The sequence below is a fragment of the Streptomyces sp. NBC_01260 genome (assembly GCF_036226405.1).
GTDB lineage: Bacteria > Actinomycetota > Actinomycetes > Streptomycetales > Streptomycetaceae > Streptomyces > Streptomyces laculatispora.
Genome location: NZ_CP108464.1, coordinates 572,735 through 630,212 on the forward strand (window position 1 = coordinate 572,735; position 57,478 = coordinate 630,212).

General features: G+C 71.1%; 50 protein-coding genes, 1 tRNA gene, 2 pseudogenes and 1 riboswitch (2 of these 54 cut by a window edge). Of the genes and pseudogenes, 21 read left to right on the top strand and 32 right to left on the bottom strand.

Annotated elements, in window-relative coordinates; genetic code table 11:
• Positions 1–202: pseudogene (locus OG322_RS02565) on the top strand (tyrosine-type recombinase/integrase) (its annotated part extends 53 nt beyond the left edge of the window); the annotation flags it as partial.
• Between the two features lie 110 nt (positions 203–312).
• On the opposite strand, the gene OG322_RS02570 reads toward OG322_RS02565, so the two are convergent.
• Positions 313–386: transfer RNA gene (locus OG322_RS02570), tRNA-Pro, on the bottom strand.
• 128 nt (positions 387–514) lie between these two features.
• Here OG322_RS02570 and OG322_RS02575 point away from each other — a divergent pair.
• The 3 genes from OG322_RS02575 (at position 515) to OG322_RS02585 (ending at position 3,759) form a co-directional block, all read left to right on the top strand.
• Entirely contained in the window at positions 515–1,216 is a 702-nt protein-coding gene (locus OG322_RS02575; RefSeq protein ID WP_123464591.1) for a transketolase, read from the top strand.
• Between the two features lie 55 nt (positions 1,217–1,271).
• Positions 1,272–2,174, top strand: coding sequence for a transketolase family protein (locus OG322_RS02580; protein ID WP_329305986.1), 903 nt, complete (start codon positions 1,272–1,274; stop codon positions 2,172–2,174).
• Between the two features lie 148 nt (positions 2,175–2,322).
• The gene (locus OG322_RS02585) at positions 2,323–3,759 is read left to right on the top strand and encodes a carbohydrate-binding protein (RefSeq protein WP_329305987.1); all 1,437 of its coding nucleotides are present in this window, start codon (positions 2,323–2,325) and stop codon (positions 3,757–3,759) included.
• 18 nt (positions 3,760–3,777) lie between these two features.
• On the opposite strand, the pseudogene OG322_RS02590 reads toward OG322_RS02585, so the two are convergent.
• Positions 3,778–4,390, bottom strand: a pseudogene (locus OG322_RS02590) (hypothetical protein).
• Between the two features lie 139 nt (positions 4,391–4,529).
• Between OG322_RS02590 and OG322_RS02595 the strand changes: the two are divergent.
• Positions 4,530–5,252, top strand: coding sequence for a TetR/AcrR family transcriptional regulator (locus OG322_RS02595; protein ID WP_124285734.1), 723 nt, complete (start codon positions 4,530–4,532; stop codon positions 5,250–5,252).
• Between the two features lie 150 nt (positions 5,253–5,402).
• Here OG322_RS02595 and OG322_RS02600 read toward each other — a convergent pair whose 3' ends face one another.
• From OG322_RS02600 to OG322_RS02620, 5 genes are all read right to left on the bottom strand, one after another.
• Positions 5,403–7,616 (bottom strand): right-handed parallel beta-helix repeat-containing protein, encoded by a 2,214-nt coding sequence (locus OG322_RS02600; RefSeq protein WP_124285733.1) that lies wholly within the window; start codon positions 7,614–7,616, stop codon positions 5,403–5,405.
• Positions 7,613–9,079, bottom strand: a complete 1,467-nt coding sequence (locus OG322_RS02605) for a M1 family metallopeptidase (protein ID WP_123464582.1) — start codon at positions 9,077–9,079, stop codon at positions 7,613–7,615. The genes OG322_RS02600 and OG322_RS02605 overlap by 4 nt, the downstream gene beginning before the upstream one ends.
• Entirely contained in the window at positions 9,076–10,749 is a 1,674-nt protein-coding gene (locus tag OG322_RS02610) for an extracellular solute-binding protein (RefSeq protein ID WP_123464580.1), read from the bottom strand. Before OG322_RS02610 ends, OG322_RS02605 begins: the two co-directional genes overlap by 4 nt.
• Positions 10,750–10,801: 52 nt before the next feature.
• Positions 10,802–11,662 carry a carbohydrate ABC transporter permease gene (locus OG322_RS02615; protein ID WP_123464578.1) on the bottom strand — a complete coding sequence of 287 codons (861 nt, stop codon included), beginning with the start codon at positions 11,660–11,662 and terminating at the stop codon, positions 10,802–10,804.
• Positions 11,663–11,744: 82 nt separating this feature from the next.
• Positions 11,745–12,758 (bottom strand): ABC transporter permease, encoded by a 1,014-nt coding sequence (locus OG322_RS02620; RefSeq protein ID WP_123464576.1) that lies wholly within the window; start codon positions 12,756–12,758, stop codon positions 11,745–11,747.
• A gap of 341 nt (positions 12,759–13,099) precedes the next feature.
• On the opposite strand from OG322_RS02620, the gene OG322_RS02625 reads away from it, so the two are divergent.
• The 5 genes from OG322_RS02625 (at position 13,100) to OG322_RS02645 (ending at position 21,213) form a co-directional block, all read left to right on the top strand.
• Positions 13,100–14,086, top strand: coding sequence for a hydroxyacid dehydrogenase (locus OG322_RS02625; protein ID WP_329305988.1), 987 nt, complete (start codon positions 13,100–13,102; stop codon positions 14,084–14,086).
• Between the two features lie 62 nt (positions 14,087–14,148).
• On the top strand, positions 14,149–15,243 hold the full coding sequence (locus tag OG322_RS02630) for a LacI family DNA-binding transcriptional regulator (RefSeq protein WP_123464572.1): 1,095 nt from the start codon (positions 14,149–14,151) through the stop codon (positions 15,241–15,243).
• A 158-nt stretch (positions 15,244–15,401) separates the two neighbouring features.
• Complete coding sequence (locus OG322_RS02635) at positions 15,402–16,766, top strand: M60 family metallopeptidase (protein WP_124285730.1); 1,365 nt, start codon at positions 15,402–15,404, stop codon at positions 16,764–16,766.
• 40 nt (positions 16,767–16,806) lie between these two features.
• Positions 16,807–19,248, top strand: a complete 2,442-nt coding sequence (locus OG322_RS02640) for a polysaccharide lyase 8 family protein (RefSeq protein ID WP_123464568.1) — start codon at positions 16,807–16,809, stop codon at positions 19,246–19,248.
• Positions 19,249–19,287: 39 nt separating this feature from the next.
• Positions 19,288–21,213: a DUF2264 domain-containing protein gene (locus OG322_RS02645; RefSeq protein WP_329305989.1), complete on the top strand. Its 1,926-nt coding sequence runs from the start codon at positions 19,288–19,290 to the stop codon at positions 21,211–21,213.
• A gap of 41 nt (positions 21,214–21,254) precedes the next feature.
• Here OG322_RS02645 and OG322_RS02650 read toward each other — a convergent pair whose 3' ends face one another.
• From OG322_RS02650 to OG322_RS02690, 9 genes are all read right to left on the bottom strand, one after another.
• On the bottom strand, positions 21,255–21,842 hold the full coding sequence (locus tag OG322_RS02650; protein ID WP_123464566.1) for a GAF domain-containing protein: 588 nt from the start codon (positions 21,840–21,842) through the stop codon (positions 21,255–21,257).
• Positions 21,839–22,615, bottom strand: coding sequence for a GTP-binding protein (locus OG322_RS02655; protein ID WP_241200308.1), 777 nt, complete (start codon positions 22,613–22,615; stop codon positions 21,839–21,841). Before OG322_RS02655 ends, OG322_RS02650 begins: the two co-directional genes overlap by 4 nt.
• The gene (locus tag OG322_RS02660) at positions 22,593–22,964 is read right to left on the bottom strand and encodes a DUF742 domain-containing protein (protein ID WP_185095503.1); all 372 of its coding nucleotides are present in this window, start codon (positions 22,962–22,964) and stop codon (positions 22,593–22,595) included. Before OG322_RS02660 ends, OG322_RS02655 begins: the two co-directional genes overlap by 23 nt.
• Before the next feature lie 2 nt (positions 22,965–22,966).
• The gene (locus OG322_RS02665) at positions 22,967–23,401 is read right to left on the bottom strand and encodes a roadblock/LC7 domain-containing protein (protein ID WP_123464563.1); all 435 of its coding nucleotides are present in this window, start codon (positions 23,399–23,401) and stop codon (positions 22,967–22,969) included.
• A 7-nt stretch (positions 23,402–23,408) separates the two neighbouring features.
• Positions 23,409–25,322, bottom strand: a complete 1,914-nt coding sequence (locus tag OG322_RS02670; RefSeq protein ID WP_185095502.1) for a sensor histidine kinase — start codon at positions 25,320–25,322, stop codon at positions 23,409–23,411.
• Positions 25,323–25,716: 394 nt separating this feature from the next.
• Positions 25,717–26,706 (bottom strand): alpha/beta hydrolase, encoded by a 990-nt coding sequence (locus tag OG322_RS02675; RefSeq protein WP_206432427.1) that lies wholly within the window; start codon positions 26,704–26,706, stop codon positions 25,717–25,719.
• A gap of 28 nt (positions 26,707–26,734) precedes the next feature.
• Positions 26,735–27,448, bottom strand: coding sequence for a C39 family peptidase (locus OG322_RS02680; protein ID WP_123464558.1), 714 nt, complete (start codon positions 27,446–27,448; stop codon positions 26,735–26,737).
• Between the two features lie 193 nt (positions 27,449–27,641).
• Positions 27,642–28,634, bottom strand: coding sequence for an ArsR/SmtB family transcription factor (locus tag OG322_RS02685; RefSeq protein ID WP_329305990.1), 993 nt, complete (start codon positions 28,632–28,634; stop codon positions 27,642–27,644).
• 208 nt (positions 28,635–28,842) lie between these two features.
• Entirely contained in the window at positions 28,843–29,688 is an 846-nt protein-coding gene (locus OG322_RS02690) for a class I SAM-dependent methyltransferase (RefSeq protein WP_329305991.1), read from the bottom strand.
• A gap of 43 nt (positions 29,689–29,731) precedes the next feature.
• Between OG322_RS02690 and OG322_RS02695 the strand changes: the two genes are divergently transcribed.
• Positions 29,732–29,992, top strand: coding sequence for a cupin domain-containing protein (locus OG322_RS02695; protein ID WP_405698979.1), 261 nt, complete (start codon positions 29,732–29,734; stop codon positions 29,990–29,992).
• A 72-nt stretch (positions 29,993–30,064) separates the two neighbouring features.
• Here the strand turns inward: OG322_RS02695 and OG322_RS02700 are convergent, their stop codons facing one another.
• Entirely contained in the window at positions 30,065–31,327 is a 1,263-nt protein-coding gene (locus OG322_RS02700) for an MBL fold metallo-hydrolase (protein WP_123464551.1), read from the bottom strand.
• A gap of 99 nt (positions 31,328–31,426) precedes the next feature.
• Positions 31,427–31,867, bottom strand: coding sequence for a PPOX class F420-dependent oxidoreductase (locus tag OG322_RS02705; protein ID WP_123464549.1), 441 nt, complete (start codon positions 31,865–31,867; stop codon positions 31,427–31,429).
• A gap of 258 nt (positions 31,868–32,125) precedes the next feature.
• Between OG322_RS02705 and OG322_RS02710 the strand changes: the two genes are divergently transcribed.
• Both OG322_RS02710 and OG322_RS02715 read left to right on the top strand, forming a co-directional pair.
• On the top strand, positions 32,126–33,334 hold the full coding sequence (locus OG322_RS02710) for a glutamate dehydrogenase (RefSeq protein WP_123464547.1): 1,209 nt from the start codon (positions 32,126–32,128) through the stop codon (positions 33,332–33,334).
• Positions 33,335–33,498: 164 nt separating this feature from the next.
• Positions 33,499–34,089 (top strand): TetR/AcrR family transcriptional regulator, encoded by a 591-nt coding sequence (locus OG322_RS02715; protein ID WP_124285725.1) that lies wholly within the window; start codon positions 33,499–33,501, stop codon positions 34,087–34,089.
• Between the two features lie 32 nt (positions 34,090–34,121).
• On the opposite strand, the gene OG322_RS02720 is transcribed toward OG322_RS02715, so the two are convergent.
• On the bottom strand, positions 34,122–35,123 hold the full coding sequence (locus OG322_RS02720) for a DUF6745 domain-containing protein (RefSeq protein WP_123464543.1): 1,002 nt from the start codon (positions 35,121–35,123) through the stop codon (positions 34,122–34,124).
• Between the two features lie 85 nt (positions 35,124–35,208).
• Entirely contained in the window at positions 35,209–35,535 is a 327-nt protein-coding gene (locus OG322_RS02725; RefSeq protein ID WP_124285723.1) for a hypothetical protein, read from the bottom strand.
• Between the two features lie 176 nt (positions 35,536–35,711).
• Between OG322_RS02725 and OG322_RS02730 the strand changes: the two genes are divergently transcribed.
• Genes OG322_RS02730 through OG322_RS02760 form a run of 7 tightly spaced genes read left to right on the top strand, consistent with a single transcriptional unit; the run spans position 35,712 to position 42,486 of the window.
• Positions 35,712–36,665: an STM4015 family protein gene (locus tag OG322_RS02730; RefSeq protein WP_123464539.1), complete on the top strand. Its 954-nt coding sequence runs from the start codon at positions 35,712–35,714 to the stop codon at positions 36,663–36,665.
• Between the two features lie 7 nt (positions 36,666–36,672).
• On the top strand, positions 36,673–37,641 hold the full coding sequence (locus OG322_RS02735; protein WP_123464537.1) for an STM4015 family protein: 969 nt from the start codon (positions 36,673–36,675) through the stop codon (positions 37,639–37,641).
• The gene (locus tag OG322_RS02740; RefSeq protein ID WP_123464535.1) at positions 37,622–38,767 is read left to right on the top strand and encodes an STM4014 family protein; all 1,146 of its coding nucleotides are present in this window, start codon (positions 37,622–37,624) and stop codon (positions 38,765–38,767) included. The genes OG322_RS02735 and OG322_RS02740 overlap by 20 nt, the downstream gene beginning before the upstream one ends.
• 37 nt (positions 38,768–38,804) lie before the next feature.
• Complete coding sequence (locus OG322_RS02745) at positions 38,805–39,620, top strand: STM4013/SEN3800 family hydrolase (protein ID WP_123466363.1); 816 nt, start codon at positions 38,805–38,807, stop codon at positions 39,618–39,620.
• Positions 39,617–40,990 carry an STM4012 family radical SAM protein gene (locus OG322_RS02750; RefSeq protein WP_124285722.1) on the top strand — a complete coding sequence of 458 codons (1,374 nt, stop codon included), beginning with the start codon at positions 39,617–39,619 and terminating at the stop codon, positions 40,988–40,990. Before OG322_RS02745 ends, OG322_RS02750 begins: the two co-directional genes overlap by 4 nt.
• Before the next feature lie 8 nt (positions 40,991–40,998).
• The gene (locus tag OG322_RS02755; protein WP_124285721.1) at positions 40,999–41,880 is read left to right on the top strand and encodes an STM4011 family radical SAM protein; all 882 of its coding nucleotides are present in this window, start codon (positions 40,999–41,001) and stop codon (positions 41,878–41,880) included.
• A 42-nt stretch (positions 41,881–41,922) separates the two neighbouring features.
• The gene (locus OG322_RS02760) at positions 41,923–42,486 is read left to right on the top strand and encodes a GNAT family N-acetyltransferase (protein ID WP_123466361.1); all 564 of its coding nucleotides are present in this window, start codon (positions 41,923–41,925) and stop codon (positions 42,484–42,486) included.
• A 13-nt stretch (positions 42,487–42,499) separates the two neighbouring features.
• Here OG322_RS02760 and OG322_RS02765 read toward each other — a convergent pair whose 3' ends face one another.
• Together OG322_RS02765 and OG322_RS02770 are read right to left on the bottom strand one after the other, a co-directional pair.
• Positions 42,500–43,345 (bottom strand): SGNH/GDSL hydrolase family protein, encoded by an 846-nt coding sequence (locus tag OG322_RS02765; RefSeq protein WP_123464529.1) that lies wholly within the window; start codon positions 43,343–43,345, stop codon positions 42,500–42,502.
• 183 nt (positions 43,346–43,528) lie between these two features.
• Positions 43,529–44,482 carry a M23 family metallopeptidase gene (locus tag OG322_RS02770; RefSeq protein WP_329305992.1) on the bottom strand — a complete coding sequence of 318 codons (954 nt, stop codon included), beginning with the start codon at positions 44,480–44,482 and terminating at the stop codon, positions 43,529–43,531.
• Between the two features lie 3 nt (positions 44,483–44,485).
• A riboswitch (cyclic di-AMP (ydaO/yuaA leader) is annotated at positions 44,486–44,646 on the bottom strand.
• 511 nt (positions 44,647–45,157) lie between these two features.
• Here OG322_RS02770 and OG322_RS02775 point away from each other — a divergent pair.
• A complete protein-coding gene (locus OG322_RS02775; RefSeq protein ID WP_123464525.1) occupies positions 45,158–45,970 on the top strand; it encodes a tyrosine-protein phosphatase in 813 nt (270 codons plus the stop codon).
• 28 nt (positions 45,971–45,998) lie between these two features.
• On the opposite strand, the gene OG322_RS02780 is transcribed toward OG322_RS02775, so the two are convergent.
• The 10 genes from OG322_RS02780 to hpnE all read right to left on the bottom strand — a co-directional run.
• Positions 45,999–46,175: a DUF6126 family protein gene (locus OG322_RS02780; RefSeq protein WP_164494480.1), complete on the bottom strand. Its 177-nt coding sequence runs from the start codon at positions 46,173–46,175 to the stop codon at positions 45,999–46,001.
• Between the two features lie 47 nt (positions 46,176–46,222).
• Entirely contained in the window at positions 46,223–46,831 is a 609-nt protein-coding gene (locus tag OG322_RS02785) for a helix-turn-helix domain-containing protein (protein ID WP_123464523.1), read from the bottom strand.
• 67 nt (positions 46,832–46,898) lie between these two features.
• Entirely contained in the window at positions 46,899–48,293 is a 1,395-nt protein-coding gene (locus OG322_RS02790; protein ID WP_329305993.1) for an aspartate aminotransferase family protein, read from the bottom strand.
• A complete protein-coding gene (dxs, locus tag OG322_RS02795) occupies positions 48,290–50,251 on the bottom strand; it encodes a 1-deoxy-D-xylulose-5-phosphate synthase (protein ID WP_124285719.1) in 1,962 nt (653 codons plus the stop codon). The genes OG322_RS02790 and dxs overlap by 4 nt, the downstream gene beginning before the upstream one ends.
• Positions 50,252–50,276: 25 nt before the next feature.
• Complete coding sequence (gene ispG, locus OG322_RS02800; RefSeq protein ID WP_123466360.1) at positions 50,277–51,443, bottom strand: flavodoxin-dependent (E)-4-hydroxy-3-methylbut-2-enyl-diphosphate synthase; 1,167 nt, start codon at positions 51,441–51,443, stop codon at positions 50,277–50,279.
• Positions 51,444–51,447: 4 nt separating this feature from the next.
• Positions 51,448–52,467: an adenosyl-hopene transferase HpnH gene (hpnH, locus tag OG322_RS02805; protein WP_123464517.1), complete on the bottom strand. Its 1,020-nt coding sequence runs from the start codon at positions 52,465–52,467 to the stop codon at positions 51,448–51,450.
• A 5-nt stretch (positions 52,468–52,472) separates the two neighbouring features.
• On the bottom strand, positions 52,473–53,132 hold the full coding sequence (locus tag OG322_RS02810) for a phosphorylase family protein (RefSeq protein WP_124285718.1): 660 nt from the start codon (positions 53,130–53,132) through the stop codon (positions 52,473–52,475).
• Entirely contained in the window at positions 53,132–55,135 is a 2,004-nt protein-coding gene (gene shc / locus OG322_RS02815) for a squalene--hopene cyclase (protein ID WP_123464513.1), read from the bottom strand. The genes OG322_RS02810 and shc overlap by 1 nt, the downstream gene beginning before the upstream one ends.
• 107 nt (positions 55,136–55,242) lie before the next feature.
• The gene (locus OG322_RS02820; RefSeq protein ID WP_164494479.1) at positions 55,243–56,346 is read right to left on the bottom strand and encodes a polyprenyl synthetase family protein; all 1,104 of its coding nucleotides are present in this window, start codon (positions 56,344–56,346) and stop codon (positions 55,243–55,245) included.
• On the bottom strand, positions 56,343–57,478 hold the 3' portion of the coding sequence (gene hpnE / locus OG322_RS02825) for a hydroxysqualene dehydroxylase HpnE (RefSeq protein WP_123464509.1). 253 nt of this gene lie beyond the right edge of the window; the window shows 1,136 of its 1,389 coding nt (coding positions 254–1,389); its start codon lies beyond the right edge, outside the window; it ends in the stop codon at positions 56,343–56,345. The genes OG322_RS02820 and hpnE overlap by 4 nt, the downstream gene beginning before the upstream one ends.

Sequence of the window (57,478 nt, forward strand, 5' to 3'; positions counted from 1 at the left end):
CGGATTGACCTGGTTCGCCGACGCCGGGATCCACGTACACGTCCTCCGCAGGATCGCCGGCCACGGTTCACTGACCACCACCCAGCGCTACCAGCACCCGGATGTACACAAGATCACGGCGGCCGGGGCGGCGCTTTCGGCCCACTTCAGCGTGATGCGCGCACCGCGCTCACTGCCGAGCCCAATCGTCATGTCCCGCTGACCCGGTCAAGGACGCCAGCCCTCAGCTGGTCCCCTACTGATCCCCAGAAATGATCAAGGGCCGGTTTCGGATTTCTCCGAAACCGGCCCTTGATCGACGACTCTCACGAGTCGGGACGACAGGATTTGAACCTGCGACCCCTTGACCCCCAGTCAAGTGCGCTACCAAGCTGCGCCACGTCCCGATACCCGTCTGACCTGGGGTTTCCCCGTGGCCGAACGCGCATGAGAACAATACCGCACTTCAACGGGTGGTTACGAACACCTTTGGGCGCTTGACCTCAACCAAGCTTGATGTTGAACGCTGTGGTCCATGACGAATTCGACCGCCGCCCCCACGCCCACGTACCGCGATCTGCACCGACTGATGAGCCTGATGACCGGCGACGAGAAGCACGGCCCCGCCGCCACCTCGACGCTCGACGCCCTGTGGGTGCTGTACGACAGGGTGCTGCGGGTGACACCGGAAACAGTGGACGCTCCCGGCCGCGACCGCTTCCTGCTGTCGAAGGGGCACGGGCCGATGGCGTACTACGCCGTCCTCGCCGCCCACGGGTTCTTCGACGAGGAGCTGCTGGCGGGCTTCGGCTCGTACGACTCGCCGCTGGGCCACCACCCCGACCGGCTGCTGGTGCCCGGCGCCGAGATCGGCAGCGGCTCGCTGGGGCACGGGCTGCCGCTGGCCGTGGGGACCGCGCTGGGACTGCGGGCCCAGGGGCTGACCGGCCCTCGCGTGTGGGTGCTGACCGGGGACGCCGAACTGGACGAGGGCAGCAACCACGAGGCGATCGCCTACGCGGGCCCGGCGGGCCTCGACCAGCTGCACACCGTGGTGATCGACAACGCTTCGGCGTCCTACGGCCGCCCCGGCGGCATCGCCGCCCGGTTCGCGACCGCGGGCTGGTCGGTGGCCTCCGTGGACGGACGGGACCACGAGGCGCTGTACGACGCCTTCACCGCGCCGCACCCCGGGCAGCCGCGGGCCGTGGTCGCCCGGGTCCCCGCCAAGCGCTGAGCCCTCGCGTCAGTAACCCACCGCAACGACGGACAGAAGAAGAGGAAGACCTCAGATGGACACGATGCGCGACCGATTCATCGCGACCACCTCGCGCCTGCTCGACGAGGACCCCCGGCTGGCACTCGTGCTGGCGGAGATCAGCCGGGACGGCTTCGACCGGGCCGAGCGCACCCATCCGCACCGCGTCGTCAACGTCGGCATCCGGGAGCAGCTGCTCATCGGGGCCGGGGCCGGAATGGCGCTCACGGGACTGCGGCCGATCGTGCACACCTTCGCCAGTTTCCTGCTGGAGCGCCCCTTCGAACAGGTGAAGCTGGACTTCGGCCATCAGGGTGTGGGCGGGGTACTGGTCAGCGCCGGAGCCTCGTACGACTGGCCGGCCGGCGGATTCACCCACATGGCGCCCGGGGACGTCGCGCTCCTGGACACCCTCGACGGCTGGACGGTGCACGTGCCGGGACACCCCGACGAGGCCGAGGCGCTGCTGCGGGAAGCCGCCGCCGGGGACGACCGGGTCTATGTGCGGTTGTCGCTGCAGTCCAACGACCGGGCGCGCCCGGTCGGCGGGACGGGCGGGTTCACCACCGTGCGCGAGGGGACGGGCGGCGTGGTGATCGCCGTCGGGCCGATGCTCGACAACGCCCTCGCCGCGACGGAGGGGCTCGACGCGACCGTGCTGTACGCGACGACGGTGCGGCCGTTCGACGGGGACGGCCTGCGCCGGGCGGTGGGCGACCGGCCGGCCGCCGATGTCGTGATCGTCGAGCCTTACCTGGCGGGCACGTCCACGGCCGCGGCCAACGATGCGCTCATCGCACTCCCCCACCGGATCCTGGGGCTCGGCGTCGCCCGCGAGGAACTGCGCCGGTACGGACAGATGGACGAGCATCTCACCGCTCACGGCCTGGACCCGCGGGGCCTGCGGCAGCGGATCGGCGGGTTTCTCGGCCACTGACGAGGTTCTCGGCCAAGGAGACGACGGCGGGGCAGGCGGGTGGCACCGGCCCATTGACCGCGCGGAAGCCGTGAACCTAATCTGAGCGGCGTATTTCAGAAAGCGCTTTCTAACCTCCACGTCGGCATCTACCGCACAGGGAGCGCCCATGAGTCGCCACCCCTCGATCCGCCATGCCTCAGGGAGTCCGCGCCCGGCGCGCGGACTCCTGCCGCTCGCCGCCCTCGCGTGCGGCCCGGCCCTGATCCTCACCCTCCTGGTCACCTCGCCGCCCCGGGCGCACGCGGCCAGCCGTCCGCCCACCGGGCCGGCGTCGGTATCGCCCTCGTCGGCAGCCAGGACTCCCGCAGCCGGTGAGCAGAGCGCGGTCCGGGACGAAGGGATCATCGACGGATGCCCGGATGCCCACGGCCTCGCGGCCACCGAATCCGAGGAGGGACACTCCCGCAGACACCTGCTGGGCGAGGTCGGTCCGGGCGCGATCCCCGCCAACTGCACTGAACTAAGAGGAAGTTCAACTCAGGGGACGCGGCACGACGTCCACATATCCACCGGCCGGGACAATGGTCCGGCGCCCTTGACCGTCGCATTCTCCGGCGCCGGGCGCGGTGACGGTGCCGCTGCGCGGAACACCCGACACGTGGCGTACGCATGGGACTTCGACGGTGACGGCAGCACCGATTCGACGGAGGTGAACCCCTCACACACGTACCGCGGCAACGGCTCGCACTCCGCTCGGCTGGCGGTGACCTGGTCCGACGGCATCACGACCCGGGCCGCGCGGAAGATCACGGTCGGCAACAGCAGGCCTGTCGTGTCGATCGAACAGCCCCTGGATCACAGCGTGTTCGGGATCGGGGACACACTTTCGCTCACCGTGGGAGTGGCGGACACGGAGGACGGTCGAAGCGGGGCAGTGGACTGCTCGCGGGTGGTCGTGGAGTCACCGCTCGGCCGTGTCCCGGCACTGCGCCGGACCGGCGGCCGCTCCGGCTGCGCCGGCACGCTGGTGACCGGTCGCGAAGTGGCGGGCGACGTCGCGTACGGCCTCACCGCCCGCTACGAGGACGACGGAGCCCCGGGCGCGCCCGCCCTCACCGGGTCCGCGTCGGTGACGCTCCGGGCCGCCTTCTGCGAGGCGGAGTGGTTCACGGCGACCGGGGGCACGCACGGGGGCGCGGCGGCGGAAAGCCGTTCGGGCGACTCCGGCGGACGGCAGGCCGCGGAGATCGAGGACGGCGACTGGATCGGCCTCGGCACGGTGTCCCTGACGAACATCGGCTCGATGACGGTCCGCGCGGCCTCCGGCGGCACCCTCGAACTGCGCTCCGGCTCTCCGGCCGGGCCGCTCCTCGGAGAGGTCGCCATTCCCTTCACCGGCGGCTGGGACCGCCCCGTGTCACCGACATTCGCGCTGTCCGATCCGGGACACGGCGTGCGGCTCTTCGCCGTGTTCAGCAATCCGGCGTGGAGTGCGGACACGGCCGATCTGTTCGCGTTGGACTGGCTCCGCTTCAATGGCCCGGGCGCCGGCGACAGCCCGCGGGAACCGGATGTCCCCGGGGCGCCGGACGGGCGCCGGTGACCGCTGCGGCGGGCGCGCTCAGTGCGCGGCAATCAGTTCCCGGTACCACGCGAGCGTGGCGTCGACGGTGGCGGAGAGCGGGTTCGGTACGAGGCCGAACGCCTTCTCGATGGCGGCGGAGTCGACGATCTGCGCTTCCGTGTGCTGGTAGAACATCTCGGCGTACTCCGCCATGAACACCTCGTCGAACGGCCCGAACGGCCGCGGTTTCGCGACGACGGCCAGGGTCAGCGGACGGCCGAGGCGCTCCTCGACCATGGCCAGGATCCGGCGGGTGGTGAGTGCCGGGGCCGTGGGCAGGTGCCAGACCCGCCCGTCACCGTCCGGGTTCTCACCCAGCGTCGCGAGGCCCGCCGCGACATCGCCGATGTACGTGTAGCTGTGCGGCAGGTCGATGTCACCGAAGGCCGGCACCTCTCCCCCGGTCAGCGCGGCCGGGAACACCGCGCCGCCGAGCGTGGAGTTGAGGACGCCGGGCCCCACGAAGTCGGCCGACGCCTTCGAGCGCCGGTCCGCTGCCCGCCCGGTCGACGAGCCGGACCGGGTGGCCGCGACGGGCGAGTGCGACGGCGAGTGTCGTGCCGGCGGGACCGGCGCCCAGAACTACCTGAAGATCGCGTGCTGTGGTCATGGGTGCTCCCAGTGATTCGGAGAGATGCGCTACGAGTCATCGCTTCTGTTAGAGACAGTAACTCTCGCAATCAGTCATAGCAAAGTTCGCTGTTAGACTCCGTAACTGAAGCGAGCTTGCCTAACGGAAAGGGCCGGGAATGGCCGAGGCGCAACTGGGGCCACGGGCCCGGTACCGGGAGCAGACCCGGGCGGAGATCAAGGAATCAGCCCTGCGGCAGCTGGCCGACGGGGGTGTGGCAGCGCTCGCCCTCACCCGGATCGCCAAGGACATGGGCCTGTCCGGGCCGGCTCTCTACCGATACTTCGCCAGCCGCGACGACCTGCTGAACGCACTGATCAGGGACGCGTACGACGATGCCGCGACGGCCATCGGGGTGGCGGCGGCCCGGTCGGATGACGTTTCGGCGAGCCCGCGCGAGCGACTGCGCTCGCTCGCGGCCGCCTACCGGACCTGGGCGGTCGGGGAACCGCACCGCTATCTCCTGATCCAGGGCTCTCCGGTGCCCGGATATGTCGCGCCCGCCGACACGCTGGACCGGGCCCGCGCGGTCCTCGGGCCGTTCCTCGCGGTGTTCGCGGGCGGGGCTCCCGGAGCGGGTGTGACCCCGGTGGTGACACAGATGGCGGACTGGCTGGCCTCGGACGCGGCCGTGGGCGGCTGGGTGACCGAGTACGCGGCGGACGCCTCCGACACCGCGGCCTGCGCACGGGCGCTGGCGGGCGCGCTGCTCGCATGGGCGCAGCTGCACGGATCGGTGGGACTGGAGGCGGCTGGGCAGTTCACCGGGATGGGACACAGCGTGGACACCCTGCTGGATGCGCAGATCGGGATGCTGGCGGACGCCTTCGGGCTGGAGTGAGCCCCTCCCCCGGCCTCTGCCACAAGCCCGCGCCGGTTCCTGCGGGCAACGCTGACCGCCGGACAGGCCGATCGCCGGACAGGCCCAGGGGCCGGTCCGGCGATCGGTGTGTCATGTGCGGTGTGTGCGTTGCGTGGTGCGTGTGGTGTGTCAGGGGTGGACGAGAACCTGGGCGAGCGCCACCCGGCCCGTACCGGAGGACACGATCTTCACCGTGCGGGTCCGGCTGTCCAGGTTCACCAGCGTGGGACGCAGCGCCTTCCCGCTGATGTGCACCGTCCCGTCGTCCGTCACGATGTCGAAGTCGGCCGTGGTGGAGGAGGCGTCGTTCCAGATCTCGATCTGCCGGACGTGCCGGACGGCGCCGAGGTCCACCTGCCACCAGGCACCGGCCTCGGAGAGCGTGCGGGTGTCCGTGTTGGTGTCGGCGTCCAGGGCGCGTGCCGCCGTCGCCGTCCCCTCGGTCGAGGACTGGGTGGCTGTGCCGGTGCGGGCCAGGTCGGTGCGCAGCTGCTCGACCGGGCCGCCTCGGGCGCCCGCCCGTGCGGCGACGGCGAGCGCCTCGGCGGGCAGCCGGTCCAGGCCGGTGAGGTTGTCCGTCATGACGGAGCCGCTGCCGCCGAGGGCCGGGGCCGCGGTGTCGGTCCAGTTGCCGCGTGCGGTGTTCTGGATTCCGTAGTCCGCCCAGTTCGAGACCCACTTGTAGCCGATGCGGGTGATGACGTTCCGCTCGACGGTGATGTGCGAGGACTGCTCGTCGAGGTAGATGCCGTTGCCGTCGCGTTCGGTGTTGCCGTACGCGGAGCGGTTGATGTAGTTGCCGCTGAGGACCGTGCCGGGCTGGGCGCCCTGGGTGTAGATCGCACCGCCGTCGTGCTGCTGCTGCGCGACCTCCATGACGTCGGTGATGCGGTTGCCCGTCACCTTGTTGTCGCGCAGCACGGACTTCTGGGCCTCGGGCTGGTTCCAGCCCCAGCCGACCGAGATCGCGGAGTACGGGAGGTGGTCCAGGCTGTTGTGGTCGACGCTCAGCCCGGCCTCGTAACCGGCCCAGATGCCCACCGAGTCGGTGTACTCGACGCCGGAGCGGGTGATGGTGTTGTACGCGACGGTGTTCCGCTCCCCCGCCAGCGATGCGTCCGGCACCGGTTCGGTGTCGCCGACGTACACGGCGCCCGAGGACAGGTCCGTGAAGGCCGACCGGGTCAGGGAGCTGTCCTTGGTGCCGGCCTCCAGGATCGCGCCGGCGCCGCCGAGATGGCTGAACCGGCTGCTCTCGATGGACACCCGGCGTCCGCCGCGGACGGTGACCGCGGCGGACGGCTTCGTGTAGTAGCGGCCCGCGTGGTCGACGGGGCCGGTGGCTCCGGTCAGGGTGAGACCGGCCTGCATCCCCGCATAGCCCTCATCGGTGCCGGGCTGCCGGTACGCCGCGTAGGCGAAGCCGATCCCGCTGACGGTGACGTCGTGGGCACCGTCGATGACGAGCAGCTGTTCGGTGTGCGGAGTGACGGTCTGCGCGCGGCGCATGTTCTCGCCCTTGCGCGGCAGGTAGGTGACGGCGCGTCCCTTCGAATCCCATACGAACTCACCTGGCTGGTCCAGGAGTTCCGGGGCGTTCTCGAAGAAGGCGACGCCGCTGTAGCGGGTGGAGTCGACCGTCGTGGAGTCCCAGGCGGGTCCGGTGCGGTCGGTGCCGCCGGCCGAGTTGGTCCAGCAGGGCTGGACGAACGTCATGGTGTCGCCGCTGACGCCCGCGATCCGGCAGTGGTAGTTGCGCCAGCGGACCCGGATGACGGCTTCGGCGTCGGTGGGGCGCTGCCAGTGGTCGATTCCGGTCGCGGTGGCGCCGGTCATGCCGGTGGCGGTGGCGTCGCAGGTGCTCGCCGCGCAGGCCCCGCCGCGGGCGCGGGTGGCGCGCCTGCCGTCGACGAAGAGCTGGCGCGGGGTGACACCGGCGGGGACCCCGGCGCTCCAGGTGCCGTCGGCGTTGCGGTGCCAGCCGGTGATGTCCTGTCCGCCGGAGAGGACGGGGTGGGCGCCCGGGGCGGCGGTCCAGGTGATGGTGCGGCCGTTCCTCCCCGAGTCGGCGGCGCCCAGCCTCAGGGGCTCGTCGCGCTTGTACGTACCGTCCTTGAGGAGCACGCGGACGTCGCGCCCGGTCTCGGTGCGCGCCAGGTCCCGGGCGGCTTCCGGGGTGCAGGGCCGGGCGGCGGTGCAGGAGGAGCCCCGGCCGTCGGGGGACACGTACAACGAGCGTGCTCCGGGGGCCGCTTGGGCGCCGGGGGCGGCGAGGAGTGCCGCCAGGAATGCGGCGGTGGCGGCAGCGGCGGTTCCTCGTACGACGTTCACGGTGCGGTTCACGCGGTGGCCTTCCAGTCGGGGTGGCCGGGCATGGGCGGGTTGACGGCCCCGAAGAGCCAGTCGCGCAGGAACGGGTCCAGGGACCGGTCACCGGTGACGTCGACGGTGTGCCGGATGAAGGCCTCGCTGGTGTACGTGGAGTCCTTGAACCGCTTGACCCATTCGCGCATGACCGTGTCGAACTTCCGTCGGCCGGCCCGCAGGCTCAGGGCGTACAGCACGAGTGCGCCGCCGTCGTAGATGTTCGTGCCGCCGAGCGCCTTCGGCAGTCCGGGCGGGCCGTCGGCGGCGCGGACGGCGTCGAGCTTCTCGTACGTCGCCCTCATCTTGTCCTCGAGGACGGACCAGCCGCGCTCCTCGCCGTACAGACCGGCGTAGTACACGGCGGGACCCTCGTTCAGCCAGGCCTGCTGCCAGTCGTTCGGGGTGACGGAGTCGCCGAACCACTGGTGGACGAGCTCGTGCACCATGGTGGTCTCGTATCCGGGCCGGCCGTTGGCGTCGGGCTTGAACCAGTTGGTGGAGAACAGCGACAGGGTCTGGTTCTCCAGGGCGTCGGTGTAGCCGTCGTAGATGTGGACGCCGTAGACGGAGAACGGGTAGCGGCCGAACTTCGCCTCCAGCCAGGCCAGATGGTCCGGGGTGCGGGCCACGACCGGGCCGTACTTCTCCTCCTGGCCCTGGGGGACGATGTGACGCAGCGGCAGGCCCTGGTGGCTCGTGCCGTACAGGTAGGTGCCCTTGACGACGGCGATGCCGATGAGTTCGGTCGCCATCCGCTCGCGCAGCGCGAAGTGCCAGACCGTGGAGCCGTCGGCGCGCCGGGACTTGTGGGTCAGCTCGCCGTTGGCGGTGGCGACGAAGCCCTTGGGTGCGCTGATGTGGAACGTCCACGTCGCCTTGTCCGACGGGGTGTCGTTGCACGGCAGGAAGGTGTCGGCGCGCGAGGACTGGGCCGCCGAGGCGAAACCGCCGTCGGTGCCGAACCTCCAGCCGGTGAGGCCGAGTCGGGGCGCCTTGCCGTTGCCGCGGTAGCGGACCTCGACGGTGAAGGCCTGTCCGTCGTGGAGCGGGCGGGCCGGGGTGATCGTGAACTCCTGGCCGCTCTGGCCGGGGGTGAGCTCCCAGGTCGCGGGGCGGCCGGAGACGGTGACCGCGTCGATGGTGTGGCCGTCGGTGTCCAGGTTGAACGCGGAGAGGTCCTGGGTGGCCCTGGCGTTGATCTTCACGGTCGCGGTGAAGTCGTACGTCACCGGGGTGAAGTCGAAGGCCAGGTCGTAGTGGACGACCTGGTAGCCGCCGTTGCCGAGCGTCGGGAAGAGCGGGTCGCCGACGCCGTTCGAGCCGGGCTTCGGGTCGAAGCGGTGCGGCTGTGCGGTGGCGGCCGGGCCGAGGGCCGGTACGGCGGCGGCTGCGGCGACCGCCACCCCGCCGAGTCTGAGGGCCGTGCGTCGTGTCGTCACTTCTTCCCCTTCTGAGCGGCTTCCTCGAATTCGCCGCGGGCCTGCTCGCCGCCCTTGGCCAGGTAGTCCTTGACCAGCCGGTCGTAGGCGGACATGGGCTTGCGGCCGGAGATGACGTCCTTGAGCGCGTCCTGCTTGAACGTGTAGAGGCTGCCGTAGCCCTTGGAGTCCCAGGTGGGCGAGGAGTACTGGAGCGTCGGGTCCTGCTCCATGATCGGGATCATCTTGGTGAAGGCCTCGTGCACATGGCGGACGCCGTCCTGCGAGTCGGCGCTGAAGACGGCCGGGACGGCGGAGGAGATGAACTTCCAGGGCACGGTGACGTCCTGGGTGCCCTGCTTCGTGAGCGCCGGATTGCCCTTCGCGTCGCGGGTGAAGTCCTTGCCCTCGACGCCGTAGTTGATGAGCGTGTACTCCTCGCTGCCGAACGGTGACGCGGCGAAGTCGGCCAGCGCCAGGATCTGCCGCACCCGCTCCCCGGACGCGTTCTTCACATAGGTGTTCTCCAGCTTGACGTTGTCCATCCAGGCGACGGGCGAGGAGCCGAACGGCACGAAGGGCCTCGGGTCGTACTTCTTGTCGATCGCCTTCATCGCGGCGATGTAGCCGACCCCGGGCGCCAGATAGGTGGGCATTCCGTCGTAGACGTAGGCGCCCTTGCCGTTCTTGAACATGTCCGTGTACTGCGCCTTCTGCGCCCCGGACATCTGGAGGGTGCCCGGGTAGTAGCAGCCCGCCTTGTACAGCGACCGGGCGGTCTCCACCGCCTGACGGAACTCCGGGGTCTCCAGGTCGGTGGTGAACCTGCCGGTCTTGGGATCCATCCGCCAGGCGTACGGCGCGCCGGCCGACATGGCGAGGACGTTGGTGACGCCCGCGATGATCGCGTACTGGTCCTTCTTGGGGCGGGTCAGCTCCTTGCACGCCTCGACGAACCGGTCGAGGCCGGTGATCTGGTCGAGGCTCGTGATGCCGATCTCCTCGAACAGGTCGTGCCGGTAGAAGCCCGCACCGCCGGTGCCGGTACGCGCGATCGGGATGCCGTAGAGCTTTCCGCCGAAGATGGCGGACTGCCAGGCACCCTTCGGGATCGCGGCCAGGTTGGGGTAGTCCCTGACCTTGTCCCCGGCGAGGTACGGGGTCAGGTCGGCGCACTTGGCCCGCAGGAAGGCCGCCTTGTTGTCGACCCCGCCGACCTCTGGGTACATGAAGAGGTCCGGCAGGCTGTCGCTGGCGACCATGGTGGAGAACTTGGTGCTGTAGTCGTCCGCCGGGACGGCGGTGATGTTCACCCGGCCGCCGAGCAGCTTCTCGATGGCCTGCCAGGCGGCGTTCCTGCCGCGCGAGGGCGGCGGCGGCGAGAAGGTCTCCATTGTCGCGCTGACCGGCTCTGCACCCTTGAGCGGCGCGCCCTTGGTGGCCCTCAGCGGCTTCGCCGGGTAGCTGAAGAAGCCCTGCGGAACGCCGGCCGCCGTGCCGGCGAGATCGGGCTTGAGACCGATGTTGCGGATCGCGGTGTCGGGGAGCAGCGAGGCGCTCTTGGCCTCGGCCTTGGCGGTCGTGCCGCCGTCGCCGCAGGCGGCGAGCAGCGGGGCGGCGGCCAGTCCCAGACCGATGCCCGCACCCATGCGGAACAGCGCTCTGCGGTTGACGGGGGTTGAGCTCGGCACCTGAGTCTCCTTGGGAGAGGGGAAAGGAAGGAGTGGGGGGCGGTGGTTGCGCTCAGCCCTTGACGGCGCCGGTGAGCACGCCCTTGGTGAAGTAGCGCTGGAGGAACGGATAGACGCAGAGGATCGGTACGACGGCGATCACCAGGACCGCCATCTGAACGGCCTGCTGCGGGGCGAGCACCTCGCCGGCCGAGGCGGAGTTCAGGCTCTGGCCCTGGAGGACGTAGGTCCGCAGCACCATGGGCAGCGGCCATTTGTCGGAGTCGTTGAGGTACAGGAGCGAGTTGAAGAAGGCGTTCCAGTACGTCACCGCGTAGAAGAGGCTGATCACGGCGAGTACGGCCTTGGACAGCGGCAGGACGATCCGCACCAGGATGCGGAAGTCGCCGGCGCCGTCGACCTTCGCCGCGTCGTACAGCTCGTCCGGCAGGTTCATGAAGAAGGACCGCAGGACGACCAGGTTGAAGGCGCTGACCAGGGTGGGCATGACGAGCGCCGCGTAGGTGTCGTACAGGCCGAGCCCCTTGACCAGCAGGAAGTTCGGGATGATGCCCGCGTTGAACAGCATGGTGAACAGGGCGATCATCAAGATGGCGCGGGAGCCGGTGACGTCGCGGCGGGAGAGTCCGTACGCCATGCCGACGGTGACGAGCAGGCTGGCGAGGGTGCCGAGGACGGTGATGCCGACGGAGACGATCAGCGCCCGGGTGACGACCCCGCCGGTGAAGATCGTGCGGTAGGCGTCCAGATTGGGGTGGTCGGGCCACAGGACGAGGCCGGAGGCCTTGATGATGTCGGTCTGCGAGGCGAAGCTCGTACCGATGACGCCGACCAGCGGATAGGCCACCGCGAGGACAACCACGACAACGGCCAGCGCCTTGGCGGTCTGCCCCATGCGGGTCGGGCGTTCCATCCACGGCGGTCTGCCGTCGGTCCTGTTCCTGCGGGCGGGCCGGGGCGCGGGCACGGTGGTCGCGGACGTGGCGCGAGTCTTCTCAGCGGTCAGCACCGCGGTACACCCCTTCGTGGCCGAGTCGGTGGGCGAGCTTGTTCGCGCCCAGCACGAGGACGGTGCCGATGACGGCCTTGACGAGTCCGACGGCGGCGGCGACGCCCCAGTCGTTGTCCTTGATGCCGTGGTAGTAGACGTAGGTGTCGAGGACCTCACCGGCGTCGGGGCCGACCGCGTCGCGCTGGAGCAGGATCTGCTCGAAGCCGACGGAGAGGATCTGCCCGAGGTTGAGGATCAGCAGCAGGATGAGTACCGGGGCGATGCCCGGCAGGGTGACGTGCCAGAGTCGGCGCCTGGGTCCCGCGCCGTCGATGGCGGCGGCCTCGTAACTCTGCCGGTCGATGTTCAGCAGCGCGGCCAGGATGATGATCGTGCCCCAGCCCGCGTCCTTCCAGGCGACCTGAAGGGTCAGCAGCCAGGGAAAGGCGTCGGGGTCGCTCATCATGTCGTAGCGCGGCAGCCCCAGACCCCCCAGGACATCGGGCAGCAGTCCGGCGCCGCCCAGGATCTGCTGGAAGATCGAGACGATGATGACCCAGCCGATGAAGTGCGGCAGATAGACGACACTCTGCACGAAGCGCCTGATGCGGTCGCTCGCGATGCTGTTGAGCAGCAGGGCCAGTGCGACCGGGATCGGGAAGAAGAACACCAGCTGGACGAGGGCGATCTCCAGAGTGTTGAACGTCGCGCTCCAGAAGGCCGGTTCACCGAACGCCGCGGAGAAGTTGGCGAAGCCGACCCAGACGCTGTGCATGTATCCGAGATACGGCTGGTAGTCCTGGAACGCCACCACGTACCCGAGCAGCGGCACGTAGTGGAAGACGACGAAGTAGAGCAGGCCGGGCAGGGTGAGCAGCAGCATCACCCGGTCGCGCTTGATCCGCTGCCCGAGCGTCAGCCGGCGCGGTGCGGCAACGGCCCGGGCGTCGGGCGGGGCGGGTTCGTCGGCCCGCTGCCGCCGCTTTTCCCGCGGCAGCGGGGGTGCTGTGTCAGCCATGGTGCGTCCTGTTCGGCCGGGTGGCGCGTTGTGAGCCTTCTGCGGCCGCAAGTTAGTAAGCGGTTAACCCAAGCGTCAAGAGATCCGAGCGAACGTCTTTGTTTCGCAGTGCTCTCTCGAAGGAAATCCGGGCCAGAAAATCGCTGGATACACGGACACAACAGGATAGTTACCTGCGAGGACAGCTTGACGGTCGGCCATCACGCTCCCTAGCGTGCCGGTCATTCCATAGAACGCGATTACTGTCCGGAGGCAGGGTGCGAACCACCGAAGAGGCACCGGCTCGATCCGGTTCCGATGCCGCGACCCCGCCCGGAAGGCGGCCGCGCACGGTTCTGGTCATGAGCCCCGGACTGCTGGACGAGGTCTTCCCGCCTCCCGTCCGGGCCCGGCTGGAGGAGACGGCGGACCTCCTCGACCCGTCCGTGATCAGCGAGTTCGACTCCCCCGCCGCCACCGCGGCACTGTCCGAAGCCGAGGTGCTGCTGACCGGGTGGGGCTGCCCGCCCGTGGACGCCGCGCTGCTGGAGAGGGCGCCCGCGCTGCGGGCGGTGATCCACGCGGCCGGCACCGTGAAGACGTTTCTGTCCCTGGACGCCTTCGACCGCGGGATCGTCGTCTCCTCGGCCGCCGCCGCCAACGCCGTGCCGGTGGCGGAGTTCACCCTGGCCGCGATCATCATGGGCGCCAAGCGGGTGTTCCCGCTGGCGGGGCTCTACCGCGCCCGTCGCACCCACCGCACCGGCGCCGACCTCGACCGGCAGCACTGGCTCGGCACGCACGGGCTGACCGTCGGCGTCGTCGGCGCCTCCCGGATCGGCCGCCGGGTCATCGAGCTGCTGCGGGTCCTGGACGCGGAGGTGCTGCTGTACGACCCGTACGTGGGCGCCGCCGAGGCGGAGCGCCTGGGCGTCACCCCCGCCGATCTGGACACGCTCGTGGCGACCAGCGACGTGGTGACCGTGCACGCCCCGGACACCCCCGAGACCCGGGGGATCATCGACGCCCGCCGGATCGGCCTGATGCGTCCCGGCACGCTGCTCGTCAACACGGCCCGCGGCCCGCTGGTGGACACCGAGGCGCTGACCGGGCACCTGGTCAGCGGGCGGCTCGACGCGGTCCTGGATGTGACCTCGCCCGAGCCGCTGCCGGCCGGCCACCCGCTGTGGGACCTGCCCAACGTCTTCCTGACCCCGCATCTCGCGGGCGCCCAGGGCAACGAGGTGGGCCGGCTGGGCGCGCTCGCCGTCGACGAGCTGGCCCGGTACGCGCGGGGCGAGCCCTTCGGCCACCCGGTGCACCGGGCCGACCTGGGGAGGATCGCATGAACCCCGTCCCGCCACAGGCTCTAGGCTCGGCGTCACACAACAGCCACCAGGGGGTGAGCCGGATGCGCCGGCAGAACACGGCCGCGGACGGACAGCGGCGGGCGACGGTCACCGATGTCGCGCGGCTCGCAGGCGTCTCGACGGCCACCGTCTCCCGCGTCCTGAACCGCAACTACCCCGTCGCGGAGGCGACCCGGGAACGTGTCGAGTCGGCGATGCGCGAGCTCGGCTACGTGGTCAACGCGCACGCCCGCGCACTGGCCGGGGTCTCCAACCGGACCGTCGGCATCATCGTCAACGAGGTCATCGACCCCTTCTACGCCTATATCGCGCGGGGCGTGGAGCGCGAGGCCGCACTCGGCGGACGGCTCTGCCTGGTGTGCTGCACCCAGGGCGACCCGCAGCGCGAGCTGGCCTTCATCGACCTGATGCACGAGCGCAGGGCGGACGCGGTGGTGGTGGTCGGCGGCTCCATCGCCGATCGCGGCTACACCTCCGAACTGGCCCGCCGGGCACGTGAGCTGGACGCGGGCGGCTCCAAGCTGGTGCTGTGCGGCAGGCCGCCGCTGGGCGAGGCGGCCCCGACCGCCGCGGTCGAGTACGACAACGAGGGCGGCGCCTTCGCCATCACCGACCACCTGCTGATGCAGGGCCACGAGCGCATCCTCTACCTCGGCGGCCCGCCCAGGCTCTCCACTACCCGCGACCGGCTGGCCGGGCACCGGCGGGCCCTGGAACTGCGCGGACTGCCCGCCGATCCCGAGCTGGTCCAGCCCGGCGCCTTCAGCCGTAACTTCGGCTACCGGCGGATGAGTGAACTGATCAGGGACGGACTGGAGTTCACGGCCGTCTTCGCGGCGAACGACGTCGTCGCCGCCGGTGCCGCACAGGCGCTGGAGGAGGCCGGGCTGCGGGTGCCGAAGGACATCTCGCTGGTGGGGTACGACGACATCCCGGTCGCCCAGGAGCTGCGTCCCCGGCTGACCACGGTCCACGTACCGCTGGAGGAGATGGGGCGCCAGGCGGTGCGGCTGGCCGTCTCCGGCGGCGACGAGGACGACTGGCGGGAGCCGACCACGGGTGCGCTGCGGCTCGGTACTCACATCGTGGTACGCGATTCCGTCGGGCCCCGGGCGGGCCGGCCCTCGCGCAAGTGACCGGTTACTTCCCGCCTGTCCGCAGTTGGCCATAGAAAATCACAGTAACTTCCCGACTCCCCTTGCGGCTCGACAGCAACCGCTTACATGCTGACGGCACGCCTCACCCCGTTCCGCACGCTTCCGCCCCTCATTCATTTCTGCAGGGAGAGTTCCGCATGCGTAAGCACAGCCCCTCCGTCACGCCTTCCACCCCGGTCGGCCGCCGCTCCGTACTCGCCGCCGCGGCCGGTGCCGGAGCGGTGGCCGCGCTCGGCGCCACCGTCTCTTCGGCACAGGCCGCCCCCGGCCGGCCGCTCGCCCGGCCGGTCGCCCTGACCGTCACCGCCCGCCCCGCCGCCGAGGCCGAGCGGCTGCGGCTCGCACAGGCCCTGCGCGGCTCGGAGTTCCAGCCGACCGGCCTGTACGTGCCCGCCGGCACCCCGCTCTCACTGACCGTCCGGCCCCACGACGGCCTGCTGCCCACGCTCTGGATCGGCGCCTGGGACTACTACGGCGAGATCACCGAACCGCGCGGCTACCCGCTGACGGCCGGCGCCAACACCGTGACCGACCCGCACGGCGGCCCCGTCTATCTGACGCTCACCGGGCACGGCGAGCGGGTGGAAGTACTCATCCGCGCCGGAGCGGTCCCCATGCCGGTCTTCACCCTGGGCCGCACCACCGAGGCCGACTACCAGCGACAGCTCGACACACTGACCACGTCGCCCTGGGTCGAACTCCACGGGCCGGACACGATCATGACGCTGACCCGTGACGGCGCGCTGCGGTACCGGAGCGAGGACCACGCCGCACTGCTCCGGCTGGTCGGGACGATCATCGACTCGCACGCCCGGATCAGCGGGCTCGACGGCTCCCGGCCGGTGCACCGGAGGAAGGCGGGGCCGTACCACTTCACCGAGGTCAGCAAGGTGCCGACCGGTGTCGGCGCGTACGCCACGCACGGCTACAACGGCTTCCCGCGCGCCTATCTCGACCGGGCCACGACCGTCGAGGGACTGCGGACCCGCGGCTGGGGGCTGTACCACGAACTCGGCCACCTGCATCAGCAGATGGCCTACAAGCCGGGCGGCATGACCGAGGTCACGGTGAACATCTACTCACTGGCCGCGCAGCGCACCCTGAAGCAGCCGTCCAATCTGCTCACGGTCGACCCGGCGACCGGCCTCACCGCCTTCCAGACCTCACGGGCCAAGTTCGGCACGGCCGGGCTGACGTACGAGAAGTCCTTCGGCGCGTACGAGAAGCTCGTGCCGCTGCGTCAGCTGGAGCTCGCCTTCGGGGACGACTTCTGGCCCCGGCTGCACAAACTGGTGCGCGAGGAGAACCCGCAGTCCGACTCCACGGAGAACGACAAGCGCTACCGGGCGCTGGCCACCTACTCCAGCCGCGTCGCAGGCCACGACCTCACGGACTTCTTCGTCAACACCTGGGCCTTCCCGATCGACGCCGTCGGCCGGGCCGAACTCGCCGCCCTGCACCTGCCCCAGCCCCCCGTCGACCCGAGCACGCTCTCCGGCTGAGCGCCGTGAACACAGCGGACGCACAGGACAGGGAGTCATCGTGCAACTGAGCAGAAGGACCCTTCTCGCCGCGAGTGGCGCCACGGCCGTCGGCGCGGCGCTCGCCCCGACGGCGGGCGCCGCACAGGCCGCGGCCCCGGAACAGGCGGCAGGCACCGCACCGGATACCCGACCGATCGCGGACCAGGACTTCGACGGGCCCCTCCTGCGGGCGGAAACCCTGATCACCGGAGGCGGGTTCGACCCGTCCGACCCCGACTACGCCGCCGCCCTCGCGGCCCTGGACAGCGCGGCGAAGGAGCTGTGGGACACCCTGGACCGCAGCGCCGGACGCACCGCGCTGTGGGCCGACCTCTCCCCCGTCACCGATCCGGGCAACTTCGGGCAGAGCTACACCCGGCTGCGCACCCTCGCGACCGCGTGGGCCACGCCCGGCGCCTCTCTGGCAGGTGACGCGGCGACCGCCGACGCCCTGCTCGGCGCGCTCCGCTTCACCTACGACACCGCCTACCACCCGCAGGCGGGCGAGAGCGGCAACTGGTGGTTCTGGGAGATCGGCGCTCCCCGTGCGCTGATGGACTGCTGCGTCCTGCTGCGCGGGCTGCTGTCCGGCGGCGATCTCACGGACTATCTGGGCGTCGTCGACCGGTTCTGCCCCGACGCGGACCGCCGGACCAACTCGCCCACGCTCTCCGAGACGGGTGCCAACCGCACCGACAAGGCCGTGATCGTGGCGCTGCGCGGACTGCTCGGCAGGGACGGGGACAAGCTGGCGTCGGCCCGTGACGCGCTCTCCGACGTGCGCGACTCTGGCCGCAACAGCCTTTTCCGCTATACGAGTTCGGGTGACGGCTTCTACGAGGACGGCTCGTTCGTCCAGCACGACGTGGTCGCGTACACCGGCTCGTACGGCACCGTGCTGCTCGGCGGTGCGGCCTGGCTGATCTCGCTCCTGGCGGATTCCCCGTGGGCGGTCGCCGACCCGAAGGTGTCGGTGATGTACGAGGCCGTGGAGCGGAGCTTCGCACCGGTGGTCTTCGACGGGCTGATGATGGACGCGGTGCGCGGGCGGGCCGTCTCACGGGAACGCGCGGGTGACCACCGGGACGGCGCCGCGGCTGTCGCGGCGATCCTGCTGCTCGCGTCCGGAGCACCCGCCTCCTACGCGGACCGCTGGCGGCAGCTGGCCAAGGGCTGGCTGACCCGCAACCGCACCACCCCGTTCGCGGCTCTCGCCACACTGCCCCAACTGGCCCTGGCCAAGGCCGTGCTCAACGACCGGGACATCCGCACCGGGGCCCGTACGACGGGCAGCTTCGTCCTCGCCGACATGGACCGCGTGGTACACCGCCGCCCGGGCTGGGCCTTCGCGCTGTCACTGTCCTCGAAGCGGATCTCCGCGTACGAGGCGGGCAACGGCGAGAACCTGCACGGCTGGTACACCGGTGACGGCATGACGTATCTGTACGTCGGCGACGGCCTCGGGCAGTTCAACGACGGCTTCTGGCCGACCGTCGATCCGTACCGGCTCCCCGGCACCACGGTCGACACCCGCCGGCGCGAAGATCTCGGCACCGGCGCCGGTACGTCCACCTACCGGCCGTCGAACACCGTCGCGGGCGGGGCCGTGCTGGACAGCCGGTACACGGTGGCCGCGATGGAGGTGATCGGCGCCCCGGGCAGCACGCTTCGGGCCAGGAAGTCGTGGTTCCTGCTGGACAACGCGGTGGTCTCGCTCGGCGCGGGCATCACCGCGAGCGACGGCCGGGCGGTCGAGACGATCGTCGAAAACCGCGGCCTCGGCGCGCGGGGCCGCAACCGGCTACTGGTCGACGGTGTTCCGCAGCCCGTGGAGCAGGGCCGGGCCGATGAGTTCGGCCGGGCCCGGTGGGCGCATCTCGACGGTGTCGGCGGCTATGTCTTCCCCGAGGGGGCCCCGCTGCACGCTCTGCGCGAGGAGCGCACCGGGACCTGGCGGGCCATCGACACGGGGGCGGACACCAGTGGCAGCACCGATCCCGTCACCCGCCGCTATCTCACGCTCCGGCTGGACCACGGGATCTCGCCCACCGACGACGGCTACGCCTATGTGCTGCTGCCCGGCGCGTCGGCGGCCGCCACAGCGGTCTGGTCGCACTCCCGGCCGGTCCGGATCGTCGCCAACGACGCCGCCGCGCAGGCCGTGGAGGACCGCCGGGCCGGGCTGACCGCCGTGCACTTCTGGGGCGCCGGGTCCGCCGCCGGGATCACCTCGTCCGGCCCGGCGTCGGTGCTCGTGCGGCGAAGGGGCGCGCAGGTGTCCGTCGCGGTCGCCGACCCGGGCCGGACGCAGACCTCAGTGACGGTCGAACTCCCCTTCCGTGTGCGGTCGGTGGCGCAGTCCGATGCCACCGTGCGCGTCACTCCCGGCCGCAGGACCGTCGTCACGGTCGAGGCCGGCGGCTCCCGCGGCCACACCCACCGCACCGAACTCGTCCAGTAATCCGCCCCCTGAGCGTCAATCCCAAGGAGCAGCGCCACCATGTCCGTCGCCCCGCATCTGCAACTGCCGCCGACCGACCGGGTCCTGTCGTCACGTACAGGCTGGACCCGGGCGCACTGGGAGGCGACCGCCGACCGGATGCTGGACGCGCTGACGCCGTACGCCACACCCGGCTTCGCGCAGTACCGGCTGCCCGGCCGCGGCAGTTGGTCGGGGGTCGTCTCGGACGGTCTTGAGGGCTTCGCCCGGTCGTTCCTGCTCGCCGCCTGCCGGATCGCGGGCGCGGGCGGGGCGGTCGACCCCTCGCTGACCGAGCGCTACGCGGCCGGTCTCGCGGCCGGCACCGATCCCGGGAGCGGTGAGGCGTGGCCGCGCCTGACGGACTGCTCGCAGCAGATGGTGGAGGCGGCCTCGGTCGCGGTCGCCCTGCACGAGACCCGGCCGTGGATCTGGGACCGGCTGGACGCCGGGGTCCAGGAGCGGGTCGTCGACTGGTTCTCCGGGTTCGTCGGCGGTCGTACCTGGGACAACAACTGGCGGCTCTTCCAGGTGGTGTCCGAGCAGTTCCTCGCCTCCGTGGGGGCCCCGTACAGCCGGTCCGACATCGAGGGCGGACTGGACAGGATCGAGGACTGGTACGTCGGCGACGGCTGGTACACCGACGGGGACGGCCGCAATTTCGACTACTACGTCGGCTGGGCCATGCATCTGTACCCCCTGCTGTGGGCGCGGATCGCCGGGCCGGACGGCGACGGCGGACGGGCCGCGGTGTACCGGGAGCGGCTCAGCCGGTTCCTGGAGGACTACCAGCACTTCTTCGGGTCCGACGGCGCCCCGGTCCACCAGGGCCGTTCGCTCACGTATCGTTTCGCCGCGCTCGCCCCCGTATGGATGGGCGCGCTCGCCGACTGCACGCCGCTGGCGCCCGGCCTGACCCGCCGGCTCGCCTCGGGCACACTGCGGCACTTCGCGGAGCGCGGGGCGCCGGACGAGCGGGGGCTGCTGACGCTCGGCTGGTACGACACCTTCCTGCCGACCACCCAGCCGTACTCGGGACCGGCCTCCCCGTACTGGGCGAGCAAGGGCTTCCTCGGGCTGCTGCTTCCGGCGGACCACGCGGTGTGGACGGAGCGTGAACTACCGTTGCCTGTCGAGGAGTCCGACACGTACACCGCTCTGCCCGCGCCGGGCTGGCTGCTGCACGGCACCCGGCACGACGGGATCGTCCGGCTGGTCAACCACGGCAGCGACCACAATCCACCCGCGCCCGCCCCGGCCGACGCCGATCCGGACCTGGGTGCGGGCGAGGACGACCCGCACTACGCGAAGCTCGGGTACTCGACGGCGACCGCGCCGGAGTCCGCGCCGCACGCCCTGGCCCGTACCGTCGACGGTCACCTGGCCCTGGTCGCCCCGGACGGCACCCCGTCGCGGCGCCGCCGGATCCATCCGCTGCGCTGCGAGGACCGTGTCGCCGCGTCCTGGTCGGCGGCGCGGCTGCCGGGTGACGAGCGCGCGTACCGGATCGGGACGACGAGCGTGCTGCACGGCCCGTGGGAGATCCGGGTGCACCGGGTCGAGTCGCCGGAGGGCGCGGTGGTCCGGGAGGGCGGCCACGCGGTCGCCGACCGGACGAGCCCGTTCGCCTCGTCGGGGCCGGACTGGGCGCTCGCCCGTACGGCCGAGGGGCTGACCAGCGCGGTGGTCGCGCTGTACGGGTGGGACGGCGGCGCCGACGGGGCGGCGGTGGCCCGCGATGTGGAGTCCAACGCGTACGGACCGCACTCGGCGGTCCCGTATCTGCGCAGCGCACCGCATCCGGGCGGCCGGAGCGTTCATGTGTCGCTCGCCGTGCTGTCCCGCGGCAGTGTCCATCCGGAGGCGCTCCGTACGGCGGTGCGCGTGCGGGTGGACGGCGACGCGGTCGTCCTGACCTTCCTGGACGGGAGCCGGGTCGAGGTCTGACCGGCGCCGGCGGGCTCCGGGCCTCGGCCGGCGGCCCGGGCTCAGATTCCGATGCTGTTGTCCTCCCGGCGGTGGATGTGCCCGATCAGCTCCTGCGCCAGGGACTTGATCGTGTCGAGCCCGGCCCGCCCCCACGCGCGGGGCACGGTGTCCACGGCGCAGACGGCGCCCAGGGCGATCCCCGTGCGGTCGATGAGCGGCGCCCCGAGGTAGGAGCGGATGCCTATGTCGTCGACGACCGGGTTCCCGGCGAACCGCGGATAGTCGCAGACGTCCTCCAGGACCAGCGCCCTGCGCCGCACCACGACGTGCGGGCAGTAGCCGTGGTCGAGGGCCATATAGCGGCTGCTGCGGCCACTGCCCGCCGCCGTGGCTCCCAGGTCGGCGCCCTTGCGGATGCCTGCCGGGGTGTGCAGCCCGGCGTAGAACTGCCGGTTGCCGTCGATGAAGTTGACCATCGAGAAGGGCACGTCGGTCACTTCGGCCACCCGGTCGGCGAAGGCGTCGAAGTTGTCGAACGAGGCGTCGGACCGCTCCCCCAGGCCGAGGCTGCGCAGCCGCTGGGTCCGGACGGGGGCGTCGCTGTCGACGGGGGTCAGCAGCATCCGCCCGATGGCGTGCGGGATCACGTACGGACTCCGAAACTGCCGTGTCCGGAGAGCGGGGCAGGCTCGGCGGTGGCATTGATGAGGTGCTGGACGAGGGTGACCAGCGCGCCGGTTCCCGAGCTGGCGATCCGGGCGTCGCACAGGACGACCGGTACGGCGGGTGCCAGATCGAGCGCGGCCCGTACCTCCTGGGGGCCGTAGCGGAAGGCGCCGTCGAACTCGTTGACGGCGACGATGAATCCGATGCCGCGCCGCTCGAAGAAGTCGACGGCCGCGAAGCACTCCTCCAGCCTGCGGGTGTCTGCGATGACCACCGCTCCGAGCGCGCCCTGGGAGAGCTCGTCCCACATGAACCAGAAGCGTTCCTGGCCGGGTGTGCCGAACAGATAGAGCACATGCTGCTCGTCCAGCGTGATGCGCCCGAAGTCCATGGCCACCGTGGTCGAGGTCTTGGACTCGATGCCTTCGAGGCTGTCGGTCGCCGCGCTGACCTGGGTCAGCAGCTCCTCCGTACTCAGCGGTGCGATCTCGCTGACCGCGCCGACGAAGGTGGTCTTGCCGACACCGAACCCGCCCGCCACCAGCACCTTGAGCGCGACGGGAAAACCCTCGGGACTGCCGGGTGCTTCCGCGTACCCGAGGGAGCCGGGGGCTTCCGCGTACCCCCCGTTCCCCGGGGCCTCGGCGTGACCAGCGATCCCGGGGCCCTCCGCATAGCCGACGTTTCCGGGGCTCCCGGTCCCCGCGTACGGGGCGGAGCTGTCGAAACCGTCAGAGCTGTCGTCGTAAGCCATCGAGCACTGCCTCCAGCAGGGATCGGTCAGTGGGCATGTCATGGAAGGCGGGCGGGTGCGCGGTGACCGCTCCGCAGTCGACCAGGTCGGAGAGGAGCACCTTGGTGACGACCGCGGGCAGCCGCAGGTGTGCGGCGATCTCGGCCACCGAGGTGGGGCCGTCGCACAGTTCCAGCGCCACCGAGTGCTCGGGGCCGAGGTGGACCTGCGGAACGGTTCCGGTGGCCATCACCAGGGAGAGGAGGTCGAGCACGGTGGTGGGACGGGTGCGGCCGCCGCTCACCGTGTACGGGCGGATGAGGCGCCCGGCCGCATCGTCGAGCAACGGCGCGTCCTGGGTGGCCGACACGCTCACAGCCCCGTGGCGCCCGTGACCCCGGCCGCCTGTCTGGTCGGGGTCATCAGGTAGGGCCGGACGCTCTTGACCAGCATGGTCATCTCGTAGCCCAGCACGGCGGCATCGGCGTTCCGCCCGGCGAGCACGGCCAGACAGGTGCCGGAACCGGCGGTGGCGACGAAGAGCAACGTGGAGTCGAGTTCCACCACCACCTGGCGGACCTCCCCGTTGTCCCCGAACCGCGCCCCGGCACTGCGGCCGAGGGAGTACAGGCCGGCGGCCAGCGCCGCCATGTGGTCGGCGCTGTCGGCGTCCATGCCATGGAGGGATTTCACCAGCCCGTCGGCGGAGAGCAGGACCGCACTGCGGGTGTACGGCACGCGCTGTACCAGTCCGCTCAGCAGCCAGTCGAGGTCCGAGACCTGACCGGACGGCATATCGGTCGCCATGGTGCATCTACTCCTTGGAGGTGTTCGCTTCGAGTGGGTCTTGATCGCTGTGGTACGAGCCGCCCCGGAGGAGTTCCCCGGGCGCCGTGGCGCCGCGGACCGGAAGCGGGTCCAGTGGTACCGCGGCAGCCGTCGCCGCTCCGGGAGCGGTCCCGGACCCGGCCCGCGATCCGGACCCCGGTTCGGGCTCCGATTCGGCACGGGCCTCGGCGAGGTCGATGCCGCGCCGGAAGGCGGCCACCAGGCCCGGGTCGTGCAGGGTGGGTGCGTCCTCGGTGCGCGGGACGGGAGCTTCCCTCAGCTGAGGGACCAGATGTTCCTGGTTGGCACGCCTGGGAAGCTGCGGCCGGCCCACCGTGCCGTGTACGGCTCCGGGCTCCGGAGAGAGCGCAGGTGGCACGTCGTCCGCCGGCCGGACGCCGGGGCGGGCCTCGGCGGGCGTGGGCCGGTCGAGGCGCTCGGCGCGCAGCGGGAGCGGCGGTCCCTCGCTCTGACGCCGTGTCTGCTGCGGCGGCTGGTGCATCCGCGGCTGCTGGTTCGGCACGTACGGCCGGCGCTCCGGCTCCGGAGCGGGCGTCGGGCCCGGACCGAGGTCCCGGTGGGCGGCGGCCTCGTCCAGCGGCGGCGGGCGGTGCACGGGGCCGGGGGGCGGGGCCGGGGCGTGGCCGGCCCCGGCGGAGGCGTCGTCCTCGGCCCCGAGCAGGGACTGCGGAAGCACGAGCACGGCCTGTGTGCCACCGTAGATATTGCTCTGCAGCCGTACGGCGATGCCGTGTCTGCGGGCCAGCGAGGCCACCACGAACAGCCCGATCCGGCCGTCCTGGAGGAGCCGGGCGACATTGACCTGGTCGGGGTCGGCGAGCAGGGCGTTCATCCGCTTCTGCTCGTTGCCCGGCATACCGAGGCCCCGGTCCTCCACCTCCAGGGCGAGGCCCGCGGTGACGTGCTGGGCGCGCAGCAGTACCTGGGTCTGCGGGGCGGAGAACACCGTGGCGTTCTCCACCAGTTCGGCCAGGAGGTGGATCACGTCGGCCACGGCGTGCCCGCGCAGGGTGCCGTCGATCGGGGGCACGAGCTTGACCCGCGGATACTGTTCGACCTCGGCGATCGCCGAGCGCAGCACCTCGGTCATGGTGACCGGGTTGCTCCACTGCCGCCGGGAGACGGCGCCGCCGAGGACCGCGAGGTTCTCGGCGTGGCGGCGGATCCGGGTGGCCAGGTGGTCGACGTGGAAGAGGCCCTTGAGCAGATCGGGGTCCTCGACCTCGTGCTCCAGCTCGTCGAGCAGCTGGATCTCGCGGTGCACGAGCGACTGCAGCCGGCGGGCGAGGTTGACGAAGACCTCGACCTTCTGGTCCTCGCCGGTGTGCTCCGAGAGCCGGGAGGCCTGCACGACGGCGGCCACGGCCCCTTCCTGCTGCCGGCCGAGCTCCTGTGCGAGCAGCTCGAAGGCGTCGCTGCCGGGGGCGCTGGGCTGCGGGGGCCGACGCGTGGGCACGGGTTCACCGTTGCGGAGCTGTTCCACCACCTGTTGCAGTTCGATCTGGCCCAGCGCGCTGGCCCTGCGCAGGGCGAAGCAGCGGCCGAGGACGGTGGTGGCGACGCGGTTGGCGGCGAGGAAGGCCGCCGCCACGGAGGCGGCCGCCAGCGCCCCGGCGGCGCCGAGCGCGGTCCAGAGCTCCGTGGACGGCGCGGTGCCGGTGGAGCGGACGGTGAGGATGACGGCTGCGGCGCCGGTCAGCAGGACGGCGACGGCCGGCAGCACCGCGGTGCGCAGGAGTTGGGGGCGTATACGCGCCTCGGGGGACGGCTGGGCAGCGCGCGGTCTGGCCGCGGCCGAGTGGGAACGGGCACCCGGTCGGCCGTGCCGCCCGCCCTCTCGGCGTTCCGGTCGCGCTTCGGGTGCGCGAAGTTGAGACATCAGCGTCCTCGGTACGTGGGGCCCCAGGAATCGGTATTCATGTGGTGGCACCTACGGTGGTCGGTCATTCTCGGATCATCAGCCGGGCGGGCCCTGCGAATATGAGCCCACCGTTGATCACCGGACACACACGGTAGTCGCCCAGGGCGAGTCCGCGACGGGCAGTTGTGGAACTTGCCCGCCATCCGTCCCGCTCTGGTATGACCTCTCGCACAAGCGACCGATTAAGTGCGTCCGTCATGAGGGTCGGGGTCGCCGTCCACGGCGGTACGCGACAAGCCCCCTCGATGGGTATCGAGGGGGCTTGTCGCGGCATCAGTAGGGCGAGCGATGTCCCGCTCCCCCGTACGGCCTGTCCGTCGGTCGGGAACCAGGACTCTGCGGGTCAATACACCTAGGCCTTGCGGAGCCGGGCGACGATGCCGTCGAGGTCTCGGCGGACCATGTAGTCGCGGATCATGTGTCCGCCCGGCTCCTCGTACCACTCGTGCGGGATACCGGCGTCGCCGAGGCGGGCCCGGAACTCCCGCTGGCCGGCGAGCACCTGGGTCTCGTTGACCGTGTCGAACCAGTTGACCGGGTCGGGGCTGGTACCGGCCACCAGGAAGACCCGCTTGTTCCGGTAGCTCTCGACCCGCTCGACCGGATTGTCGGCGCTGACCCTGGCCTCGTCCCACAGCGGAATGCCGTAGACCGTGCCGCCGCCCAGGTCCAGGGCGGCCGAGGACGCGTTGGCCCAGTGGGCGACCAGTCCGGCGTCGCGGCGCAGACTGGCCGGGCCCGAGTGGGCGCTCACCGAGGCGAAGTGGCCGTAGTACTTGGCCGCGTACTTCAGGGCGCCGAAGCCGCCCATCGAGAACCCGGCGACGGCACGGCCGTCGTACTCGGCGTAGGTACGGAAGTTCGCATCGATCCAGGGAAGCAGCTGGTTGATGTGGAAGGTTTCCCAGTTCCGGGGGCCGGTGTTGGAGCTGACCGGGTTGGAGTACCAGCCCGCGTGTCCACCGTCGGGCATCACGACGATGACCGGCTTCCCGGCCGTCCAGTCCCGGATGCCCGCGCGGTCGAAGGTGATGAAGTCCTGGTCCGTACCGCCTCCGTGGAACAGGTAGAGGACCGGGTAGGTGCGTCCGCCGGTGTGGTAGTCGTCGGGGAGCAGGACGTTGACGCCCGGATTCCAGCCGATCGCGTCGGTCGCGAACCGGTAGTACCACATACGCGGGTCGCCCTCGTTGTGCTCCACGACGCGCAGTCCGAAGCCGTCGCCCGCCGCACTGGCCGGGGACGCGGCCGCGAGGGTGCCCCCGGCGCCCAGAGCCATCGCGGCGGAGATTCCACCGGCGGCCTTGATGACGTTTCTGCGGGTGGGACGGTAGCTGCTCAACACTGCCTCCTGGTGAGAAAGGAAAACGTCACGCCGAGTAGCCCTTCGGCGGGATCAGCGTGGCGAGCTGATCGAAGGAGATCCAGTAGATCTGGTTGCCGCTGAAGGAGGCGGGGTCGGCTATGAGGACGGTGCGGTCCACCTCGTCGTAGCCGAAGACGGTGAAGTAGTGATAGATCGTCTGGTCCGACGGGTAGCCGGGAGGCTGGTTGCCGGGCGGGGCGACGATGTTGGCCACCAGCGGGTAGTTGCGGTCGATGTCGAAGACGATGTCGTTCCACAGCAGGTCCCGCTGGCCCTGGGTGGGCGGGTCGTTCGGCATCTCCTTGGTCTCGTACCAGCCCCCGCCGAGGTTCGAGTTGAGTACGCCGGTGACCTGGCCGATGTGATCGGTGCCGGCCTCGGTCGTACCGAGCTGCCCGGCCAGAACGCCCTGGCTGGGCGGGGCGATCCGGGCCGAGAGCGCGATCCGGGTGGCGGCCGGACCGCACCAGTAACCGGTCTCCTGAACCTGATAGTCGATCCCCAGCCAGTGCCCGCTACGGGTACTGCCGGAGTCGACCTTCAGCCGGGTGCCGGGCTGATTGTGCCCGCTGACGACAGCCGTACCGGCCTTCGCTCCGTGGGCGAGTACGGACACGGACGGGGTGTGCGGTGCGGGCGACGCCTGGGCCGTGCCGGGGTGGAGGAGAACTCCGGCGGCGGCGACGGCGATCGCCAAGGACACAAGTCTCCTGCGCATAAAGGCTCCTGAGGGTGGGGGACGGGCCTTGCGGGAAGAAACGCCTTCGGGGGGGGAAGTACTCGGCTGCTGAGCACCACGGCTCTGCGCGGCATGGCCGGGTGCGACAGCAGGAGTCAGCGTGGTTCCTGGCCCACGAAGGGCGCAAGGAATGAAAGCTCAGGCTTACCGGCGGAGTTGAGGGACCCGGCCCTCAGCGCCGTGCCCGCTCCTCGGCGGCCAGCAGGGCCCGCCCCTCCGCCGTCGCGACGTGGAAGGACCGTCCGGCCTTGCGCACGGTGGCGACCAGGCCCGCCGCGCGGAGCACGTTCAGGTGCTGGCTGACGGCGGGGTGGGTCACGTCCAGGAGCCGGGCCGCCTCGACCGTGGAGCAGCCGGTACGGGTCGCGCGCAGGAGGCCCGCACGGGTGCGGCCGAGCAGCGGGCCCAGCGGTCCGGCTCCCTCCGCGGCGCGGGCCGGTGCGGGGCCCGCCCAGTCAGTGGTGTGGTGGATGGGGTAGACGAGAACGGGCGGCAGGTCCCCGTCGGCCAGGGTGATCGGCGTGGGCCAGCAGAAGAACGACGGTTGCAGCACAAGTCCCCTGCCGCGCAGCCATAGTTGCTGATCTACGGGGTACGTCACCTCAAGTACGGGCGGGCGCCAGCGGAACTGTGGTCCGAGCCCGGCCAGCAGCCCCTCGGTGCCACCGTCGAGGAGACTGCGCAGACGGAGGGCGCGGTCGGCGTCTATGTGGGCGTGGACGCGCTGCCAGTACGGCGCGAGGGCCTCCAGCTGGTAGGTGCGCAGCGCCTCGCCGAGCTGGCGGAGCGTGTCGGCGTCCCCTCCGGCCAAGGAACGTACCCAGCTGGGAAGTTGGAGCGTGGCCGCCAGTTGGGTCAGGTCGGTTCGCAGTCGTGGGCGTGGAGTGCTCATCAGGGTGTCGACGGCCGCCTGCAGCGTGGCCCGGTCGCCGGTGGTGGGGGTGAGGAAGTCCGGCGAGTACCCGCGCGGCGGCAGCAGGGATGACAGCAGCCGGGGGCTCGCGGAGAGCCGCGGCCGCACCCAGCGGCGCCACGCGCCGAACACCCTTTCACTGTCACGCCGTTGCAGGGTCTGCACGCTGTTGCTGATCTCCCAGAGGAAGTCCGGCCCGGGGGCCACCCGGACCCGCGCCAGGTCCTCGGAGGTGAAGTACACCCGCAGCATGGTCGCTCCCTCGAAGGTGAAGGTGCACTGATGCCGGCCACGGCCATGCCGGCGGACCGGCGAGCCGGCAGGGGTGCGCCGGGAAGCCGCCGCACCGCACCCGCTCCCCGCGGGCAGCGTACCGCCGTTGGACCGTCTGCCGGCCGTGACCCCGCACCGGTGCGGGGTCACGGCCAGGAACCGGAAACGCGGGGGCCGCCAGGTCCTGTCAGGGGCGGCGCCCCACCCAGGTGGTCCAGGTGGTCCGGACCGTGAGGTCATCGCGCCGCAGGACGCCGTGCGGGCCTTCATCGTCGGTGACGGCGTCGAGTGCGGCCAGATCCTCGGCGGGGAGCTGCCCGTCCAGGTGCGAGCGCAGCTTCCGCAGGCACACCTGGGCGTAGCGGGCGGTGGCGGCCGGCAGCGGGGCGGGCAGGTCGATCACGAAGGGGCGCGCGGCCTCCAGCGCAAAGCCCGCGCGGACCAGGTGATCCGTCCAGTCGGCGGCGGGCCCCTCGTTCAGGGCGGCATGGAGTCGGGCCTCCAGGCCCGGCCTGCCCATCCCGATGTCCTCGGGCAGAAAGCGGGGGAAGAAGTCCATCTCGGTGACGGCCAGGAGGCCGCCCGGCCGCAGGGCGTCGAACACATGCGACAGCACCCGGCCGGGGTCACCCATGTGGTGCAGAGAGGCGGCCGCCCAGACCAGGTCGACGGTGCCGAGTGCCGGCCGGCCCTCGTCCAGATCCGCCTGGATGCCGCGGACCCGGTCGGCGAGTGAGAGCGCGGACACCTTCACCGTCAGCCGGTGGAGCATCTGCGGCGAGCGGTCCACCGCCGAGACCTCGGCCCGCGGAAAACGCTGGGCCAGCGCGATGGCCCCGGTGCCGGTTCCACTGCCCAGGTCGACGATGCGGCCGGGTTCCCGGTCGGACAGGTCACCCAGCCAGGTGGTCAGCTCCGACAGGTAGGTCCGCAGGACCTCGGCGTCGAGCTCCAGGATCTCGGCCACGGCGGCGGTGCCGGCGTCGGCCCCGGTGTGGTCCGGGCGCGGGGCATTCGTGTCTGCGGTGTTCATACCCCGACGGCAACCGCACCTTGCGCATGACGCGAGCTCTCTTGTGCATGACACAAGAAAGCGATCTGGACAGTGCCCGGGGGCCGACCAGCTCGGCGTACACCCCGGCAAGGACTGGTTCACCGTCCTGTCGGGAACCATCACGCTGCTCCTCGGCGAGCGCGCCATCCGGGTCGAAACGGGCCAGGCGGCCGAGTTCTCCACCATGGTCCCGCACGCCATCAAGGCGCACGGCGGACCGGCCGAGATCCTGTGCATCCTCGATCACGACGGACGGCGCACACATCTCCACTCCCCGGCGTGAGCCCGGCCGCTACCGGCGCCGCGCGCGCGGACGTGCCCACGGAACGAGGGCGCCGCGCGGCCGCCCCGCCCGTCAGGCCTGGGCGGCCGGGTCGCGGTCGCGGTCGGGGGCGGGTGCCATCGTTCCGCCGGGAAGCGGTACGTGGACCGGGGGCCAGTTGCCCCATCCCGCTACGGGCTCCGCCGCCACACCACGCCACCACGGTTCGACCGCCGGAGGATCGGCGGGCTCGAACGGCCGGCCCGGGTGCGGAGCCACCATCGTCACCCCGACGAACTGGGTGGCACGCATCGACCATTCGGCAGGCTCGGCCCACGGATGCAGGGCGAGATTGAACGTCCCCCAGTGGATCGGCAGCATGACGCCCGCCGCCGGGTCATCGCCCTGGAGGTCCAGATGGGCCTGGACCCCCTCGTCGGGGCTCATGTGGATGTCCGGCCACGCACCGGGCTCCGGCTTGCCGTTCGTGTGGTCCTTGGGCCAGTACTGGCTGTACGCACCGATCTGGATCATGGTGGCGTCGAACGGCCCGTGCTCGGCGCCGATCTCCTTGAAGCCGGGGAAATACCCGGTGTCGCCGCTGTGGTAGATCCGGTGCTCGGGTCCAGCGACGACCCACGAGGCCCAGAGGGTGTGCTGCTGGTTACGAAGGCCGCGGCCGCAGAAGTGCCGGGCCGGGGTGGCTGTCAGGCGGATCCCGGCGACCTCCGTGGCCTCGTTCCAGTCGAGCTCGTGGATCCGGTCCAGGGGCACGCCCCAGCGCTCCAGGTGCGCCCCGACCCCGAGCGGCACCGCGAAGGCCGTGTCCGTACCGGCCAGGGCCCGGATGGTCGGAAGGTCGAGGTGGTCGTAGTGGTCGTGGGAGATCACCACCACATCGACCGGTCCGAGCGCGGCGAGCGGCAGCGGTGCGGGATGCAGACGCCTGGGTCCTGCGAACGCGAAGGGCGAGCAGCGGTCACCCCAGACCGGGTCGAACAGCACCCGCCGGCCGTCGATCTCGGCGAGCACACTGGAATGGCCCATCCAGGTGAGCCGCAGCCCGGAGACGGGGGGCGTGGCGAGATCGGCCAGGGTGGTGGCGTGGACCGGCACATCACCGGTCGGCGATCTGAGCGCCCGCTCCTCCTTGCGGAAGTAGGTCTTCGCGAACTCCAGAGCGGACCCCGACGGTTTGGTCCTTGCCCCCACCGGGTTCTGGAACACTCCGTCGGCGAAGTTGGGGGAACGACGAATGCGCTCCATACGGGTGCCGACCGGGTCGGCCCCGAAGTCGGCGGGCCGCAGCGCACGCAGCCGGGTGCGGAGCGGAAGCTTGGAGTCAGCGCCGGTCACAAGATCTCCTGAGGGAGTCGGTGTCATCTCATTATGGACGGGGGGTACGACAGTGCGAGAGCAGAACGCCCAACGGGATGGTGGCCCGAGGGGCGCACCTCAGCCACGCGGCTGCCCGTACACGTGCTCGACGTGGAGCCGCAGCACGACCCGGCGGTCCCTGACCATGGCCCGGCGGTAGTCGTCCCAGTCCGGGTGCTCGCCCTGGACGTCGCGGTAGAGCGTGACCAGCTCCGCCACGGTGGCGTCCTCGGGGTCGGCGGCCACCGGGGTGAGGTCCGCGGTGCCGTCCGCGACCGTCCAGGCCCAGCGGTCCTCACTGGTGACGTGGTAGCTCGCCCGCGGGTCCCGGCGCAGGTTCCGGGTCTTCGCACGGTCCTCGGTGACCGAGACCCGGACGATGCGCTCGTCGGGGTAGTAGAAGTGGTTGACATTGGACAGCTGGGGCCTGCCGTCCCGCTTGAGCGTGACCAGCACGCCGCTGTTGCCTTCGGAGAGCAACCGGAGAAGCGCATCCTGCTGTGCATCGAATCCCGTCATGACGCATCCAACGTCCGGACCCCGCGCAGGATTCCGCATCCGGCATCCGTCATCCGTCTCGCCGCTTCCCCGGCCGCATCCGGCCACCGGGCGGCGATTCGGCGCGGGCCGCATTGACAGCGGCGCCCCCGCCTCCCGATACTGACTCGCGATTCAGTAAAGAATCGCGACCACACGGGGCTCCGGGTCCGCGCAGCCCGGGTTTCACGGCATCGCCCGCCGGGCCCGCCCGATCGCAGTGACCGAGGAGAACTCCCGATGACGACGCCTCCGGTGTCCCCGCCCGCCCCGCTGATCTCCCTGACCTGGACGGACCACGTCACCGGCCGCCAGGGGCACCTGGTCGTCGACCGGCTGGTGCGCGGGGTGTCCAGCGGCGGGTTGCGGATGCGGGCGGGCTGCACGCTCGACGAGGTGGCCGGACTGGCCCGCGGCATGACGATGAAGGAAGCCCTCCACTTCGACGCCGACCGCACCGGGGCCCGCTACGTACCGCTCGGCGGCGCCAAGGGCGGCATCGACTGCGATCCCCGCGATCCGGCCGCCTACGGCGTCCTGGTGCGCTACCTGCGGGCCGTACGTCCGTACGTCGAGAACATCTGGACGACCGGCGAGGACCTCGGCCTCAGCCAGGACCTGGTCGACCGGGCGGCCGCGGAGGCCGGGCTCGTCTCCTCCATCGAGGCCGTCTACCCACTGCTCGACGACGAGACGGCGGCCCGGCAGAGACTGGCCGACGCCTTCGCCGTCGAGGTGGACGGCATCGGCCTCGACGAGCTGGTCGGTGGCTGCGGGGTCGCCGAGTCGGCCCTTGCCGCGCTGGACCGGGCCGGGATCGCGTACGGCGGGGCACGGGTCGCCGTACAGGGTCTCGGCACCATGGGCGGCGCGACGGCCCGGTTCCTGTCGCGGGCCGGGCTGCGGGTGGTCGCCGTGGCCGACGTCAAGGGCACGATCGCCAATCCGGCCGGCCTCGACGTCGAGGCCCTGCTGTCCGCCCGGGATGCCTACGGGACGGTGGACCGCGGCGCGCTGCGCGACGCGGACCGCGAACTGCCCGCCGAGGCCTGGCTGGACAGGGACGTGGAGGTGCTCATACCCGCAGCCGTCTCCTACACCATCGACGCCGCGAACCAGGCCCGGATCAGGGCCCCTTGGGTGGTCGAGGCGGCCAATATGCCGGTGCTGCCCGAGGCCGAGGCGCTGCTCGCGGAGCGCGGGATCACGGTCCTGCCCGACGTCGTCGTCAACTCCGGCACCAACGCCTGGTGGTGGTGGACCCTGTTCGGCGACATCGGCGCCGAGGCGGACGAGGCCTTCGCGCACACCCGGAGTTCGATGCGCGCTCTCGTCGAACTCGTACTGGACCGGGCCGCGGCGGACGGCTGCACCCCTCGGGCGGCGGCCCACGCCGTCGTCGCGGACCGGCTGCCGGTGATGACGGAACGCTTCGGCTGGTACCGCTGACCGGACCATGACGGCGCCCCGGCCCTGCGGCCACCGGGCAGCTCATGCCATGTGGTCCCCGTGCAGCGCACCGCCAAGGCCGCTGCGAGGACCAATGCCCGCCCACGGCCTGCCCGGGGGCGGGCATTGGTTAGGGTGACGCCGTGGGAAGAGTGCGGTTGAGTGTGGCGGAGCGACGCGAGGAGCTGCTGCGCGCTGCCGTCGAGCAGATCGAGGTGCGCGGTGTCGCGGCGGTACGGATCGCCGATGTGGCCGCCGTCCTCGGTGTGAGCAACGCCCTCGTGCTCTACCACTTCTCCACCAAGGAGAAGCTGGTCGCCGCCGCCTTCGCGCACGCGGCCGAGGCCGATCTCACCCATCTGCGCAAGCTGTTGACCCGCCGGACCACGGCGGTGCGCAGGCTGCGCGCCGCCGTCCGCTGGTACGCCCCGACGGGCCAGGCCAAGGGCTGGCGGCTGTGGATCGAGGGCTGGACGGCCTCGCTCCGCGACCCCGCGCTGCGCAATGTGGCAGGCGATCTCGACCAGCAGTGGAAGGCGGAGCTGGCCGAGGTCATCGAGGAGGGCGCGGCCGCGGGCGAGTTCCACTGCGACGACCCGATGTCCGTGGCGTGGCGGCTGACCGCTCTGCTGGACGGCCTGGCGGTGCAGATGACCTCGTACGCGGGTCCGCTCTCCCGGGCCACGATGCTGGAGTGGACCGAACAGGCACTCGCCCGTGAACTGGGCATCGACCATGCGACGCTGACGGCCTGACCAGCGGGCCTGCGGCCCCTCCGGTCGGCCCGTCAGGTCTGGCGCAGGGGTGCGTAGGACTCCCCCTGCAGGCCGAAGGTCCAGGCGACGCCGTCCTTCGCGGTCCGGGTCGCGGGCGGCACCCGCAGCCAGTACGTGCGATGCGTCCCGTCCGGCTCCGGGGTGGAGTTGACCACCTCGACCATGACCACGTCCTCGTCGCCGTCGAGCGCGATCCGCCAGAGGATGCCCGTCTCGTCCCGGTGGACCGGTTCGGCGCCCGACTCGCTGAGGTAGCGGTCGTATCCGTAGAACTCCAGCATCACGCGACGCAGTTCCGCGTTCTCCTCGGCCCGGATCCGCTCGGGGGTGAGCGCGGTCAGCTCCGCCAGGAAGTCGGCGGGCACCGGCATACCGCGCCAGGCGTACAGCCCGAAGCCGTCCCGGTAGGAGAGCGCGGGCCCGTCGCCCCGGTCGAGCCTGCCCGCCTCGTCGCGGTGCAGCGCCTCGGGACGCTCACTGATCACCACGGTGCGCTCGTAGGGCCACCACCAGCCCGCGTTCCTGGCCACCGCCGACAGTCCGTCGAGCCGGTCGCCCCGGCCGTCGAACGCGGCGAGCCAGGCCGCGTCGTGCTGGCCCAGGACCGCGTCGAGGAGGAGCAGCCGCACATCCGGCTCGTCGTCGGGCCGCTCGGCGAGTTCGGCGACGACACCCGCCCGTATCCGGTCGGCGAGCGCCGCCGTCGTCTCCCACAGCTGGGCGCCGGTGGCGGACCAGAGCGCGGACCAGCCGGCCGGGCCCAACTCGTCGTACATTCGGCGCCGTTCCTCCGCCCAGGGCCGGGTCCGTACCTCCTCGCGGACCGAGCGGCCGGCGTCGGCCAGCTTCTTCACGAGCCCGACGGCCTCCCTGGGCGAATCGGCCCAGACGAACTCCTCCGGCTCGGCCAGTCCCGCGCTGCGATAGGCGAGCCGCACCCCGTCCTCGGCTGCCGCCCGGTCCGCCGCTCCGGTCGCCGCCGCCACGGCCCGCCATGACTCCACGTACTGCATCGTCTCCCCGTCCCCTGTTCCCTGTTTTCCGCGTTGTCGGATCACTCTTCGCCACCGGCCCCGCAAGCCCGGCCTGCGGGGCCGGTCAGTCCGCGACGATGCGGACCGCCCCCGGTGCGTACTCCCGCTGGCGCACGACACGGAACCAGCCCTTCGGCAGCGGGATCACCGCGTGTTCCTCGTGCACCACACGTCCGCCGTCGGGCAGATGGAGCAGCATCGGGCCGAACACCCCGGCCTCCCGGATCAGCCGTCCCGGTCCCGGCACCGCGTGCGCGTGTCCGGTGACCTCACCGAGCGCGAGCACCAGCCGGCCCCGCCCGTCGCGCAGTTCCCCCGGTGCGTCCAGGAGGCTGGGGGGCACGTCGGACTTGTCCAGCGCCATGATCAGCACATCGCCCTGCCGGTACACAGACGTCTCCCATCCCGGCCGGCACCCGCTGTGCCGGCCACGTGGAAAACGCTACGGCGAGGGTCTGACAATCGGCCGCGGAGCGCCGGGAGCCGGGCCCGGCCGTCCCGTTGTCAGTGGGTCTTGATAGACCTTGCGGACATCAAATCCGTCACCGTCATCAGGAGCCCAGGGCCATGTCCGATGTGGACCACCTGCACGAGTTGCTCGGCCTTCCGGCCGTCGATTTCCAGCACACCGCGAGCGAGGGGTCCGCACCGGCCGCCGGCGCGGCTGCCTGGCGCGTCTCGGTCGACCCGTACGAGGACGAGGAGCGCAGCTGGGAGCAGGAGTTCGCCTCGTTCCTGGAGTCCGTCGATCCGGCCGGTGTGCGGGCGCTGATCGTCGGACAGTGGGGCGAGTCGTACGAGGAGGACTCGTCCTACCCGATCGGTCTCGTGACGGCCGCCGCCGACCGGCTGACGTCGTTGGAGGCGGTGTTCGTCGGCGATCTGACGATGGAGGAGTCGGAGATCTCCTGGATCCAGCAGAGCGATGTCACCGCTCTGCTCGCGGCCTACCCCGCGCTGGTGGAGTTCGGGGTGCGCGGCGGATCCGATCTCGTCTTCCCGCCCGTCCGGCACGAGCGGCTGCGTGCGCTCACCATCGAGACGGGCGGGCTGCCGGTCGCGGTGGTCCGCGGGGTGCTGGACAGCGAGCTGCCCTCGTTGGAGCGGCTCGATCTCTGGCTGGGTGTCTCCGCCTACGGCGGCGACACCGACGTGGCGGATCTCGCGCCGCTGCTGTCCGGCACCCGGTTCCCGGCCCTGCACCACCTCGGGCTGCGCAACAGCGAGGTGGAGAACGAGATCGCCGCGGCCATTGCTTCGGCCCCGCTCGTGGCCCGGTTGCGCACGCTCGATCTGTCGTGCGGCACCCTCGGGGACGAGGGCGCGGCCGCGCTGCTGGAGGGTCAGCCACTGACTCATCTCGATGTGCTCGATCTGCACCACCACTTCCTGTCCGAGCCGGTGGAGCGCCGGATCGCCGAGGCGCTGGAGCCGCACGGGGTGCGGGTCGATCTGTCGGACCGCTGCAAGCCGTGGGGCGACCGCGGGGCCGAGGGGCGCTACACCACGGTGTCGGAGTGATGCGGCGGTGAGAAGCATCGAACACCCCGGGGTCTTCCACGGCCTTCCCGTGCTGACCCTGCCGTTTCTGGACGATGCCGGTGTGCGGGCGCTGCCGGCCGCGGAGTCGGTGGCCTGGCGGCTGGACTGCGGCCAGGACGCGGTGCCGTTCCCGGAGCTCTGGCAGCACTTCCTCGACACGGTCGACACGACGCGTGTCCGTGCCCTGCTGGTCGGCCCGTGGTGGACGGACGACTACGACACCTTCGCCCCCGTCGTGGAGCGGATGGCGGCAGCTGCCGGCCGCTTCGAGGATCTGCGCGCGCTGTTCCTCGCCGATGTGGTCGGCGAGGAGTGCGAGGTGTCGTGGCTCGACATGTGCGACATCACGCCGTTGGTCCAAGCGTTTCCGCTCCTGGAGGAGCTGACCGTGCGCGGCGGTGGGGACAGCGTCCCCGAGGAGGAGAAGCTGCGACTGCGTCCGGTGCGGCACGAGGCGCTGAAGTCACTGAGGTTCGAGTCCGGCGGCCTGCCGGGCCACGTCGTTCGCGCGGTCGGGGCCAGCGTCCTGCCCGCCCTGGAGCGGCTGGAGTTCTGGTTCGGTGCCGACTGGTACGGCGGTGACGCCACGGTCGAGGACCTGCGGCCGGTCCTGGCCGGCGGCGGCTTTCCCCGGCTTCGCCATCTCGGCCTGCAGAACAGCGAGATCCAGGACGAGATAGCCGCGGCGGTCTCCTCCGCCCCGGTGATCGCCCAGCTGGAGTCGCTCGCGCTCTCCATGGGAACCCTCAGCGACACGGGGGCCGAGGCCCTCCTCGGCGGTCAGCCGCTCACCCATCTGACGTCGCTGGATCTGCATCACCACTACCTCACCGATCCGCTGATGGACCGCTTCCGCGAGCTGTGTGCCCGCTCGGGCACGCACCTCGATCTCGACGAGGCGGACACCTGGGATCCCGAGGACGAAGAGCCCCGCTATGTCGCGGTCAGCGAATAGCGCGCCGCCGCGCTTCGCGGTCGTCGGCAATCCCGGCAACCGCCGGGTCGGCCTCTTCCAGGACGCCGTGCGCGCCGCCGGACTGCCCCCGGCCCGCACCGTGTCCTGGCTCGACGTACTGAAGGGGACGGCGGTCTTCCTGCCCGGGGAGACCGTACGCGTCGATTCCCCCGGTGAGGACGCCGAGGTCGAGCGGCTGCTGCGCGGCGTCGACGACCCGACCAGGGTGGAGGGTTCGTCCCTCTGGTACGCACGGTTCACCTCGGCCGTAGGGGAGGTGGCGCGGGCGGCGGGCGCGGCGGGTGCGGTGCTGCTGGACGGTCCCGGCGACATCGCGGTGATGTTCGACAAACGCCTCTGTCACGGTGTGCTCGACGCGGCAGGGGTGCCGGTGCCCCCCTCGCCGACGTCGGGCCCCGCCGCACCGCCCGTGCGCGGCTGGGCGGATGTGCGCGGGCTGATGGCGGACCGCCGGATGCCGAGGGTGTTCGTGAAGCCCGCGCACGGTTCCTCCGCTTCCGGGGTACTGGCCGTCGAGACGGCCGGGCCCGGCCGGATCCGGGCGACCACCTCGGTCGAGCGGGACCGGGCCGGCCGGCTCCACAACTCGCTCCGGGTGCGGCGCCTCACGACGGAGGGCGAGGTCGCGGCGGTCGTCGACGCGCTCGCGCCGGACGGTCTGCACATCGAACGCTGGCTGCCGAAGGCCTCGCAGCGTGGCCGGGTCGCGGATCTGCGGGTCGTGGTGGTGGACGGCCGCGCCACCCATGCCGTCGTCCGCACCAGCCGCTCCCCCATGACCAATCTGCACCTCGGCGGCGCGCGCGGCGACCTGGACGAGGTGCGGGCCGCGATCGAGGCGGCGGGTGGCAGTTGGAGCGAGGCCCTGGCCGTGTGCGAGCGGGCGGGCGCCGCCTTCCCGGACACGCTGTGCGTGGGCGTCGATCTGCTTCCCTCGACCGGCTGGCGGCGTTTCGCCGTCGGCGAGGTCAATGCCTTCGGTGATCTGCTGCCACGTCTGACCGGTCTGCCGGGCAGCGGCGCCGAGGGCCTGGACACCTATGCGGCGCAGGTCGCAGCCGTACTGAACAGAGCAAGGAACCCCCGTGTCGACGCAGCATCCTGAACCCCCGTCCGGCGTCATGGACGCCCTGAACCCGGATATGAGCGAGGTCGTCGGCAGCCACGATCTGCTGCTCGTCACCCTGGACACCCTGCGCTACGACGTCGCGGCGGAGCTCGCCGCCGCCGGCCGTATCCCGAACCTGGCCCGGCATCTGCCCGGTGGTGTGTGGGAGCGGCGACACGCCCCGGGGAGTTTCACGTACGCGTCGCACCAGGCGATCTTCGCGGGGTTCCTGCCCACTCCGGCCGCCCCGGGGCCGCATCCACGGCTGTTCGCCGCCCGGTTCGCGGGCAGCGAGAGCACCGCGGAGCGCACCTTCGTCTTCGACACCCCCGACCTGGTCTCGGGTCTGGCCGCGGCCGGCTACCGCACGGTGTGCATCGGAGGTGTCGGGTTCTTCAACCGGCAGGCACCGCTCGGCTCGGTGCTGCCCGGAATGTTCCAGGAGGCGCACTGGGAGCCCGAGTTCGGCGTCGCGTCGGACACGTCCTTCGAGGCGCAGGTGACCCGGGCCGAACGCGTGGTCGCGCAGCTTCCCTCCGGGCAACGGCTGTTCCTCTTCGTCAACGTCTCCGCGCTGCACCAGCCGAACTGGTTCCACCGGCCGGGGGCGACCCGCGACGCGGGTGACAGCCGCGCCACCCATGCCGCCGCGCTGGAGTACGTCGATGCCCATATCGGCCGCCTCTTCGCCGCTGCGAGCAGCCGCCGCCGCGCGTTCGCCGTCGTCTGTTCCGATCACGGCACGGCGTACGGCGACGACGGCTACACCGGTCACCGGCTCGGACACGAGTCCGTCTGGACCGTTCCGTATGCCCATTTCTTCCTGGCCCCGGGGGCAACCGTCCGATGAACAGTCCGCACTCCGCCCGTCGCACCCCCCGTCCGTACCAGAGTTACGTCTACGCCTACCCGCACAAGACGGCGTACGGGAGGCTGTCCGAACACCCGGGCGGGCGGCCCGCACTGAGTGAGCTGTGGGCCGGGGAACGCAAGGACGCGCTCTCGCTCTATCTCCACATACCGTTCTGCGAGGTCCGCTGCGGGTTCTGCAACCTCTTCACCCGCATCGGCGCCCCGGACGAGCTCACCACCCGGTACCTCGACGCACTGGACCGGCAGGCGACGGCCGTACGGGACGCGCTGGGCGACGCGGAGCCGGTGCGTTTCGCCGCGGCGGCCTTCGGCGGCGGAACCCCCACCTTCCTGACGGCGGGCGAGCTGGAGCGTCTGTGCGACATCGCGGAGAAGCGCATGGGCGCCGATCTCCGTTCGGTACCCCTGTCGGTCGAGACGTCACCGTCGACCGCGACGGCCGACCGGCTGGCTGTCCTCGCCGACCGGGGGGCGACCAGGATCAGCATCGGGGTGCAGAGCTTCGTCGAGGCCGAGGCACGTGCGGCGGTCCGCCCGCAGCGCCGTGCGGATGTGGAGGCGGCCCTCGGGCTGATCCGGGACACCGGTGTCCCGGTCCTCAACATCGACCTGATCTACGGCATCGACGGACAGACCGGGGCGAGCTGGCGCGCCTCGCTGGACGCGGCGCTCCAATGGCGGCCGGAGGAGCTGTACCTCTACCCGCTGTACATACGTCCGCTGACCGGCCTCGGCAGGATCGGCACCTCGGCCGCGGACGCGGAGTCCGTCTGGGACGAACAGCGGCTGGGGCTGTACCGCGCGGGCCGCGATCACCTCCTCGGCAACGGCTACGAGCAGGTGTCGATGCGGATGTTCCGCCGCGCCGACGCCCCGCAGGCCGCTGGACCCGACGACTACGCCTGCCAGACCGACGGCATGATCGGGCTGGGCTGCGGCGCCCGCTCCTACACCTCGCGGCTGCACTACTCCTTCGACTACGCCGTGGAGATGCGGGAAGTGCGGGCGATCATCGACGGCTACACGTCGGCCGAGGACTTCTCGCACGCCGAGGTGGGCCGGTTCACCGACGGCGACGAGGCGCGCCGCCGTCATCTCCTGCAGTCGGTCCTCCAGGCCGAGGGGCTGCGGCTGTCGGAGTACCGCGAGCGGTTCGCCACCTCCCCCGACGAGGACTTCCGCGAAGAACTGGCCCTGTTCGAGGACCGGGGCTGGCTCGATCCGGACGCGCCGGCCGCCGGGCTGCTGCGCCTGTCCCCCGAGGGGCTGGCACACTCCGACGCCCTGGGCCCCGACCTCTTCTCCCCCGCGGTGCGGGCCGCGATGGCCTCGTACGAGCTGAAGTGAGCCCCTTCATGGACCTGACGATTCTCTACCGCGGTCCGCTCGCGTCGTGCGACTACGACTGCCCGTACTGCCCGTTCGCCAAGCGGCGCGACAGCCGGGAGCAACTGCGGGCGGACCGGGCCGCGCTGGAGCGGTTCACGGCGTGGGCGGCGGCGCAGACCGGTGACCGGATCTCGGTGCTGTTCACTCCGTGGGGCGAGGGGCTGGTCCGCTCCTGGTACCGCCGGGCGCTGGTCGAGCTGGCCCGACTGCCGCACATCCGCCGGGTGGCGATCCAGACGAACCTCAGCGGCCGTACGCAGTGGCTGGCCGCGGCGGGCGCCGTGGGCCGGGACAAGATCGCGCTGTGGTGCACGTACCACCCGGGCCAGACGCCGTACGAGCGTTTCCTGGCCCGGTGCGGGGAGCTGGCGTCCCTGGGAATCCGCCACAGCGTCGGTGTGGTCGGTCTGGCCGGCCACCTCGACGAGGCCCGGCGGCTGCGGGCGGCGCTCCCCGAAGAGGTGTACCTCTGGGTCAACGCCGCGGAAGGGCACAGCTACACGGACGAGGAGGCCGGCCGGTGGACGGAGATCGATCCGCTGTTCCCGTACAGCCGTCATCCGCACCGTTCGGCCGGGCTGCCCTGCCGGACCGGTGAGTCGGTCATCTCGGTGGACGGGGACGGCACGGTGCGCCGCTGCCACTTCGTCCGGGCCGAGCTCGGCAATCTCTACGACGGCAGCTACCGGGGGGCGTTGGGCCCGCGGGCCTGCCCGCTGGCCGTGTGCGACTGCCACATCGGCTACGTCCATCTGGAGACGCTGCCGCTGTACGACGTGTTCGCGGGCGGCGTGCTGGAACGCGTTCCGGCCCGGCCGCCACGTTCTGTTCAGCGGGTGAGCCCCTAATTGCCTGGACGGAGCGCTGAACGGCCTGGTGGCATGGGCGCCATGAACTCCTTCTGGACAGGCGAGCGGGTGCGGCTGCGCGGCATCGAACCCGCGGACTGGCAAGCGTTCATGGAGATGGACGGGTACTCGGATCACCAGCGGTCGGGGGACATGCTCCACCCGCCGCGCTCCGCCGAGGGGTACCGCGCCTGGGCGGCGGAGCAGGCCGTCGCCAAGCCCACCGGGGATTGCTTCCGGCTGGCGATCGAGGCCCTGGACGGTGGAGTGCTCGTCGGTGGCATCTCGACCCATGACGCCGACCCGCGCACCGGCAGGTTCACTTACGGCATCGGGGTCGGCGGCGGTCATCAGCGGCGCGGGTACGCGTCCGAGGCGATCGTGCTGCTGTTGGGCTTCATGTTCGGCGAGCGGCGCTATCACAAGTGCGAGGCGCAGGTCTACGCGTACAACGGCGCGTCGGTCGCATTGCACCGCGGGCTCGGCTTCACCGAGGAGGGCCGGCTGCGCGACCACGAGTTCTTCGCCGGACGCCATCACGACCTGGTGCTTCTGGGGATCACCGCCCCCGAGTTCGCCGAACGGCACCCGTTCGGCGAACCCTGACCGGCCCGGCCCCTCAGAGCGGCAGCAGGTCCGGCCGCTTCGCCTCCACGTGGTCCCCCGAGGACTCGCCGCGCAGGCGCCGCCCGATCCACGGCACCAGGTACTCGCGCGCCCAGTTGATGTTGTCACGCCGGACCTCCAGCGTTCCCCGGTGCGCCTGCGGGGGCCACTCCTGGTCCGGGTCGGCCGGCACGTCGAGACCGAGCACCTGGGCGGCGCGCAGCGCGACCCGGGTGTGTCCCTCGGGCGACAGATGCAGCCGGTCGCCGTCCCATGCGCGCCGGTCCTGCACGGAGCGCAGCGACCAGAGGTCGAGCACCGGGCAGTCGTAGCGGTCCGCGATGGACCGCACATGGGCGGTGTAGGTGGCGATCTTGCCGCGCAGATGGCGCAGCACGGGAACACCACGGGTGTCGAAGCCGGTGGTGACCATGACGGTGCCGACCGATTCGGTCAGCTCCGCGACCGCGCGCTCGAAGCGCTCGGCGACGTCGTCGGGGTCGGTGCCCGGCCGGATGATGTCGTTGCCGCCCGCGCAGAAGCTCACCAGGTCGGGGGCGAGTTCCCTGGCGCGCGGCACCTGCTCCTCGACTATCTGGTCGAGGAGACGTCCTCGTACGGCGAGATTGGCGTACCTGAAGTTCCCGTGCGCGGCGCCAGTAATGCGCGGCGCCGTTTCGGGGTCCGGGAGCTGGTCCGCGAGGATTACCGCGAACCGGTCCGCCCAGCCGACGAATGTCCCGTCCGGGCCGAGGTCGCCGACTCCCTCGGTGAAACTGTCGCCAATCGCCGCGTACGACTCGATGGCGCCCTGTCGGTTGATGACGCCCTGTCGGATGTTTCTCGAATCGTTTGCCACAAGGGCATATCCTGCACCGTCGAATGTGACCTACGCGACCGTAATACGGGGTTGACGGGTGGTGAGATAGACCACCCGGTCAGTTTTTGGTAAAGGGGGAATAAGCAGAAGGACGGTGCGCCGCCGCGCACCGTCCCTCTGTGTATTGCTCTGGTCCGGGTCACCGGACCGGTACTGCCTGGATCAGACGTTGATCCCGTGCGACGCCAGGTAGGCGATCGGGTCGATGTCCGAGCCGTACGCCGGACCCGTGCGGATCTCGAAGTGCAGGTGCGGGCCGGTCGCGTTGCCGGTGGCGCCCGAGAGGCCGACCTGCTGGCCCGCGGTCACGGTCTGGCCCGCCGAGACGGAGAGCGAGGACATGTGGCCGTACTGCGAGTAGTGGCCGTCGGCGTGCTTGATGACGACCTCGTTGCCGTACGCGCCGCCCCAGCCGGCGGTGACGACGGTGCCCGAGGTGATCGCCTTCACGCTGGTGCCGGTGGAGACGGGGAAGTCGATGCCGGTGTGGCTGCCGCTGGACCAGTTGGCGCCGGAGGCGCGGTAGGCGGTGGTGTGGCTGCCGGGAACCGGGTGGACGTAACCGGAGGCGGTGCCCTGACCGGCCGGGGCCGAGGTCTCGTTGGACGCCTGGGTACCGGAGGAGGACGCGGAGTTGGAAGCCGCGGGGGCCTTCGACTCGGTCTTGGCCGGAGCCGGGGCCTTCGACGGGGTGGTGGCACCCGCGGAGGTGTGCGAGCCGGTGGTCGAGGCGTGGCCCCAGGCCTCGCCGCCGAGCGTCAGCTTCATGCCCGGGAAGATCAGGCTCGGGTCGTCGCCGACGACCTCGCGGTTGTCCTGGTACAGCTTCTCCCAGCCACCCTTGAGCTTGTGCTGGGCAGCGATCTTCGACAGGTAGTCGCCGGAGACCACGGAGTACGTCTTGGTGCCGGCCTGCTTCTCGGCGACCGGCTTGGCCGGGGCGGCGTGCGTGGCGGCGGCCGACTTCGCGGTGGCGGGAGCGGCGTGCTCCGCGGCGGTGGCACCGGTGGCACCGAGCAGCGGAAGCACGATGACGGCTCCGCCGGCGCTGGCGACGACGATGCCACGGGCGATGGTGCTGGACTTCGGACGGCGGTGCTTACCCAGTATGGGCATGAAGAATTTCCTCTCCGGCGCCTACGAGGTGAGCTGTCGGGTTCGGGCTGGAGATGCCCGGTCACGCCTGGCGCGACTTAACCCCGAGCCGGCCGGATCTCTCCGGTCGGCGGCTTACCTGGTTCCCCCGCTCCTGCCACACGGTGAGTGGGTGCGAATTCCGGACGGCGGCAGGATTAGGCGTTCCATCCGGATTGAGAGTGAACGTAAGCGAGCCGGGACGGCGGAAACAAGCCATGGGTTCCACTCCGGATTCCGCTCCGGAAAATCGGCGCGGAATTCCGGTGACACTCCGTGGATTATGGATCTTGGCTTTCCGCACGACGCACGGATTACCCAACCGGCGCACCGCCACACACCGTCACGGATATGATCCCGCTCACGAGTGGGCGACCATCTCCCTTATAAGCAGGGCATGTTCGACTAAAGGCCTCAATACGGACATGTCGCACCCACCATTCACTTCGGAGCCGCGGCCGCCCCGCGTCGGCACCACCGTCGCTGCGCGCGCCCCGACGGCCCCCGAACCGTGGCGGTCCGGGGGCCGCGCAGAGGGCAGAAGAACGGGCACATGGAGCCGTCACCGACATGATTGCCCGAGTATCCGATGTCGTATCGTCACGGGAGTGGACCCGTCGGCGACACGCGTCGGCGGCAGAGCCTCCAGGAGTGACCGTGACGCAGCAGCTGCCGCAGACCCCGTCGACGGAACCCGAGCTGGCAGGGGTCCGTAATTTCCGTGACGTGGGCGGGCTACCCGCCTCGGACGGCCGCCGGGTGCGGTACGGACGGCTCTACCGCAGCGGTCACCTGGCGGGCGCCACCGCCGAGGACGCCGCGTTCCTCGGCGGCCTCGGCCTCCACACCGTCTTCGACTTCCGCAACGCCACCGACCTCAAGCTGGACGGAATGGACGTCGAGCTGCCCGGCGTGCGCAACGTGAACATCCCGCTCACCGATCCGGCGGACGGCACCGAGTTCTGGCAGATGGTGCGCGACGGCAACATGGACGAGCTGCGCGGCATCCTCGGCGGCGGCAAGGGGACCGACCGCATGGTCGCCTCCTACCGCTCGATCATCCTGGACCGCACCGCCGAGCACAGTCGCGTGCTGCACGCCCTGGCCGAGGACAGCGTCCCCGCCCTGATGCACTGCGCGGCCGGCAAGGACCGGGCAGGGCTCTCGATCGCGGTCTCCCTGCTCGCGGTCGGCGTCAGGCGCGAGGCCGTCGAGGCCGACTACCTCAAGTCCAACGAAGCCCACCGCCGCTACCGGGTGCGCCGCAGCGACACCTCGGCGGCCGGGATGTCGCCCGAGGTGATGGAGCTCCTCAGCCCGCTCTTCGGAGCCCACAGCGAATATCTCGCCGCGGCCTTCGACACGATCGACGAGACCTGGGGCGGCACCGACCGCTACCTCTCCGAGGGGCTGAAGATCACCCCCGAGACACGGGAGCGGCTGCGCGAGCGGCTCCTCGACGAGGCCTGACCGGCCGGCCGGGCCACAGAGCGCGCGGCTACTGGTTGTGCATCCCCACCGCGAACAGCAGGTAGAGGAAGCCCGCGATGACGTGCCCGGCCACCAGGTAGGCGAACAGCCTGATGACCAGGCCGCGGGGCATCTTCCGCTCCTGCGAGTCGGAGTCCTTCCGCCTGGCCGGGGTGAGCGGGTCGTAGTTCTCGGAATCGGACATGACAGTCCTCTCTGGCGACCGGACGGGCCGGCGGCGGGGACGGCGCCTCAGCGCCGGTGGATCCCGCTGCCGAGACACAGCTCGGCGGCGGGGCTCTGCAGCAGGGTGTGGACGAAGAGCAGCTCGGCGCCCTCGCGCTCCGGCGCCGCGATCCGGTGCGGGGTGAGCGAGTCGAAGTGCGCACTGTCGCCGGGACCCAGGTCGTGCACGGTGTCCCCGAGGGTCACCCTGAGGTTTCCGGCCAGGACATACAGCCATTCCTCACCCGGATGGACACGCACCAGGTCGCCCTGCGCGCCGTACGGGACCCGGACGCGCAGCGCCTGCATCGCCCGGCCCGAGCCACCGGCCTGCTGGTACATCCAGCCGTCGGCCTCGGCCCCCTCGAACTTCCGGCCGCGGACGATCGCGTCACGTTCCGGGGGGATCTCGCCGAGCAGCTCGGAGACCGTCGTACCGTAGATCCTGGCAAGTCCGAGCAGCATCGGCAGCGAGGGCTGCCGTCGGCCCGTTTCGAGCCGGGACAGATGGGCGGGTGAGAGCCCGGCGCGCTGGGCGGCGGTCTCCAGGGTGAGCCCGCGGCCGCGGCGCAGATCGCGCAGGCGTGGCGCGACACCGGGCAGCTCGTCGGTCACCCCTCCTTCTGGAGGATTCATGTCTCCATTGGGCCAGGATATTTCCTCGGAGGCAAATTTCTTACCTCCGAGGCAAATCCTCTGCTGATCAACGGTTGGCGACGGCCTGCTTCACCAGGGTCCGGCCGAAGTCCCACATCAGCCCGCCGTTGTGCGCGTCGTCCATCACCGCCGTGAACGCGGTCACAAACCGGTCCACGTCCGCCTCGTCGATGACAAGCGGCGGAATCAGCTTGATCACTTCGAGATGGTCGCCGGAGACCTGGGTGAGGATCCGGTGCTTCTGGAGCAGCGGCACGACCACCATCTGCGCGAACAGTCCCTTGCGGGCCGCCTGGAGCATGGTCCAGCGGCTGCGCAGCTTCAGCGAGGACGGCCGGCCGAACTCGATGCCGATCATCAGCCCGCGCCCCCGCACCTCGTGCAGCAGCTCGTAGCGGCCGACCAGTGCGGCCAGCCTCTCGCGCAGCAGATCACCGGTGCGGCGCGCGTTCGCCACAATCTCCTCGTCCTCCATCACGGTGAGGACCGCGAGCCCGGCCGCCATCGCCTGGGCGTTGGAGCCGAAGCTGGCCGAGTGGACCAGCACCCGGTCCATCGACGAGTAGACGCGTTTGAAGATCCAGTCCTTGCCGAGGGTCGCCCCGACCGGCACATAGCCGCCGGAGAGCGCCTTGGCGACGCAGACCAGATCCGGTTCGACCCCTTCCTCGTGCTGGTACGCGTAGAAGTCACCGGTCCGGCCCAGACCGGTCTGCACCTCGTCGGCGATGAGCAGGGCCTTGTACTTGTGCAGCAGCTCCTGGCCGGCGCGCAGGAAGCCGGGCGGCGAGGCGTGCACGCCCTTGCCCTGGATCGGCTCGACGACCAGGCCGGCCACATCGCCCCGCTTCAGTTCGCGCCGCAGAGCGTCGAGGTCACCGAGCGCGATGGCGGTGTCGGGCAGCAGGGGTGCGAAGCCGTCCCGGAATCCGGCCTCGCCGTTGACCGAGAGCGCCCCGGTGGTCAGGCCGTGGAAGGCGTGCGCGCAGTACAGGATCCTCGGCTTCCCGGTCGCGTACCGGGCGAATTTGAGCGCCGTCTCGACGGCCTCCGTCCCGCTGTTGCCGAAGAACACCCGGTCCAGGTGCGGGCTGTGCGTGAGCAGCTTCTCGGCCAGCAGCCCCGGCAGCGGCTGGCAGTCGAAGCGGGTGAGGTCGGCGAGCGAGGCATCCAGGACGTCGTGCAGCGCCTTGCGTACGACGGGGTGGTGCCGGCCGAGCCCCATCACCCCGAAGCCGGCCAGCATGTCCAGGTAGTCGTTGCCCTCCGCGTCCCAGAAGTGCGCGCCCTCGGCCCGTTCGTAGACCTTGTCGAAGCCGATGGTGTGCAGCATGCGCGGTAGCTGGTGGTTGAGGTACTTCGTGTGCAGCTCGTAGCGCTCGGCGCCGCGCTCCGCGAGGAGCTGTGCCAGATCGAAGCCCTTGGGCCCGTCGTCCTTCATGCCCCGCTCTCCTTGTGCCCGTTGCCCAGGGCGTTGCGCCCGTGGTACCCGTCGTCGACGGGAAGTCCGTGCCCGTCGGCCGCGACCGGCTGCGCGGCGGCCAGCGTGGCGCTGATCCGGCCCGCGATCTCGACCGGTGTGAGTCCGATGTCGGCCAGCACCTCGGCGCGCTTGCCGTGCGCGAGGAACTGCTCGGGAATGCCGAACGTGCGCAGCGGGACATCGGTCCCGGCGTCCCGCAGCGCCTGCCCGACCGCCGAGCCGACGCCTCCCGCCCGGCTGTTGTCCTCGACGACGGCGACGAGCCGGTGCCGCGCGGCGAGCGGGGCCAGCTGCTCGTCGACCGGCTTGACCCAGCGGGGGTCGACCACGGTGCAGCGGATGCCGGCGCCCGCGAGCAGACCGGCGGCCCGCAGACAGACGGGGGCCATGACACCGACCGCGACCAGCAGCACATCGGCGTCCTCGTCGCGGTGCAGTACGTCCATGCCGCCGATCCGGCCGATGGCGGGGACCTGCTCCCCCACCGAGTCCTTGGGGAACCGGATCATGGTCGGGGCGTCATCGACGGCGACGGCCTCGCGCAGCTGGGCCCGCAGCTGGCCGGCGTCGCGCGGTGCGGCGATCCGGAGCCCCGGCACGACCTGGAGCAGGGACAGGTCCCACATGCCGTTGTGGGACGCCCCGTCCGGCCCGGTGACCCCAGCCCGGTCCAGGACGAAGGTCACTGCGCAGCGGTGCAGCGCGACGTCCATCAGCAACTGGTCGAAGGCCCGGTTGAGGAAGGTGGCGTAGACGGCGACGACGGGGTGCAGCCCACCGGTCGCCAGTCCCGCCGCGGAGACCGCCGCGTGCTGCTCGGCGATCCCGACGTCCCAGACCCGGTCGGGGAACGCCTCGGCGAACTTCGTCAGCCCCACCGGGTGCAGCATCGCGGCCGTGATGGCGACGACGTCCGGCCGCTCGGCCCCGATCGCGGCGATCTCGTCCCCGAACACCGAGGTCCAGGAAGGACCGGCCGCCGGGGCGAGCGGGGCGCAGGTCAGCGGGTCCATCGCACCGACGGCGTGGAACCGGTCGGCCTCGTCCTGGAGGGCGGGCTGATAGCCGCGGCCCTTCTCGGTGAGGCAGTGAACGAGCACCGGGCCGTGGAAGCGCTTCGCCCGGCGCAGCGCGGACTCGACGGCGGCGGTGTCGTGCCCGTCGATGGGTCCGACGTACTTCAGGCCGAGGTCCTCGAACATGCCCTGCGGGGCGAAGGCGTCCTTGAACCCCTTCTTGGCGCCGTGCAGCGATTCGTAGAGCGGCTGTCCGATGACGGGCGTCTGCTGGAGGACACCCTTCCCCCAGGAGAGGAAACGTTCGTAGCCGTCGGTGGTGCGGAGCGTGGCGAGGTGGTTGGCGAGGCCGCCGATCGTCGGCGCGTACGAGCGCTCGTTGTCGTTGACGACGATGATCAGTGGCCGGTCCCTGGCGGCGGCGATGTTGTTCAGCGCCTCCCAGGCCATGCCGCCGGTGAGCGCTCCGTCGCCGATGACCGCGACGACGTGGTCGGGGCGGCCCAGTACCTGGTTGGCCTTGGCCAGGCCGTCGGCCCAGCCGAGCACCGTGGAGGCGTGCGAGTTCTCGATGACGTCGTGCTCGGACTCCTCGCGGGAGGGGTAGCCGGAGAGGCCGCCCTTGCCGCGCAGCTTGGAGAAGTCCTGCCGTCCGGTGAGGAGTTTGTGCACGTAGCTCTGGTGGCCGGTGTCCCACAGAATGCGGTCCACGGGCGAGTCGAAGACCCGGTGCAGGGCGATGGAGAGCTCCACCACACCGAGGTTGGGTCCCAGATGACCGCCGGTCCTGGCCACGGCCTGCACCAGGAACTTCCTGATGTCCTCGGCGAGTTCGCCGAGTTGTGGTTCGTTGAGCGTCTTGAGATCGTGCGGCCCCCGGATGCTCTGCAGAAGCGTCATGCCGGGCCCCCTCTCTAATCCTGTCTCAGCTCACGATGACGGCGGGGACCCCCGATGGTGTCCCGGCGTCGTCCATGCCCTCAGCGATCTTCAGGGCTTCCTCGATGAGGGTCTCGACGATCTTCGACTCGGGCACCGTCTTGATGATCTCGCCCTTGACGAAGATCTGGCCCTTGCCGTTGCCGGAGGCGACGCCGAGGTCGGCCTCGCGGGCCTCGCCGGGACCGTTGACGACACAGCCCATCACGGCGACCCGCAGCGGCACCTCCATGCCCTCCAGACCGGCGCTGACCTGGTCCGCCAGCTTGTAGACGTCCACCTGGGCGCGACCGCACGAGGGGCAGGACACGATCTCCAGCCGGCGCTGCTTCAGGTTCAGCGACTCCAGGATCTGGAGCCCGACCTTGACCTCCTCGGCCGGCGGCGCGGACAGCGAGACCCGGATCGTGTCGCCGATGCCCTCGCTGAGCAGCGCGCCGAAGGCCACGGCCGACTTGATCGTGCCCTGGAACGCCGGTCCCGCCTCGGTGACGCCGAGGTGCAGCGGGTAGTCGCACCGCGCGGCGAGCTGCCGGTAGGCGTTGACCATCACGACCGGGTCGTTGTGCTTGACCGAGATCTTGATGTCCCGGAAGCCGTGCTCCTCGAAGAGCGACGCCTCCCACAGCGCCGACTCCACCAGTGCCTCGGGCGTCGCCCTGCCGTACTTCTTCAGCAGCCGCGCGTCCAGCGAACCGGCGTTGACCCCGATCCGGATCGGGGTCCCCGCGTCATTGGCGGCCCGCGCGATCTCCTTCACCTTGTCGTCGAACTGCTTGATGTTCCCCGGATTCACCCGCACCGCCGCACAACCCGCGTCGATCGCCGCGAACACGTACTTCGGCTGGAAGTGAATGTCCGCGATCACCGGGATCTGTGACTTCCGCGCAATCGTCGCGAGCGCGTCCGCATCGTCCTGCGTCGGACACGCCACCCGCACGATCTGACAGCCCGACGCCGTCAGCTCCGCGATCTGCTGCAGAGTCGCACCGATGTCGGACGTACGCGTCGTCGTCATCGACTGCACCGAAACCGGCGCATCCCCGCCGACCGCCACCGACCCGACCTGGATGCGCCGCGAGTGGCGGCGCATCGCGAGCGGCCGGGCCGGCAGCTCGGGGAGACCCAGTGCGACTGGTTCTCCGGCGGTCATCACGTCACCGGTTCCCGCCGATGGTCTCCCGCGCGGCACGCAGGGATTCCTTCAGCGACCCCATGGTGGCGAGTACGGCGGTGGGCTCGTAGCCGCAGTGCGCCATGCAGTTGGCGCAGCGCGGGTCCTTGCCGCGGCCGTACTTGTCCCAGTCGGTCTCCTCGATGAGCTCCCGGTACGTCGGCACGTAGCCGTCGCTCATCAGGTAGCAGGGCCGCTGCCAGCCGAAGAGCGAGTAGTTGGGAATGGCCCATGCCGTGCACGGGAAGTCGGCCTTGCCCTCCAGGAAGTCCAGGAAGAGCGGGGAGTGGTTCAGCCGCCACCTGGCCCGGTTGCCGCCCGCGAAGGACTTCTTGAACAGTTCGCGGGTCTGCTCGACTCCCAGGAAGTGCTCCTGGTCGGGTGCCTTCTCGTATGCGTAGGCGGGCGAGATCATCATCTCGTCGACCTTCAGATCGTCATTGAGGTAGTTGAGGACCTCGATGATGGTCTGCGGAGTGTCGGTGTTGAAGAAGGTGGAATTGGTGGTGACCCGGAAGCCGCGGCGCTTGGCCTCCTTGATCGCCGCCACCGCCTCGTCGAACACTCCTTCCTTGGCAACCGATTCGTCGTGCCGCTCGCGCAGCCCGTCGATGTGCACGGCGAACGCGAAGTAGGGCGACGGCGTGAACTTCTCGATCTTCTTCCGCAGCAGCATCGCGTTGGTGCAGAGGAAGACGTACTTCCTCTTCGCCACCAGCTGTCGGACGATTTCGTCGATCTGCGGATGCATCAGCGGCTCGCCGCCCGCGATGGAAACCATCGGGGCGCCGGATTCGAGCACCGCGCCAACGGCCTGGGCCACCGGCATGCGCTGTTTGAGAACTCCGGCGGGATGCTGAATCTTCCCGCAGCCTTCGCAGGCGAGATTACAGGCGAACAGCGGCTCCAGCTCGACAATCAGCGGGAACTTTTCCCGCTTTCGGAGCTTCTGTTCAGCAAGGTACGTCGCAATCTTGATGGTCTGACGGAGTGGCATGGCCATCTAGCTCACCTCCTGGGGAGCAGCAAAGATCGGTGCCATTCATAGAAAGCCGGTAGGACGGCACGAAGAACGCGGAATGCCGATATTCCACCGCGGACCGTGCCGATGCGGACGAGCTCATGCTCTGGAGCGTCCACGACCACCCGTACGGCCGCAACCGGGCGCGGCCCGGAGCGCAGGGCGGTGCGCAGAGTGACGGCGGACTCCATGTCCACCGCGATCGCTCCCGTGGACCGCAGCTCGGCCCGCTCATGCCCGCGTACGACATGGTCGGAGCCGGTCAGCGGACCGGTGTGGACGGTGCGTCCCGGTACTGCTCTGGCCAGGGCGTCGGCAAGCAGTTCGGTGCCGGTGCAGGCGGCCGACTCCCCGGCGAACCGGGTCTCGTCGGCCACCACCAGATCTCCGGGGTGCATGCCGGGCGTCAGCCCGGCACAGAACCCCGAGGCGATGACCGCGGCGCCGAACGCCCGGCCCTCGCCGAGCGCCCGCGCCACGGCGGTTTCGGCCGCCTTGGGCCCCATGCCCGTACGGAGTACGGTCACCGGGCCCGGGGCCTTGTCCGCCCTGCTCCTGCCGGTGCGCAGGGCGAGCTGTTCGATGCCGAGCGCGCAGGCGATCAGCAGCGGGTCAGCGGGGCCGGGCGGCCCCGCGGGTTCGCCCATCAGGCCCCCTCACGGACGGCGGTGCGGCCGGCGAAGGGGTCGCCGTGCACATACCGCCCGAGTGCGGTCAGCGGGAAGACCTGCCGGTAGAGGTGGTAGTTGATGGAGAAGTCCCAGGGGAAGCCGGTACCGGTGAAGTACGGCTCGTCCCAGGAGCCGTCGGCCTGCTGGGTCCCGGTGAGCCAGGCGACCCCGCGGGCCACGGCCGTGGTGTCCCGCCGGTCCGCGGCAAGGAGTGCGAGCAGCGCCCAGGCCGTCTGGGACGCGGTCGAGGCTCCGTGGCCGATCCACTTGTCCTCGTTGTACGAGCGCAGGTCCTCGCCCCAGCCGCCGTCGTCGTTCTGGACGGACTCCAGCCATTGGACCGCGCGGCGGATCGAGGGATGCGCCGCGGGCAGTCCGGCGGCGACCAACGCGGGCACCACCGACCCTGTTCCGTACACGTAGTTGACGCCCCACCGGCCGAACCAGCCGCCTGCGACGTCCTGTTCGGCGAGCAGCCATTCAATGCCGCGCCGGGTGACGGGGTTCGCGGAATGGCCCTCGATGGCGAGCATCTCCACCACGTGCCCGGTGACGTCCGCGGACGGCGGGTCGATGACCTCGCCGAAGTCGCAGAAGGGCAGCCGGTTGGGGAACGGGCTGGTGTTGTCGGCGTCGAACGCTCCCCAGGCGCCGTTGCGGGACTGCATGCCGACGTTCCAGCGCACCCCCCGCTCGATGGCGGCCTCGATCCGTGCCGGATCCGGGTGGCGGACCCGGCGCAGCGCGAGGACCACCTCCGCGGTGTCGTCGATATCGGGGTAGTTGTCGTTGTGGAACTCGAACGCCCAGCCGCCCGGGGAGAGTTGGGGCCTGCGCACCGACCAGTCGCCCGGCCGGGCGATTTCCTCGTCGAGCATCCAGTCCGCCGCTTTCACGAGCGCCGGGTGATCGGGGCTCACTCCGGCGTCGGCGAGCGCGATGGTGGCGAGACAGGTGTCCCAGACCGGGGACTGGCAGGCCTCGATCATGCGGGCGCCGTCCTCGCGCCAGACCGCGAACCGGTCCAGCGAGGCGAGTCCGGCCCGCATCACCGGGTGGTCGAGGTCGTAGCCCAGCAGATGCAGCGCGATGACGGAGTAGACGGCGGGCGGCTGGATCCCGCCCCAGCAGCCGTCGTTCTCCTGGCGTTCGATGATCCAGCGGGCGGCCGCGTTCATGGCGAGACGGCGGACTCTGCGCGGGGCGATCCGGTGATAGAGGTGCAGCGCCTTGTCGAGGCGCTGGAAGACACCGTCCCAACTGGCCGCCGGAGCAGGGGGCCTGGCCGGGTTCGGTTCGCCCGGGTCGGTGTGCAGCTCGTCCAGCGCGAAGGGGGCGGGCCGGACCGGCCGCTTCGCGGAGACGACCGTGAGCGGCACGATGGTCTGGCGGGCCCAGCAGCCGAAGTCGTAGATATTGAGCGGGACCCACTTGGGGAAGAACATCAGCTCGGGCGGGAGCTCCGGCAGGTCGTCCCATTTCCACCAGCCGAACAGGGCCAGCCAGATCCGGGTGAACACCCGGCTCGCCGCGATTCCGCCCTGTTCCCTGACCCACCCCGCGGCACGGACCATGTGCGGGTCCTGCGGCCGGTCACCGGCCAGCCGCAGTGCCACGTACGCCTCGATGGTGGCGGAGAGGTCCCCGGGGCCGCCGTGGAACGTGGCCCAGGTGCCGTCACCGAGCTGCTCGCCGCGGATGAAGCGGCCGGCCGCCTGGACCGTGGCGGAATCCTGGATTCCGAGGAACTGGCGGAGCAGGAGGTCCTCGGCGTCCATGGTGACGTTGGTGGCGAGGTCGCCCTTCCACCAGCCCTGCTCGTCCTGCTTGCCGAGGAGATGCTCCACCGAGCGTTCCGCGGCCCGCCGCGCGGCGGCCAGTACGTCGTCCGCGGCGGTGGTTGATTCGGTTGTCGGTCTACTGGCCGAGGCTGCGCGGGGATCCACAGCCCCGGGGCTTCCGTCGGTCGTCGCTGTCATGGCTTCCCCTTCGTGCAGTTGGTCCTCTGCTGTGCTGGGGTCTCCGTCGGCCGGCGCCCGTGACGAACGCCGGCCGGCGACTGCGAGTCATATGGACCAGATGGCGATCATCTCTTTCGTACGACGACGAAGTCCGCGAGCGCCGTGAGCTGCGCCCGCACGGTTTGCGGCATGTCGACACCGTGCAGCGCCTCGATGGCGACCGCATGCTGACGACGCGCCTCCTGAGCGGTCCATTCGCGGCCGCCCGCCTCCTCGATGAGTGCCGCACGGGCGGCGAACTCCTCTTCGGAGAAGCTGTCGAAGTCGCTGCTCTTCGCGTCGGCGGCGAGCAGCTCGCCCAGGCGCTCGGAGGCCGGTCCGCCCGCGGCGAGCGCGGCGACGACCGGCAGGGACTTCTTGCGCTGGCGCAGATCACTCCAGGTCTGCTTGCCGGTGGTCTCCGGGTCGCCCCAGATCCCGAGCAGGTCGTCGACCGCCTGGAAGGCGAGGCCCAGGTGGTAGCCGTATGCCTCCAGGACGTCGGCGGTGCGGTCGTCGGCACCGCCGAGCACCGCGCCGATGGAGCAGGCGCAGGCGAGCAGGGCGCCCGTCTTGTTGCCCTCCATCTCCAGACACTCCTCGACGGTGACCCGCTCACGGTGCTCGTAGGAGATGTCCTGAGCCTGCCCGTCGATGAGCTTGCGGGTGGCCGTGGTCAGCCGCCGGGCCGCCCGGCCCGCCTCGACCGTCCCGAGCTCCAGCAGGACCTCGTTGGCCAGCGCGAAGAGCGCGTCGCCGACCAGGATCGCCTGGGCGGGGCCGTGCACCTTCCACACCGTGTCGCGGTGGCGCCGCTGCTCGTCGCCGTCCATCAGGTCGTCGTGCAGCAGCGAGAAGTTGTGCACGAGTTCGACGGCCACGGCGCCGGGGATGCCGGCCTCCGCGGCGGCGCCGGCCGCTTCCGCGGACAGCAGGGCCAGCGCCGGGCGCACGGCCTTGCCGCCGTCGCCGTCGGAGGGCCTGCCCTGGGCATCGATCCAGCCGAAGTGGTAGGCGGCCACGGTGTCCATGGGCGGTGCGAGCCGGTCAACGGCGGCCCGGAGCACCGGCGTGGAAAGGGCCCGTCCGCGCTCCAGAAGCGCGGTGACGTCCGTGGTGTCCGCCACGGTGTCGGAAGCCGGATTCGCCGGGGTCACTGACTCTCCTCTTGTTCCGGTGGTACTGCTCATGCCGCCTCCTGCAGCGGATGTTCGTGGGGGCGGCCGAGTGCCAGGAGTGCGGCGTCCGCGGCGCCGGCACCGCTGCGGACGGCGCCCTCCATCGTGGCCGGCCAGCCGGTGGCGGTCCATGCGCCGGCCAGGAAGAGGCCGGGGGCCGCGGTGCGGGTCCCGGGACGGAGCCTGCCGACTCCGGGGGCGGGCGCGAAGGTCGCCGTCCGCTCCCGGGTGACGAAGAAGTCCCTGATCCCCGCGGAGCGGGCGGCCGGCAGCAGCCGCTCCAGCTCGGGCAGGTAGCGCGCGCGCAGTTCGGCGACGGGCAGATCGATCTCCTCGTCGGCCGCGGACTGGGAGACCGCGAGGTACTGCCCGGGTCCGGTGAGGCCCGAGGCCTCGGTGCGGTCGAAGACCCACTGGACCGGCGAGCCGAGCGCGGTGAAGAACGGCCGCCGCAGCACCTTGCGGTCGTATACCACGTGCACGTTGAGGATCGGCGAGCTGCCGATCTCCAGCAGCCGCTCCGGTGCGTCGAGCGCGCCCTCGGGCAGCAGGTCGTGGGTCTCGTGCTGCGGCACGGCCAGTACGACGGTGTCCGCCTCGATGCGCTCGGCTCCGGTGTCGACCACCCAGCGTCCGTCGTCGCCGCGGCTGAGCGCTCCGGCCTTCGTCCGCAGTTCGGTGCGGACACCGGCGGAGTCCAGGGCCTTGCGGCTCAGGGTGTCGTGAATGTCGCCGAGCGGCACACTCGCCCAGCCGATGTCGGCGGCGCCGGGATCGGAGAGGAGGCCGGTCTTGAAGACCTTCGCGGCGAGCGCGAGCGAGGAGTTCGGCGCGGTGGCGTTGAGCGTGGCGACGCCGACCAGGTCCCAGAGGGCCTCGATGGTGCGCGGCGACTGGCCGTGCCGGGCGAGCCAGCTGCCGAAGTCGATGTCGTCCAGCGCCGGATCGTCCGGGTCGAGCCGGCCGAGGGCCAGCGCGGCGCGCCCCACGCCCGCTCGCTCGGCGAGCGAGAGGTGCGGGTATCCGGCGAGCCCGGCGGCGAGGTGGAACGGGACCGGCAGCCCATTGCGGCGCAGCCGCCCGAGACGGGGGCCCGAGGGCCGTCCGACGTCGAGAACAGGCACGTCCAAACGGTTTTGCAGGG

Coding starts and splice junctions, on each gene's coding strand:
- OG322_RS02705 (WP_123464549.1), bottom strand. CDS start 31,867: ATGACGGGATTCGATGCACAGCAGGATGCGCTTCTCCGGTTGCTCTCC.
- OG322_RS02680 (WP_123464558.1), bottom strand. CDS start 27,448: ATGCGCAGGAGACTTGTGTCCTTGGCGATCGCCGTCGCCGCCGCCGGA.
- OG322_RS02585 (WP_329305987.1), top strand. CDS start 2,323: ATGAGTCGCCACCCCTCGATCCGCCATGCCTCAGGGAGTCCGCGCCCG.
- OG322_RS02625 (WP_329305988.1), top strand. CDS start 13,100: ATGAGCCCCGGACTGCTGGACGAGGTCTTCCCGCCTCCCGTCCGGGCC.
- OG322_RS02785 (WP_123464523.1), bottom strand. CDS start 46,831: ATGAATCCTCCAGAAGGAGGGGTGACCGACGAGCTGCCCGGTGTCGCG.
- OG322_RS02645 (WP_329305989.1), top strand. CDS start 19,288: ATGTCCGTCGCCCCGCATCTGCAACTGCCGCCGACCGACCGGGTCCTG.
- OG322_RS02615 (WP_123464578.1), bottom strand. CDS start 11,662: ATGGAACGCCCGACCCGCATGGGGCAGACCGCCAAGGCGCTGGCCGTT.
- OG322_RS02655 (WP_241200308.1), bottom strand. CDS start 22,615: ATGGCTTACGACGACAGCTCTGACGGTTTCGACAGCTCCGCCCCGTAC.
- hpnH (WP_123464517.1), bottom strand. CDS start 52,467: ATGGCCATGCCACTCCGTCAGACCATCAAGATTGCGACGTACCTTGCT.
- OG322_RS02820 (WP_164494479.1), bottom strand. CDS start 56,346: ATGAGCAGTACCACCGGAACAAGAGGAGAGTCAGTGACCCCGGCGAAT.
- OG322_RS02635 (WP_124285730.1), top strand. CDS start 15,402: ATGCGTAAGCACAGCCCCTCCGTCACGCCTTCCACCCCGGTCGGCCGC.
- OG322_RS02750 (WP_124285722.1), top strand. CDS start 39,617: ATGAACAGTCCGCACTCCGCCCGTCGCACCCCCCGTCCGTACCAGAGT.
- shc (WP_123464513.1), bottom strand. CDS start 55,135: ATGACAGCGACGACCGACGGAAGCCCCGGGGCTGTGGATCCCCGCGCA.
- OG322_RS02740 (WP_123464535.1), top strand. CDS start 37,622: ATGTCGCGGTCAGCGAATAGCGCGCCGCCGCGCTTCGCGGTCGTCGGC.
- OG322_RS02630 (WP_123464572.1), top strand. CDS start 14,149: ATGCGCCGGCAGAACACGGCCGCGGACGGACAGCGGCGGGCGACGGTC.
- OG322_RS02745 (WP_123466363.1), top strand. CDS start 38,805: ATGAGCGAGGTCGTCGGCAGCCACGATCTGCTGCTCGTCACCCTGGAC.
- OG322_RS02620 (WP_123464576.1), bottom strand. CDS start 12,758: ATGGCTGACACAGCACCCCCGCTGCCGCGGGAAAAGCGGCGGCAGCGG.
- OG322_RS02720 (WP_123464543.1), bottom strand. CDS start 35,123: ATGCAGTACGTGGAGTCATGGCGGGCCGTGGCGGCGGCGACCGGAGCG.
- ispG (WP_123466360.1), bottom strand. CDS start 51,443: ATGACCGCCGGAGAACCAGTCGCACTGGGTCTCCCCGAGCTGCCGGCC.
- OG322_RS02670 (WP_185095502.1), bottom strand. CDS start 25,322: ATGTCTCAACTTCGCGCACCCGAAGCGCGACCGGAACGCCGAGAGGGC.
- OG322_RS02665 (WP_123464563.1), bottom strand. CDS start 23,401: ATGGCGACCGATATGCCGTCCGGTCAGGTCTCGGACCTCGACTGGCTG.
- OG322_RS02770 (WP_329305992.1), bottom strand. CDS start 44,482: ATGCCCATACTGGGTAAGCACCGCCGTCCGAAGTCCAGCACCATCGCC.
- OG322_RS02595 (WP_124285734.1), top strand. CDS start 4,530: ATGGCCGAGGCGCAACTGGGGCCACGGGCCCGGTACCGGGAGCAGACC.
- OG322_RS02790 (WP_329305993.1), bottom strand. CDS start 48,293: ATGAAGGACGACGGGCCCAAGGGCTTCGATCTGGCACAGCTCCTCGCG.
- OG322_RS02730 (WP_123464539.1), top strand. CDS start 35,712: ATGTCCGATGTGGACCACCTGCACGAGTTGCTCGGCCTTCCGGCCGTC.
- OG322_RS02810 (WP_124285718.1), bottom strand. CDS start 53,132: ATGGGCGAACCCGCGGGGCCGCCCGGCCCCGCTGACCCGCTGCTGATC.
- OG322_RS02755 (WP_124285721.1), top strand. CDS start 40,999: ATGGACCTGACGATTCTCTACCGCGGTCCGCTCGCGTCGTGCGACTAC.
- OG322_RS02760 (WP_123466361.1), top strand. CDS start 41,923: ATGAACTCCTTCTGGACAGGCGAGCGGGTGCGGCTGCGCGGCATCGAA.
- dxs (WP_124285719.1), bottom strand. CDS start 50,251: ATGACGCTTCTGCAGAGCATCCGGGGGCCGCACGATCTCAAGACGCTC.
- OG322_RS02685 (WP_329305990.1), bottom strand. CDS start 28,634: ATGCTGCGGGTGTACTTCACCTCCGAGGACCTGGCGCGGGTCCGGGTG.
- OG322_RS02710 (WP_123464547.1), top strand. CDS start 32,126: ATGACGACGCCTCCGGTGTCCCCGCCCGCCCCGCTGATCTCCCTGACC.
- OG322_RS02575 (WP_123464591.1), top strand. CDS start 515: ATGACGAATTCGACCGCCGCCCCCACGCCCACGTACCGCGATCTGCAC.
- OG322_RS02690 (WP_329305991.1), bottom strand. CDS start 29,688: ATGAACACCGCAGACACGAATGCCCCGCGCCCGGACCACACCGGGGCC.
- OG322_RS02580 (WP_329305986.1), top strand. CDS start 1,272: ATGGACACGATGCGCGACCGATTCATCGCGACCACCTCGCGCCTGCTC.
- OG322_RS02780 (WP_164494480.1), bottom strand. CDS start 46,175: ATGTCCGATTCCGAGAACTACGACCCGCTCACCCCGGCCAGGCGGAAG.